This window comes from Pseudomonas sp. URIL14HWK12:I6, from assembly GCF_000514195.1.
Taxonomy (GTDB): Bacteria; Pseudomonadota; Gammaproteobacteria; order Pseudomonadales; family Pseudomonadaceae; genus Aquipseudomonas; species Aquipseudomonas putida_A.
In genome coordinates, this window is the sequence record NZ_AZVL01000003.1 from 1 (window position 1) to 57671 (window position 57671).

37 protein-coding genes and 1 rRNA gene (1 of these 38 running past the window's edge) are annotated in these 57671 nt (G+C 61.4%); 25 read left to right on the plus strand and 13 right to left on the minus strand.

What is annotated here, in order from left to right; translation table 11 throughout:
- Nucleotides 1–86, plus strand: a 5S ribosomal RNA gene (rrf, locus tag H043_RS28945); the annotation flags it as partial.
- 65 nt (nucleotides 87–151) lie between these two features.
- Here the strand turns inward: rrf and H043_RS0106055 are convergent.
- The 4 genes from H043_RS0106055 to H043_RS0106070 form a co-directional block, all read right to left on the minus strand.
- Nucleotides 152–1330, minus strand: coding sequence for a PepSY domain-containing protein (locus H043_RS0106055; RefSeq protein ID WP_027611101.1), 1179 nt, complete (start codon nucleotides 1328–1330; stop codon nucleotides 152–154).
- Between the two features lie 77 nt (nucleotides 1331–1407).
- Nucleotides 1408–3909, minus strand: a complete 2502-nt coding sequence (locus tag H043_RS0106060) for a TonB-dependent siderophore receptor (protein WP_027611102.1) — start codon at nucleotides 3907–3909, stop codon at nucleotides 1408–1410.
- An 87-nt stretch (nucleotides 3910–3996) separates the two neighbouring features.
- A complete protein-coding gene (locus H043_RS0106065) occupies nucleotides 3997–4998 on the minus strand; it encodes a FecR domain-containing protein (RefSeq protein WP_027611103.1) in 1002 nt (333 codons plus the stop codon).
- Complete coding sequence (locus H043_RS0106070) at nucleotides 4998–5498, minus strand: sigma-70 family RNA polymerase sigma factor (RefSeq protein ID WP_027611104.1); 501 nt, start codon at nucleotides 5496–5498, stop codon at nucleotides 4998–5000. The genes H043_RS0106065 and H043_RS0106070 overlap by 1 nt, the downstream gene beginning before the upstream one ends.
- A gap of 311 nt (nucleotides 5499–5809) precedes the next feature.
- On the opposite strand from H043_RS0106070, the gene H043_RS0106075 reads away from it, so the two are divergent.
- The gene (locus H043_RS0106075) at nucleotides 5810–7690 is read left to right on the plus strand and encodes a methyl-accepting chemotaxis protein (RefSeq protein WP_027611105.1); all 1881 of its coding nucleotides are present in this window, start codon (nucleotides 5810–5812) and stop codon (nucleotides 7688–7690) included.
- A 146-nt stretch (nucleotides 7691–7836) separates the two neighbouring features.
- Here the strand turns inward: H043_RS0106075 and H043_RS0106080 are convergent, their stop codons facing one another.
- From H043_RS0106080 to H043_RS0106100, 5 genes are all read right to left on the minus strand, one after another.
- Nucleotides 7837–8304 carry an SRPBCC family protein gene (locus H043_RS0106080; protein WP_027611106.1) on the minus strand — a complete coding sequence of 156 codons (468 nt, stop codon included), beginning with the start codon at nucleotides 8302–8304 and terminating at the stop codon, nucleotides 7837–7839.
- Between the two features lie 23 nt (nucleotides 8305–8327).
- Entirely contained in the window at nucleotides 8328–11720 is a 3393-nt protein-coding gene (locus tag H043_RS0106085; RefSeq protein WP_027611107.1) for an amino acid adenylation domain-containing protein, read from the minus strand.
- Nucleotides 11721–11733: 13 nt separating this feature from the next.
- Entirely contained in the window at nucleotides 11734–12663 is a 930-nt protein-coding gene (locus H043_RS0106090) for a diiron oxygenase (RefSeq protein WP_027611108.1), read from the minus strand.
- Nucleotides 12660–13436, minus strand: a complete 777-nt coding sequence (locus H043_RS0106095; protein WP_027611109.1) for a DUF3050 domain-containing protein — start codon at nucleotides 13434–13436, stop codon at nucleotides 12660–12662. The genes H043_RS0106090 and H043_RS0106095 overlap by 4 nt, the downstream gene beginning before the upstream one ends.
- 769 nt (nucleotides 13437–14205) lie before the next feature.
- Complete coding sequence (locus H043_RS0106100; RefSeq protein WP_027611110.1) at nucleotides 14206–14916, minus strand: GntR family transcriptional regulator; 711 nt, start codon at nucleotides 14914–14916, stop codon at nucleotides 14206–14208.
- Between the two features lie 196 nt (nucleotides 14917–15112).
- Here H043_RS0106100 and lapG point away from each other — a divergent pair, with 196 nt between their 5' ends.
- On the plus strand, nucleotides 15113–15805 hold the full coding sequence (gene lapG, locus H043_RS0106105; protein ID WP_007962016.1) for a cysteine protease LapG: 693 nt from the start codon (nucleotides 15113–15115) through the stop codon (nucleotides 15803–15805).
- A 14-nt stretch (nucleotides 15806–15819) separates the two neighbouring features.
- Nucleotides 15820–17766 carry a cyclic di-GMP receptor LapD gene (gene lapD, locus H043_RS0106110; protein WP_027611111.1) on the plus strand — a complete coding sequence of 649 codons (1947 nt, stop codon included), beginning with the start codon at nucleotides 15820–15822 and terminating at the stop codon, nucleotides 17764–17766.
- A gap of 126 nt (nucleotides 17767–17892) precedes the next feature.
- On the opposite strand, the gene H043_RS0106115 is transcribed toward lapD, so the two are convergent.
- Complete coding sequence (locus H043_RS0106115) at nucleotides 17893–18231, minus strand: hypothetical protein (RefSeq protein WP_027611112.1); 339 nt, start codon at nucleotides 18229–18231, stop codon at nucleotides 17893–17895.
- Nucleotides 18232–18378: 147 nt separating this feature from the next.
- Complete coding sequence (locus H043_RS0106120; RefSeq protein ID WP_027611113.1) at nucleotides 18379–32817, minus strand: retention module-containing protein; 14439 nt, start codon at nucleotides 32815–32817, stop codon at nucleotides 18379–18381.
- Between the two features lie 357 nt (nucleotides 32818–33174).
- Between H043_RS0106120 and H043_RS0106125 the strand changes: the two genes are divergently transcribed.
- From H043_RS0106125 to H043_RS0106180, 12 genes are all read left to right on the plus strand, one after another.
- Nucleotides 33175–34527 carry a TolC family outer membrane protein gene (locus tag H043_RS0106125; protein WP_007961502.1) on the plus strand — a complete coding sequence of 451 codons (1353 nt, stop codon included), beginning with the start codon at nucleotides 33175–33177 and terminating at the stop codon, nucleotides 34525–34527.
- Nucleotides 34528–34569: 42 nt separating this feature from the next.
- Nucleotides 34570–36726 carry a type I secretion system permease/ATPase gene (locus H043_RS0106130; RefSeq protein ID WP_027611114.1) on the plus strand — a complete coding sequence of 719 codons (2157 nt, stop codon included), beginning with the start codon at nucleotides 34570–34572 and terminating at the stop codon, nucleotides 36724–36726.
- On the plus strand, nucleotides 36716–38083 hold the full coding sequence (locus H043_RS0106135; protein WP_027611115.1) for an HlyD family type I secretion periplasmic adaptor subunit: 1368 nt from the start codon (nucleotides 36716–36718) through the stop codon (nucleotides 38081–38083). The genes H043_RS0106130 and H043_RS0106135 overlap by 11 nt, the downstream gene beginning before the upstream one ends.
- A gap of 373 nt (nucleotides 38084–38456) precedes the next feature.
- Entirely contained in the window at nucleotides 38457–39353 is an 897-nt protein-coding gene (locus H043_RS0106140) for a TauD/TfdA family dioxygenase (protein ID WP_027611116.1), read from the plus strand.
- 18 nt (nucleotides 39354–39371) lie between these two features.
- The gene (locus tag H043_RS0106145) at nucleotides 39372–40397 is read left to right on the plus strand and encodes an ABC transporter substrate-binding protein (protein WP_027611117.1); all 1026 of its coding nucleotides are present in this window, start codon (nucleotides 39372–39374) and stop codon (nucleotides 40395–40397) included.
- A gap of 5 nt (nucleotides 40398–40402) precedes the next feature.
- Nucleotides 40403–41263, plus strand: coding sequence for an ABC transporter ATP-binding protein (locus H043_RS0106150; RefSeq protein ID WP_027611118.1), 861 nt, complete (start codon nucleotides 40403–40405; stop codon nucleotides 41261–41263).
- A 20-nt stretch (nucleotides 41264–41283) separates the two neighbouring features.
- The gene (locus H043_RS0106155) at nucleotides 41284–42150 is read left to right on the plus strand and encodes an ABC transporter permease (RefSeq protein ID WP_027611119.1); all 867 of its coding nucleotides are present in this window, start codon (nucleotides 41284–41286) and stop codon (nucleotides 42148–42150) included.
- 176 nt (nucleotides 42151–42326) lie between these two features.
- Nucleotides 42327–43244: a LysR family transcriptional regulator gene (locus tag H043_RS0106160; RefSeq protein WP_027611120.1), complete on the plus strand. Its 918-nt coding sequence runs from the start codon at nucleotides 42327–42329 to the stop codon at nucleotides 43242–43244.
- Nucleotides 43245–43462: 218 nt separating this feature from the next.
- The gene (locus H043_RS0106165; RefSeq protein ID WP_027611121.1) at nucleotides 43463–45001 is read left to right on the plus strand and encodes an MFS transporter; all 1539 of its coding nucleotides are present in this window, start codon (nucleotides 43463–43465) and stop codon (nucleotides 44999–45001) included.
- A 26-nt stretch (nucleotides 45002–45027) separates the two neighbouring features.
- Complete coding sequence (locus H043_RS0106170) at nucleotides 45028–46098, plus strand: HlyD family secretion protein (RefSeq protein ID WP_027611122.1); 1071 nt, start codon at nucleotides 45028–45030, stop codon at nucleotides 46096–46098.
- The gene (locus H043_RS0106175; RefSeq protein ID WP_027611123.1) at nucleotides 46095–47642 is read left to right on the plus strand and encodes an efflux transporter outer membrane subunit; all 1548 of its coding nucleotides are present in this window, start codon (nucleotides 46095–46097) and stop codon (nucleotides 47640–47642) included. The genes H043_RS0106170 and H043_RS0106175 overlap by 4 nt, the downstream gene beginning before the upstream one ends.
- A gap of 161 nt (nucleotides 47643–47803) precedes the next feature.
- Complete coding sequence (locus tag H043_RS0106180; RefSeq protein WP_027611124.1) at nucleotides 47804–49399, plus strand: glycosyltransferase family 39 protein; 1596 nt, start codon at nucleotides 47804–47806, stop codon at nucleotides 49397–49399.
- A gap of 8 nt (nucleotides 49400–49407) precedes the next feature.
- On the opposite strand, the gene H043_RS0106185 is transcribed toward H043_RS0106180, so the two are convergent.
- Nucleotides 49408–50166 carry a slipin family protein gene (locus H043_RS0106185; protein ID WP_003220464.1) on the minus strand — a complete coding sequence of 253 codons (759 nt, stop codon included), beginning with the start codon at nucleotides 50164–50166 and terminating at the stop codon, nucleotides 49408–49410.
- Between the two features lie 2 nt (nucleotides 50167–50168).
- Nucleotides 50169–50720 carry an NfeD family protein gene (locus H043_RS0106190; protein WP_081730188.1) on the minus strand — a complete coding sequence of 184 codons (552 nt, stop codon included), beginning with the start codon at nucleotides 50718–50720 and terminating at the stop codon, nucleotides 50169–50171.
- Nucleotides 50721–50872: 152 nt separating this feature from the next.
- Between H043_RS0106190 and H043_RS0106195 the strand changes: the two genes are divergently transcribed.
- The 9 genes from H043_RS0106195 to H043_RS0106235 form a co-directional block, all read left to right on the plus strand.
- On the plus strand, nucleotides 50873–51334 hold the full coding sequence (locus H043_RS0106195; RefSeq protein ID WP_027611126.1) for an aminoacyl-tRNA deacylase: 462 nt from the start codon (nucleotides 50873–50875) through the stop codon (nucleotides 51332–51334).
- Nucleotides 51335–51461: 127 nt separating this feature from the next.
- On the plus strand, nucleotides 51462–51707 hold the full coding sequence (locus H043_RS0106200) for a DUF2789 domain-containing protein (protein WP_027611127.1): 246 nt from the start codon (nucleotides 51462–51464) through the stop codon (nucleotides 51705–51707).
- A gap of 87 nt (nucleotides 51708–51794) precedes the next feature.
- Nucleotides 51795–52040, plus strand: coding sequence for a hypothetical protein (locus tag H043_RS28950; protein ID WP_041070983.1), 246 nt, complete (start codon nucleotides 51795–51797; stop codon nucleotides 52038–52040).
- A 122-nt stretch (nucleotides 52041–52162) separates the two neighbouring features.
- Nucleotides 52163–52591, plus strand: a complete 429-nt coding sequence (locus tag H043_RS0106210; RefSeq protein ID WP_007961473.1) for a MarR family winged helix-turn-helix transcriptional regulator — start codon at nucleotides 52163–52165, stop codon at nucleotides 52589–52591.
- The gene (locus H043_RS0106215) at nucleotides 52588–54651 is read left to right on the plus strand and encodes an FUSC family protein (protein WP_027611128.1); all 2064 of its coding nucleotides are present in this window, start codon (nucleotides 52588–52590) and stop codon (nucleotides 54649–54651) included. Before H043_RS0106210 ends, H043_RS0106215 begins: the two co-directional genes overlap by 4 nt.
- Nucleotides 54648–54857 (plus strand): DUF1656 domain-containing protein, encoded by a 210-nt coding sequence (locus H043_RS0106220; RefSeq protein WP_027611129.1) that lies wholly within the window; start codon nucleotides 54648–54650, stop codon nucleotides 54855–54857. The genes H043_RS0106215 and H043_RS0106220 overlap by 4 nt, the downstream gene beginning before the upstream one ends.
- A complete protein-coding gene (locus H043_RS0106225) occupies nucleotides 54854–55741 on the plus strand; it encodes an HlyD family secretion protein (protein ID WP_027611130.1) in 888 nt (295 codons plus the stop codon). The genes H043_RS0106220 and H043_RS0106225 overlap by 4 nt, the downstream gene beginning before the upstream one ends.
- Entirely contained in the window at nucleotides 55738–57180 is a 1443-nt protein-coding gene (locus tag H043_RS0106230; protein ID WP_027611131.1) for an efflux transporter outer membrane subunit, read from the plus strand. Before H043_RS0106225 ends, H043_RS0106230 begins: the two co-directional genes overlap by 4 nt.
- Before the next feature lie 93 nt (nucleotides 57181–57273).
- Nucleotides 57274–57671, plus strand: the 5' portion of a protein-coding gene (locus H043_RS0106235; protein WP_025113416.1) for a hypothetical protein. Its footprint extends 238 nt past the window's final position; 398 of the gene's 636 nt are visible here — the first part of the coding sequence; its start codon is at nucleotides 57274–57276; its stop codon lies beyond the right edge, outside the window.

Genomic DNA, 57671 nt, shown 5'->3' on the forward strand with positions numbered 1-57671 from the left:
GATCCCATCCCGAACTCAGAAGTGAAACGATGCATCGCCGATGGTAGTGTGGGGTTTCCCCATGTGAGAGTAGGTCATCGTCAAGATTAAATTCCAGAACCCCTGTCTGCTAACGCAGACAGGGGTTTTGTCGTTTCAGGGCTCCCAAAACTCAGGCCGCTTTGCGAGCCTTGCTGATGCGCCGGGCCTGCCACTTGCGCCACCAGATGTAGACGCCAGTCCCTGACAGCCCCGCGATCACAACACCCAATACCGCGATGATCACTTGCCCGGTGAAGCCGATGATCCGTCCGCCATGTATCGGTAGTTGCAAGCGGTAAAACCGTTCCCCCAATGTCCCTTGTCCGGCAATTTCCTGACCTAATAATCGCCCGTCAGTACCGTGGAAAAACAACCAGGATTTTCCATGCGCTTGAGTGTCATGTTGCCCGAATCCTGCGCCGTAGAAGTTGTACTCAAAGCTGTAATACAACTCCCCGATCGCCGCTGTCAGTCCTAACCTCTTCCCCTCGACCAATGCCCTTTCGTACGCCTGTTGATAACTCAACTGTGTCACCCCCAACTCAGATGGAGGCATTCGCCCTCGAGCCTCATAAACGCTCGGCTCGATCGGTGAAAGCAGCGACACCGCCGGTTTGAAGACCTGACTGGGCAAGTTCATCGCGACACTGCTGACCGCAATCGGTAGCAACAACAACCACAGCCACAATCCACTGGCCCGATGCAGATCGAAGTTGAGCCGATAAGCGTGGCCGCCCTTGATCTTCCAGACCGCCGACCACTTTTTCCAGAACGGCTTGCCACGAGGAAACGTCAGCCACAGCGCGATGAAACAATCGATCACCCAGGCGCTGGCAACCAGCCCCATCAACCACAAGCCCCAGTTTCCGGGCAGCGTCAAGTTGTAATGAAACTCAAGAATGAACGGAATGAAGTTCTCCCGGGAAAAGCAGCACTCACCCCAGTAACGTTGGCCCTTCTGCTCGGCACTCACCGGGTCGAGATAGAACACCTGATTGCGCTCATCGAACGGTTTGCCGGTCACCGGATCATTACGCGGTACCGCCGCCAACATGGCGGTATGCCCCGTCTCCTGCGGATACTCCATGTACCAGACCTGCAACTTCGGATGCGTGGTTTGCACCACGTCGACCAAGGCCCCGGGAGGCAATCGTTGCCCCTCAAATGAGGCTGCGTAGAAGTGCGGATTCAGCCACTCATCCAACTCATGATTGAACGCAAGAATGCTTCCGGTGATCCCGGCCAGCAGCAAAAACACCGCTGTTGCCAGCCCGATATAGCGATGCAACAACACCAACAATGCGCGCATGAGAATTTCCCCACAGAAGCGACAAAGCCAGCTCCTGAGAAATCAGGGGCTGGCTTTTTTATGCACAAGGCAAAGGTTTAGAACTGGTAGCTGACCGTGGCGGCGACGTTGCGCTCTTCGCCCATGTAGCAGAAGTTCAGGCTGGCGCAGGAGGCCACGTAGGACTCATTGGTCAGGTTGTTCGCATTCAAGCGCACGTCGACGCCCTTCAAGCCGACCTTGCCCAGGTCATAACCGATCGAGGCGTCGAACAAGGTGTAGGAAGGCACCTTCAGCGTGTTTTCCGCGTCCGCCCAGCTATAACCGACATAACGCACACCACCGCCCAGACGCAGGCCATCGAGTACCGCGCTGTCGAACTTGTAGTCGGCCCACAACGAGGCCATGTGCCGCGGCGCCTGAGTTGGCGAGTTGCCTTTGTTCTCGATCACGTCGGTCGGAGTGCTCAAGGTGCTGACCATCGATTTCGAGTACTCGATATCGGTGAAGGTGTAGCTGCCGAGCACTTTCAGGTTGTCGGTCAACTGCATGTGCGCTTCCAGCTCCAGACCTTGCGAGCGCACAGCGCCGACTGCTCGGTAGAAGTTTTCCTGTGGCAACTTGGTCGCAAGGTTCTCCTGATCAATGCGGAACAGCGAGGCGGTGAACAGATTGTCGGTGCCCGGCGGCTGGTACTTCAGGCCGACTTCCCATTGCTTCCCGTCAGTTGGCGGCAGAGGATTACCGGCGCTGTCGGCATACGAGTTCGGGTTAAAAGATTCGGAGTAGCTGATGTACGGCGCCAGGCCGTTATCGAACAGATACAACGCGCCGGCGCGGCCGGTCAGTTTGGTACGGCGGTCGTTGATTTCGGTGCCCACTGGCCGACCCGCTTCGGCGATACGGTTCTCATCGGAGGTCTCGACCCAGTCCTGACGCAGACCCAGCGAAAACCGCCATTGGTCCATCTCGATCAGGTCTTGCAGGTAGACCCCGGTCTGCTCCAGGCGCCGCAGGTAACTGGTGTTGCCGTACATGTCGATCGCCGAATTGCCGTAGACCGGGTTGAACGCATTGATCGGCGCCAGACCACCACTGGTCCAGTCGACCACCGTCTTGCGCCGTTGATAATCTGCGCCCATCAACACGGTGTGCTTGGTGGCCCCGGTGAAGAATTCGGCCTGCAGCATGTTGTCGACGATGAACGCATGCAGACGTTCATCGCCGCCGGTGTAATAGCGGTTCAGTTCGTTGCTGGTTGGTGTCGTCCAGCCGTAGGCGTAGACCTGATCCATGTTCACTTTGGAGTCGAGGTAACGGAAATTCTGCCGCGCTGTGAAGACATCGTTGAAGCGATGTTCGAACTGATAGCCGAACGATTGCTGATCCCGCGAGTAGCCATCAATCCCCGGCTCGCCCTCGAAGAAGTGCGGCGAGATGCGATTGCCGTTGCGCTGATGAATCGTCCCGTCCGCCGGCACGCCACCGTGGTAGCCGCCATCCGGATCGTGCTGCAGATACGCCTGCAGCGTCAGCGAGGTGTCTTCAGTGAAATCGATACTCAGCGTCGGAGCGAGGGCGAAGCGTTTTTCCTTGTTGTGGTCGAATTGTGTGTCGGACTGATCCGTCAAACCGGTCAGACGATAGGCAATGCGCTTGTCGTCATCGACTGGGCCGCTGAAGTCAAAACCGACCCCGCGCTGACCTTGGGTACCGACCGTGGCCTGAACCTGATGATAGGCCTCGTACAACGGCTTTTTGCTGGTCAGCGCCACCAGGCCACCGGGCGAACTGCGGCCATACAAGACCGACGACGGGCCTTTGAGAATATCCACGCGCTCGAGGAAATACGGATCGACCTGCATGGTGCTGTAGGTCCCGCTGTCGCCCATCGACTTGAGGCCGTCGAGGTAGATGTTATCCACCGAGCCATCGTTGAAGCCGCGCATCGCCACATAGTCGTAGCGATGGGTCGCCCCGTAAGGGTTGGTCAGCACGCCGGGGGTATAGCGCATCGCCTGAGAGACGGTCTGTGAACCTTGGTCGTCCATTTGCTCGCGGGTGACCACGGACACGCTTTGCGAAGTTTCCAGCAACGCAGTACTGGTCTTGGTGGCGATCTGGCTGTGGGTGGCGTTGTAGCCTTCCATACTGCCGAGTGCGTTGCCGAGGGCGAAACCTTTGATATCGGTGGTTGGCAGTGCCAGCGCATCGGTTTCACTGACAGGACGCAGGACGTAGCTGCTGCCGTCCTGGCTGACTGCTTCCAGGCCCGAACCGCTGAGCAAATGGCTCAACGCCTGATCAGTTGAATATTCGCCCTGTACGCCCGGAGACTGTTGTCCCTGCGTTTGCTGCGGAGTCATCGCCAGGGTAATGCCGGCCTGACGGGCAAACTGGTTCAGCGCTTCGCCCAGCGGGCCGGCGCCGATGCTGTAGCGATGACTGCTCGCTTCACTGGCAGGGGCGGCGACGCTCAGGCCGGGCAGCGCACCGGCACCCAGAACGGTGGACAGCAGGGCGGCGCGAACGGCGTGGCGCAGCAGGCCCGATTCGGCAGTGAAATTCAGCGGTTTCTTACAGGTGAGGCGGACAGTCATTGTCGGTTTCCGTGGCAAGTCGCAAAGGCTGAGTTGAAGTGCTTACTGACCAAGCCGGACTTGTCGCGAAAACCCGCCAAAATAATTTCAGGCCACCGCCTCGAGTGTGACCCACCATCGGGTGCGATAACGCAATTGCACTGGCAGGGTCTGCGGCAGGATGGCCAGCAGCGTGTCGGTGTCCTCCAGGCGGAACACTCCGGACAGGCGCAAGTCCGCCACCTGCGGCGCGCACGTCACAAAGCCCTGACGATAACGCCCGACTTCATTGAGGAAATCGCCCAGGCGCATATTGCGGGTCACAATCAAACCATCGGCCCACGCGCCCACGTCCATATCCAGTGGCGCTGCCGGGCGCACCTGATGATGATCGATCAGATAGGTCTGCCCGGCGAGTGCCTCGACAGAGGTTGCGCCGCTGCGGATGGCGACGCTCCCGGAGCTGACGGTGAGCCGTGTGCAATCGCTGTCCTGACGCAGGATGAAGCGGGCTTTTATCGGCTCATAAATACCATGACGACTTTGCACGCGAAGTGGCCGGTTGAACGTCGCGCCTTCATCGTTACCGCCGCATGTGACGATGATTTCGCCGCGAGTGAGTTTGATCAGCCGCTGCTGCGCGGTGTAGTCCAGATCCACTGCGCTGGCAGTGTTCAGCTCGATCCGCGTGCCGTCGGGCAACTGGAACCCGCGACGCTCGCCGGTCGCCGTAGCGTAATCAGCGCGCCACTGCTGCCAGACGGAGGTGTCCTTGGCCAGCCACGCCGCGGAGCCCATCAGCACCGCGCCAGACAGCAGCTTCAAGGCTTGTCGCCGCCCCAGCCCTTGCGCACTGTTTTCCAGCGTATTGAACGCCACGTGCGCGCCGGGCACTGCGCGCAGGTTATGGCTCAATTCCGCCTGCAGCGACTGCACGCGCTGCCAGGCCAGTTCATGTTCATGATGTTCGGCGCGCCACGCGTCGCACTGATGACTCAGGCGCGCATTGCCATGGTTGTTACGCAGCCGCAGCAGCCAGTGGATGGCTTGCTTGACCACCTGTTGCTGCGGCTCGGCGCGGCGCGCGACTGAGTTGTTATCCACAGGCATCAACTTGCGTACCGCAACACGTAGCAGTGATACAGCGCATCGGCGACGTAACGTTCGACTGAACGCAGTGACAAGCCCATCTGCGCGGCGATCTGCTTGTGCGTCAAACCTTCGCACTGCGCCAGCAGAAACGCCTGACGGACTTTCGGTCGCAAGCCTTCAAGCATGCGCGCGATGCTCTCGAGCAACTCGATTACCAGCGCGCGGGTTTCGGCGCTTGGGGTTTCGGCTTCGGGCAAATGGGCGATGGTTTCGAGATAGGCGCGTTCGATTTCTTCACGACGCCAATGATCGATCACCAGGCCACGGGCGATGGTGCGTAAAAATGCGCGAGGCGCCTTGAGTTCCAGGCGTTCGCTGCGCTGCAACAGGCGGACGAAGGCGTCCTGAGCCAGATCTGCGGCATCCGCGGCATTGCCCAGCCGCGCCCGCAGCCAGGCGTTGAGCCAGCCGTGATGACTCCTGTAAAGCGCCTGCACTGCAAACTCAGGTGAGGACATGAACGCGACAGCCCGAACGTCACAAATGATAATTAGTCGCATTTTTATCAGGGGCTGCGAATTTTGCAACCTCTGCTCGGAGATCCAGCAAAAAAACTTCGTGGCGAACGCTCTGGCACGCCGTTCGGCGGGAATCTGACAGAAATGCAGGCCATTTCCCACGCAGCCCTAAGATTTCCGTGAATGGTGCCGACAGACTGGTGAGACATGCGTGCACCAAAGTAGAGCGGCCGTCAGAACGCCGCCTGCGCTGTACATGGAATGTTGCATCCCGGAACGCATCCCCACTTTTGCATAAGAAGTCCCATGAAATGAATCTCAAGTTCAGCCATAAAATCCTGTTGGCCGCCTCGGGCGTCGTGGTCCTGGCTTTCGCTTTGTTCACCCTCTACAACGACTATCTGCAGCGCAACACCATTCGCCAGAACCTCCAGTCGTCTGTGCAGCAGGCCGGCGATCTGACCGCCAGCAGCGTGCAGAACTGGATGAGCGGGCGAATTCTGGTGCTGGAAAACCTCGCGCAGAACGTTGCCCATCAGGGCAAGGACGCCGACTTCCCGGGGCTGGTCGATCAACCGGCCTTCACCTCGAACTTCCAGTTCACCTACGTCGGTCAGGCCAACGGAGTGTTCACCCAGCGCCCTGACGCGAAGATGCCCGACGGCTACGACCCGCGTCAGCGCCCTTGGTACAAGCAGGCCGTGGTCGCCGACAAAACCATGTTGACCCCGCCATACATGGCGGCGGTCGGTGGTCTGGTCGTGACCATCGCCATGCCGGTGAAAAAGAATGGCGAACTGCTGGGTGTGGTCGGCGGTGACCTGAGCCTGGAAACCCTGGTGAAGATCATCAACTCGGTGGATTTCGGTGGCCTTGGTCACGCGTTCCTGGTCAGCGGTGACGGTCAGGTGATCGTCAGCCCGGACAAAGACCAGGTGATGAAGAACCTCAAGGACATCTACCCGAATTCCGGTGTGCGCATCGAGAAGGGCAACCAGAACGTAGTGCTCAACGGCCAGGAACGCATCCTGTCGTTCACCCCGGTCAGCGGTTTGCCGAATGCCGACTGGTACATCGGGCTGTCGATCGATCGTGACAAGGCCTACGCCGCCCTCAGCCAGTTCCGTACTTCGGCGCTGATCGCGATGTTCGTCGCGGTCGCTGCGATTGCGCTGCTGCTGAGCCTGCTGATCAACGTCCTGATGCGTCCGCTGACCACCATGGGCCGCGCGATGCAGGACATCGCCCAGGGTGAAGGCGACCTGACCCGGCGTCTGGTCGTGGCAGGCAAGGATGAGTTCGCCGAACTGGGCAGCGCGTTCAACCAGTTCGTCGAGCGCATTCACGCGTCGATTTCCGAAGTGTCGTCGGCTACCCGTCATGTGCACGACCTGTCGCAACGGGTAATGGCCTCGTCCAACGCCTCGATCATCGGCTCCGACGAACAAAGTGCGCGCACCAACAGCGTGGCCGCCGCGATCAACCAGTTGGGCGCCGCCACTCAGGAAATCGCCCGCAACGCCGCCGATGCGTCGCAGCACGCCAGCGGCGCCAGCGAGCAGGCCGATGACGGTCGTCAGGTGGTCGAGCAGACCATTCAGGCGATGACCGAGCTGTCGCAGAAGATCAGCCTGTCGTGCACCCAGATCGAAACCCTGAATGCCAGCACCGACAACATCGGCCACATCCTCGATGTGATCAAAGGTATCTCGCAGCAGACCAACCTGCTGGCGCTCAACGCGGCCATCGAAGCGGCCCGTGCCGGTGAAGCCGGACGCGGTTTTGCGGTGGTGGCGGACGAAGTGCGTAACCTCGCCCACCGCACCCAGGAGTCGGCGGAAGAGATCCACAAGATGATCACTTCGTTGCAGGTCGGTTCGCGTGAAGCGGTGACCACCATGAACGCCAGTCAGGCGTCCAGCGAAGAGAGCGTGGAAGTGGCCAATCAGGCCGGTCTGCGCCTGGTCAGCGTGACCCAGCGCATCGGCGAAATCGACGGCATGAACCAGTCGGTGGCTGCCGCGACCGAAGAGCAGACGGCGGTGGTGGAAACCCTCAACGTCGACGTCAACCAGATCAACCTGCTGAACCAGCAGAGCGTCGCCAACCTCAATGAAACATTGAAGGATTGCGATGCGTTGTCGCAGCAGGCGAACCGGTTGAAGCAGTTGGTCGACAGCTTCAAGATCTGATTTTCAGATTCGAGACCGCGTTATCGTTCTTCGCGAGCAGGCTCGCTCCCACAAATTGACCGCGTTCCTACAGAAGGAATGCAATCAGAATGTGGGAGCGGGCTTGCTCGCGAAGGCGGTAGTTCAGTCACCGCCAAACTGAAGCCTTATACAAACAGCTTCAACACATTCCCCATCGCATCATCGGCAAACCCCTGCACGAAATCCTTGAACCCCGGCAGCGCTTCCTCCCCACCTGAAGCCGGCTCGGCAATGATCGTCCAGGTCGCCCGCGACTTCCCCGCTCCCAATGATTCCACGTTCATCGCTGCCCACAAATTCGCCACACCCAAGGTGTTGTAGATCGTGGTCCAGGTCATGGCCCGTGCCTGCTCATCGCGTGAGTTGAGTTGCTCGACCACCACGTTGCCGTCCTTGAAGAACTTCTTGCGCAGCGACGACACGCCGTCGCCGGTCATTTCGATGTGCGACAGCGCCGGGATGAAGCGGTCGAAGCCAGCGAAATTGCCGACCACCGCCCAGACCTGCGCCGCGTCCGCCGGCACTTCCACCGACGACACAACGTGGCAGCCGTGCGGGTTTTTGATCAGGGTGTCGGGTTGCAGATTGCTCATGGTGTTGCTCCTTTTTGGGTGAACTAGATGAAGTTGATCTGTTTCAGGTAATCGCAGCCGCGACGCAGCAGTGCCGGAGATTTTTCCGGGTAGTGCGCGCCCATCTGCTGCACGCCGGCTTCAGCATTGGCGTGGCCGATCAGGGAGATGTCGCCGATGTCTTCCTCGAAGCCGTTGAGGTAGAAACCGAGCACGCCGAACAGCGCGTTGTCGGCATCGACCCGGCCCAGTTGCTGCTGCCAGTCGGCGACGCTGACCAGCGAAAACTCGCTGCCGGTTTCGCGGAACGAAGCGACGTAGGCATCCCAACTCAGCGGTTCGGGGTTGTGCAGGTTGAACACCGCTCTTTCGGTCGAATAGCGGCTGGCGTGGAAGGCGATGAAACGCGCTAGAAAGTCCACCGGCATCAGGTCGAAATTCAGCGCAAAGGCCGGCACCTGACCGAGCTGGATCGAGCCTTTGAGCATCAGCATCAAACGGTTTTTGTGCGGCTGGCAGACGCCGCTCAGGCTGTTGAAACTGATGTTGCCGGGGCGATACAGGTTGACCCACACCCCCCGCTCGCGCGCCCGTTCGAGGACGCGTTCGCCGACCCACTTCGACAGGTTGTAGCCGTTGCGGATGTAGATCGGCGGGGTCGGCGCGGCAGGCAATTCGAGTACTCGGCCTTCGCCATCGACGGTGCTTGAAGCGGACAGTGTCGAGACAAAGTTGAAGACCTTTTTGCTGCGTCCTTCACACAGACGCAGCAGCTCGAAAATCGGCTCGACGTTATCCGCCGCCAGCGACTCGTAATCGAGCACGTGATTGACGTTGGCGGCGTTGTGCACCAGCGCGCCGAACTCGCGATCCAGGCGCTGATAATCGTCGTCGGCCAGGCCAAGTTGCGGGCGGGTGAGGTTCGCGGAGTAGATCCGCACCCGGCTCAAATCGAGATGCTCGAGACGGTTCTCACGCAGCGCCTGAGCAAACCGCTGCGCCGCGGTTTGCCCGCCGCCGTCACGCACCAGACACGCCACCTCGCTGGCGCCCCATCCAAGCAGCGCTTCGACAATGTGCACGCCGACAAAGCTGTTGGCGCCGGTGACGATCACCTTGTGCACATCACCCAGGCGACTGATCGGCAGCGGCTCGATGTTCAGCGGGCGTTCGGCGTCGGCCATGGCCTGTGCGCTGAGCACCGCGCTGTCATCGGTACCGCGCACCAGCGTGGCGAGCTTGATGATGGTTGGCAGTTCGATGAAGCGGTTGATCGAGATGCTGCGCCCGAATTCCTCACGCAAACGCAGCAACATCCGTGACAGCAGGATCGAATGCCCACCGAGGTTGAAGAAACTTTCGTCGGTGGAAATATCGCTGCTCGGCAGCTCCAGCAGTTCCGCCCAGATCTCCAGCAGCAACGCTTCGTCAGCGTTTGCCGGCAGGCATTTCGGACTGCTGTCCTGCACGCTCACCGGCAGCTCCAGCAACGCTTTGCGGTCGACCTTGCCGTTGCTGGCGAACGGCATCTGCGCCAGTTCAGTCCACGCCACCGGTTGCATGTAGTCCGGCAGAAACTGCTGGGCATGCGCCTTCAACAGATCGCGGGCAGCGTCCGACTGCGGCTGCGCAAGGAACGCCAGAATCCGCCGCTGATGGTCGATCACCACCGCCACCTGGCGGTACAACTGGCTCTCGCGCAGGCAGCGCTCGATCTCTTCCGGTTCGACCCGGAAACCACGGATCTTTACCTGATTGTCGCGCCGTCCGCACAGCTCGATACCGTGTTCGCCCCACTTGGCCATGTCGCCACTGCGGTAGGCGCGCAAGCTCTCACCGTGCGGCAGTTGCAGGGTCAGATAACGCTCCGCGGTCTGCTGCGGATTGTTCAAGTAGCCGAGGCAAACGCCGGGGCCGACGATGAACAATTCGCCGACGGTGTTCTCCGGCACCGGTTGCAACTCGTCATCGAGAATCAGCACCTGACTGTTGGCAATCGGCGCGCCGAGGGTGCGGTTGCTGTCACCCGGCTTGAGCTGGCGAGCGGTAATCAGCACCGTCGCTTCGGTGGGGCCGTAGAGGTTGTGCAGCTTGCCCTGGCGGGTCAATTGCTCGATGACGAAGGGCTCGCAGACGTCGCCGCCGGTCATCACCTCGACACCTTGCAGTTGCTCCAGCGGCAGGATGCTCAGCAGTGCCGGCGGCAGGAACGCGTGGGTCAGTTGCCGGCGGCGGATCAGCGCCACCAGTTGCAGCGGATCGCGGCGCTGGGTGTCATCCGGTACCACCAGTTCGGCGCCCTGCAGCAGCGTCGGAAAGATATCGATCAGCGACGAGTCGAAGCTCAGTGAAGAGAACTGCAACACCCGGCTTTCGGCGCGCAATTGCACGTAATCGGCGTACCACGCGGTAAAATGCGCGAGGTTCGCCTGGCTCAGCAGTACACCCTTCGGATGCCCGGTGGTGCCGGAGGTGTAGAGCGCCATGCACGGTGCTTCAAGCGTCGGCCGTTGACGCATCAACGGTTGGCTGAGATCCGCGTCGGCACTGTCGATATGACTGACATCCAGCCCCGGCATCGACTCACCGAGCGGATGCTCGCCGTCGTGCAGCAACAACACCGCGCCGGCGTTTTGCAGGATGTATTGCTGGCGCTGCAACGGATGGCTCGGCTCCAGCGGCAGATACACCGCGCCACTGCCGAGCACCGCCAGAATCGAGGCGAACAGCGCCGGGCTTTTCGGCTGGCAGATACCCACGACCCACGGCTGCGGATGCTGCTCTAGCAGTGGCTGCAGACGTTGCTGGATCGCACGGCTGTGCGCGTGCAACTGGCGGTAGCTGAGCGAGTGCTCGGCCAGGTGCAGCGCCGGTCGCTCGGCGTGTTCGATCAGGCTGCGTTGCAGGCGTTCGATCAACGGCGTCTGCGCCTGTTGCAACAATGCCGGATGCGTCGTGGCGTTGAGGCGATGGACGTAAGCCAGACTGTCGAGAAACGACAGGTCCTCCACCTGTTCAAAGTCCAGCGCCGTGGCGGGCATTGCCTGCTGGAAGTACCCGGCATCGCGGGAGAAGCGGCTGACCAGCAGCGCGACTTCGTCGACCAACTGCGTCAGCACTCGCTGGCGCAGTGCCTGACCGTTGCCGGACGGCTCCTCGCCAATCGGCACGCGGCTGATCATTGACGAGCCGAGGAAGCACAGCAGGTCGAGCGTCGGTAAACCGCCAAGGCGCTGCGCAGCGATACCGAGGCGCAGATGCAAGTGCGGGATGGCGCAGAAATCACCGGCGCCGATGAAGCCATCGTCGATGATCAGGTCTACCGGCGATTGCGCCGCGCCGCTGCGCCGCAAGGAGTGACCGTGTTGTTCGAGTTCCTGCGCCAGGTCGGTCATGGCCTGGCTGGCGCCAATCAATAAAATGTCGAGACGTCTCATGTCGGCCTCCTCATCAAACCAGATAGTCACGCAGGGCGTGCTGCACGCAGGGCGTGTCGAGCAGCGAGCTGTTGTGGAAAAAGCGCACGATGTTGCCCACCAGCGGATGGTGGCGATTGATCGGGAACGCCAGCCCGGCCATCTCATCCTTGAGCGAGCGGCGCACTGCCTCGCTGACCGGCAAGGCGTCGATCAGGCGCAGATCGAAGGACTTCTGGATGTCGTTGGTCAGGTAATGGCCGATGAACACCGGCAGGATCTGCGCGATGGTTTCCCGGTCCGCGTCATTGGCGGTGTGCCAATAGATGCGCACCATGCGCGCCCAGAAACTGGAGTGCCGGCCCTCGTCGAGCAGGTGATCGGCCATCAGCCCTTTGATCGACGGCTTGACCGTGTCGTCCCGGGCGAACGCGGCGACGTCGCCGGTCACGGTGTTCTCGGCGATGGCCACGCAGATCAGTTCCACCGCGCTGCGCAGGTGCTCGGGCGCCAGTGCCACAGCGGCAGGAATCGCCCGACTCAGTTCGATTTCAGTGGGCAGTTCGATCGGCTCGATGCCGGTCATGGCCACGGTCTGCTGCATGAAATCCATCGCTACCAGCGCGTGGTAATCCTCGTCCACCACCACGGTCATGGCGTCGTAGCGACAGGCGAACGGGAAGGCCACGGCGAAGCGATTCTTGGCGATGGCGCGGGCGGTCTTGTCGACGATCTCGGTCTCGAAAATCACCACGTCGTTGATGAATTTGTACAGCGTCTGCACCAGGGCGAAATCCCGTTGTTGCGGGCATTCGCGCAGGAAGGTTTCGCTGAGCACCAGGGGTTGGCGGCTCAGCGGGTAGATCAGGCGTTCATCGTCTTCGAGCACACGCCGTGGTCGGGTGCGGATGGTGGCGCGACTTTCCCAGGCGTCGGCGAAGGATTGGTAGTCGGCGGCGTTCATCGGGCCACCTCCGCCAAGGGCTCGCGCATGCTCAGACGCAGGCCGTCCCACAGGGCGATGCGGCTTTCCACCGCCGCGATGGCGCTGGCATAAACCTCGGCTTCGCGCTGCGGATCGCCGTCGACCAGACGCTCAAGCAATTGCTCCGCCGCCGGACCGTGATCTTCCGAGTCGACCTCGATGTGGCGCTCCAGGTAATAGCGAAAGGTGGGTGCCTGTTCGATGCCGATCCCCCAGTCATCGAGGATGCGCTGGAACATCGTCGGGATCACGCTTTCGCGACCATGCAGGAACGCGGCGGCGACGCTGTGGCCCGGTGCGTGCAGCGCGGTGTGCAGCGTCTCGCGCACAAATTTCGCCGCTGCCGGATCGACCTCAACGCTTTGCAGGGCGACGTCGTAACTCACGCCTTCCCGTTGCAGCGCGACAAACCGTTCGACCGCCGTGGTGCTCGCACCGACTTCGCGCATCGCGTCCAGGTACAGTTCGAAATGGCTGTAATGGCCGTGGGCGGGACGATCATCGGACTCTTCGCCAAGCACGATCTCGTTGATTAGCCGCGCAGCATGCGGATCGCGTGGCGGTAACCATGGCAGCCGTGTACAGGTCAGTTCCTGTTGCAGGCGCTTGGTCAACGACATGAAATCCCACACGGCGAAGACGTGGGATTCCATGAACCGGCGCAGTACCGATAACGAATCGATCTCGGTAAAGATCGGGTGAACGCTCAATTGCGCTTTTTTCAGGGCGAGTTGTTCTTTAGTTGGCATCATGGCGAACCTCGGTGTTATTGGAATAGAGGGAGTTGCTCGTTCAGTGCATCAACATGGACTTGATAAGTTTGAAATGTTTTCTATTGGCGAACGCTGGCCTCATTCGGATTAATGAAAGTTTGCAAAGTGCATGAAAGGCTCTCGGCCATGCGTTGGCGACTATTTGCCAAAGCTATCGGCTGACTGCAGAGCTGCGCCGTGTTTGCGGGGGTAACCCTGCTCGGCGAGGAAAAGCTAATACATCGTCAAATAACTTAACAAGTTTATTTTGAATTATTTTTAGTTGTATGTTTTTCAAGTATGAGTCGGCCCGGTAAAACTTTTTGTTTAAGTTTTACTTGGGCGTAGTTGCTCCTTTCGGCAAATAATGGCCAAAATTGAAGACAAGAGTGAATGCCTCACTCAAAGCAACTTCAAGAAGCGGAAATTGAATGTGATGTATAGGAATGAAAGTGGGCCGGAAACGGCGCCGTAACTTCCCTTTTTCCCGTGGCAAGGCTCCTTCCGTAGGTTCCTGGTGCGGGGACTGCGCCGGCGGTGCGGCGCGTCGCCCGTTCTTCATGGGGTGGCCGTTAAAGAGTGCGGGTAAATTGGCGGGACGGCTATGACCGATTCGTCCGCGCCGAGCCGCAATGGCGGGCTTGCGAGCGCTGGGAGGTTAGAGCGAACACGCGGATCCGCCACCAGGTTTGCGGAGGATCGGGGAGAGGATTTGTAAGCGGGTTATTCGCCGGTCAGGCGCGAAGGCCTGAGACCGGCGTGAAGGGTGTCAGCGCACGGCCTTGCGGTTTTGTCCGGCGGGACTGGCGAGGAACCGGGTGATCACGTCGACGCCACGGTTGAGGTGATGTGTGAGCAACTTCACCGACAGCTCGACATCGCGCTCGATCACGGCCTGGAGCATGGCGCGGTGATCTTCCTGGGAGAGTTTGCCCAGGCCCATGGCTTCGAGATTGAAACGCAGGAAGCGCTCCTCCTCGTTGAGGCCGTCTTCGACCAGCCGCAGCAGACGCTTATTCGGTGCCTTGCTGTACAGGGCCATGTGGAACAGACGGTTGAGCCGACCGATTTCGCTGTAGTCGTGCTGGGTTTCGAGTTCTTCGATATAGCCGGCGGCAAGCGCGTGATCGGCGCTGGTCAGCAACGGGATCGACTGGCGCATGGCTTCGGATTCGAGGAGGATCCGCAACTCGTAGGTTTCGGTGGCGTCGCCCTGGATCAGCGGCGCTACAACGGCGCCCTTGTGGGTGGTGACGCTCAGCAGTTCCTGCGCTTCGAGCTGGCGCAGAGCCTCGCGCACCGGCATGCGGCTGACCCCGAACAGGTCGGCCAGATCCTGCTGGCGCAGGGCGGTGCCGCACGGCAAGCGACCGTCAAGGATCGCCGAGCGCAGGGTTTCTTCGATGATCGAGCGGGCAAGGTGTGCGGGAATCGGCCCATCGACTTTGATGCTGTGCAGCGGTTTGGGCTTCTGTGTCACAACTACTCACCCTGAATGACGACGGAATTTGGATCCAAAGACACTAGTGATTGCTCTACAGGTTGTCAAACCATGTAAAGGATTGCTGTCCTGAATGAAGTTTAGCGCGATGGCGATGATCTCATGGTGCCATTGTTTTTTGCCGGGCTAAGCTTCACCATCAAACGCTTTCCTTCCTGCCCCCTGGAAACCTGCTGTGGCGGTACGTTTCGCGATCCCCCGGACTCTGCGCTGGCTAGGCTGCGCACTGTTGCTGGCCGGCGTCATGCTGGGCGGCCTGCATGCCGATTGGGATTTTTCCGCGATCAGCCGCAAGGCTACGGCGCTCTACGGCCCGTTGGGTGCCGGGCAGCAGCGGATCGATGCCTGGCAAAACCTGCTGGCCACGCAGAAACAGGTCAGCGAGATGGAAAAGCTGAAAGTGGTAAACCTGTTTTTCAACAAACAGGTGCGTTATGTAGAAGATATCGATCTGTGGGGGCAGGTCGATTATTGGGAGACGCCCATCGAAGCGTTGTGGAAAGGCGCCGGCGATTGCGAAGACTACGCGATCGCCAAGTATTTCAGCCTGCGCCATCTCGGGGTCTCCAGTGACAAGCTGCGCATCACCTACGTCAAGGCACTGCGCCAGAATCGCGCACACATGGTGCTGACTTACTACGCCACCCCCGATGCCATGCCGCTGGTGCTCGACAGCCTGATCGATCCGATTCAGCCTGCGTCCCAGCGAACCGATTTACTGCCGGTCTACTCTTTCAATGCTGAAGGTCTGTACCTGCCGGGAGCCAAGGGCAATAAAAAGGTCGGCGACACCAAACGCCTGTCGCGCTGGCAGGATGTGCTGAAGAAAATGCAGGCCGAAGGTTTCCCGGTCGAAACGACTAACTAGGAGCACGCGCTCAGATGTCTTTGTTCAAACAGCTGTTGATCGCTATCTGTCTGTTCCTGGTGGTCGCCTTCACCGGCAGCTTCATGGTCAGTCTGGAGAGCTCGCGCACCCAGTACGTCAACCAGCTGCGCTCACATGCCCAGGACGCCGCCACGGCGCTGGCGTTGTCGCTGACGCCGAATATCGACGACCCGGCGATGGTCGAGCTGCTGGTCAGCTCGATTTTCGACAGCGGCTATTACGCGAGCATCCGCGTGGTCGATCTCAAGACCGACAAGACCATTGTCGAGCGCAGCGGAATTCCGGCGGTGAGCAATGTGCCTGACTGGTTCGTCAAACTGATCGGCCTGGAGCCGGCCGGTGGCGACGCGCTGGTCAGCCGTGGCTGGGAGCAGGCGGCGCGGGTCGAGGTGGTCAGCCACCCGATGTTTGCCGTGGCCAAGCTGTGGCAGAGCGCGTTGGGCAGCCTCGGCTGGCTGCTGCTGTGCGGCGCGGTCAGTGCAGTGCTCGGCGCGTTGCTGCTGCGCCGGCAATTGCGCCCGCTGGATTACATGGTCAAACAATCGCACGCCATTGCTCGCCGCGAATTCCTCAGCCTGCCGGAGCTGCCGCGTACCCCGGAACTGCGGCGCGTGGTGCAGGCGATGAACCAGATGGTCGAGAAGCTCAAGGCGCTGTTCCAGGAGCAGGCCGAGCGCAGCGAAAAACTGCGTGCCGAGTCTTATCAGGACAACCTCACCGGGCTGGCCAACCGGCGCTATTTCGAGATGCAGCTGCATAACCGCGTGAGCAACCCGGAGCAGGCCAGTTCCGGTTACCTGCTGCTGTTGCGGGTCAAGGATCTGGCCGGGCTCAATCAGCGTCTGGGCGGTCAGCGCACCGATGAACTGTTGAAAGCCGTCGGCGAGCAACTGTCCCGCGAGTGCGCCAAATACCCGGAAACCCAAAACCTCGTCACCCGGATTCGCGGCGGTGAATTCGCCGTGCTGGCACCGGGACTGGTGCGCGAAGAAGCGCTGCAACTGGCGCAGAATCTCGACAGCGCATTGAGCAGCCTGCATGCCACTGGCGCAACCGATGTGCCGGCCGTGGCCTCCATCGGCCTCGCTCCGTTTGCTCACGGCGATTCACCGCAAGCGGTACTGACCCTGGGCGATCAGGCGCTGGCGCAGGCCGAGGGACAGGGCGAGCAGAACTGGGCGTGCATCGATCAGAGCCTGGTGGCGGACGTCGGTGACGATCACCATGCCTGGCATCGCTTGCTCGATCAGGCGCTGAATCAGCAGCGTTTCGAACTGTATTTCCAACCGGTGGTGGCTGCTCAGGACACGCAATTGGTGCTGCATTACAAAGTGCTTTCGCGCTTGCTGGATGAACAGGGCCAGACCATCCCGGCCGGGCGTTTCCTGCCGTGGCTCGAGCGTTTTGGCTGGACCGCGCGACTGGACCGTCTGATGCTCGAACGCGTGTTGGAGCAAATGAAGGCGCATGAGGATTCGCTGGCGCTGAACCTGTCTTCGGCAACCCTGGCCGATCCACAAGCGCTGAACAAAGTGTTCGAGATTCTGCGCGCGCACTCCGACCTCGGCGAGCGCCTGACGCTGGAGATCGGCGAGGAGCAATTGCCGGAGCAAGCGGTGCTGGAGCAGTTGACCCGGCGCCTGCGTGAACTCGGTTTCTCCCTGAGCCTGCAGCGCTTTGGTGGACGCTTCAGCATGATCGGCAACCTGGCGCGGCTGGGGCTGGCGTACCTGAAGATCGATGGCAGTTACATTCGCGCGATCGATCAGGAGAGCGACAAGCGCCTGTTCATCGAGGCGATCCAGCGTGCGGCGCACAGCATCGATCTACCGTTGATTGCCGAGCGGGTGGAGACCGAAGGCGAGTTATCGGTGATTCGCGAGATGGGCTTGTATGGGGTGCAGGGGCAGTTGTTTGGTGAGCCCACGCCCTGGAAGTGAATCTTGGTAAGGCGGTGTCAGTGATGCCGTCTTCGCGAGCAGGCTCGCTCCCACATTGGAATGCATTTCAAATGTGGGAGCGAGCCTGCTCGCGAAGGGGCCAGATCATTCAACGAATATGCGGGATCAGATAAGCCCACCTTCATCATCATCGATCAACTGGCTCAACCCGCCCAACGCCTCACGCGCCTGGGTGCGATCCATCAACTTGGCCTGCGCCGCCGGCGGCAGGTCGGTGACGCGGATCACGCCTTTCTGGGTCAACACCTGAATCAGGTCGTCGAGTACCCGAATCATTTCCAGGTCGCTCTGCTTGAGCTGTTTCAGGCTGGTTTCCACCACTTCATTGGCGAACCAGGCCTGGATTTCATGGCTGTCGGCCGGCAGCGTTTCCGTGGCCTCGGCGTAGGCCGCGGCTTCCACGCGAATCAACAGACCTTGCGCATCGCGTTGCACGTAAAACATTGAGCATCCCTCAGAAAGATCCAGCGTCATGCTGTCAGCAGCATAGGCCAACTGCGCGCGAGTATGCGGGGTGGCGACGAAATCGTCACCGCCGAGTTAGCCGCAAACGTGACGGCCGCCCCAAGGGGCGGCCGTTTTGTTCACGCATCAGCTGTTGTTGTGGTCGACCTTGATGGTCGGATCGCTGCCGGCAATCAGGTTGTGAATGTTGGCGCTCGACCAGTTGTTGCCTTCCAGTTTGATCGTCACGTCCGGCGTGGCGGCTGCCGCGTCGCCGGAGTTGAACTTGCCCGCCGAGCTGACTTGCAGCGACGACGTGCCATCAACCGTGGTGATCTTCAGGAAGTTGTCGATGGTGCTGCCGGTTTCACCCTGCAACAGATCGCGCAGGTCGATGCGGTCACCTTCGTTGGCGTTGAAGTCCTTGATCACGTCATTGCCGGTGTCGCCTGCTTTCCAGACGAAGGTGTCGGCACCGGAACCACCGATCAGGATATCGTTGCCCTGGCCACCGATCAGCGTGTCGTTGCCGGTGCCGCCGAGCAGGATGTCATTGCCCTTGCCGCCGTCGAGCAGGTCGTTGCCGCCCGAGCCGAACAGGATGTCATTGCCTGCGCCACCCAGCAGCGTGTCGTTGCCGTCATGTGCGCCGGACACATCGAACGCCTGATAGTGCTCGGTGATGTACTGGTGCACGTTGCTGGTGGTGACCTTGCTGACGTCGACCCCGGTCTGCTGCGCCACGAACGCCTGCATCGCCTGATAACCCTCGCCGGCAATGCCGTTGAAGCTCACCAGGTCGCCGAACAGGATGTCGTTGCCGTCGCCACCGCTGACGGTGTCGTTGCCCGGCATCGTCGCTTCGGTGTGGCCGATGATCGAGTTGGCCAGATCCTTCGGATCGATGTTGGTCTGCGGCGAGTGATCCGAGTCATACGGTTTCAGGTCGTTGAGGCTGACACCGCTATTGATACCGATCGCCTCGACGTTCGACAGACTGCTGAGCAGGGCGAAGCTGCTGTTGGAGTTGGAGGTTGTCGCCGAATCCGTACTGCTACCGCTACCGGCCAGGCTCGACAACTCGTAAGTGCCGTCACCCTGAGCGTGAACAGTGCCCAGGTTGGTGGTGCTCCAGCCATAACGGGCAGTGTAAGTCTGCAACTGGGCATAACCGCTGGCGGTGATGCTCAGGTAATGCGTGTTGTCGATGTACGTGCTGAAAGTGTCGCCCAGCTTGTAGTTGCTGGTTGTCACCACACTGTCGAACTTCACGTTGCCGTACAGCGTCGGGTTGGTCTGCTCGCCGCTCTGGTAGTAGGTCGGCTGGCCGTCGGTGATGAAGTAGGTGAGGTTCTTCGCCCCGGTGTTGGCCAGCGCTTCCGTGCTCTGGAAGAAGTTGGCCGTGGTCTTGAACACGTCCTCGTAGTTGGTGCCGCCGCCGGACGCCATCGAGTCGAGCACGGCTTTGAGCTTGGTCAGCGCGTTCGGGTCGTTGAGGTTCACCGACACCGACTTGTTGACCTGGGTATCGAAGTCCGCCAGGAAGATGTTCACCGTGCCCGAGTTGCTGCCGCCCAGGCTCTGCTTGAGGGTGTTGAACACCGATGTCAGCGAGTCCTTGGCCGCGTTGATCGACGAGGTGCTCATGCTGCCCGAGCTGTCGACCATGAACGCGATGTTGTAGTTGGTGCCCGGCACCACGGTCAGACCACCGATGTCGGCGACCATGATGTCGTTGCCATCGGTACCGTTGAAGGTGTCGTCGCCAGAGGTACCAACCACCGCGTTGTACACCGCGGGCACCACGGTGACCGGAATCGTAGCGGTGCTGCTGGCCGAACCGCCGACCATTTCAGTGGAGGTCGAGGTCACGGTCAGGTTGAACTGGCCGTTGTAGTAGGTCGGCGGGGTTACGGTCAGGCTGCCCAGGTTCCAGCCGGTGACGTTGGCTTCGCCGTTGCTCGCGGTGACTGTGAAGGTGTGACCGTTGCCGTCGGAGAGAACCGAGCCGACCGGCGCGCCGCTGATCTTCACGCTCAGGGTTTCCGAGCCGTCGGTGTCGGTCAGCGCGGTGTTGATCGCCGACAGTTTCACCGTGGTGCCTTCGGCGCCGGTGTTGAGCTTGTAGCCGTCGTAATAGCCTTCGCCGTTTGTGCCGTGCAGATCGGAGACAGTCACACCGGAATTCACCAGATCCTGCACCCCGGTGTAGATCGGCACGCCGGCGCTGCTCAGGTCGATTGGTGTGCTGCCGTTGACCGACAGGTTCACGTCATAGCTGCCCGGGCCGCTCTGGTTGTGGTGGTAGATGTCCAGGGTGTAGTAGCCGCTGGTGGTCGGGGTGAACGAACCGCTGATCGCACCGCCCGCGCCCCAGGTACCCGACGCCACGCTCTTGCCGCCAATGGTGATCAGCAGGCTGTCGTCAGCCACACCGCTGAAGCTGTAGGTCTTGCCGGCTTCCAGATAGATCAGGCCCGAGGTCTTCGACGCGGTACCGGCGGTCACGCTGCCGTCGGACTGCACGTTATTCACGTTGGTGCTGGAGTTCGGGGTGCCGGCGCCGTCGATCACGTTTTTCAACGTGGTCGAGTCAGCGCCGTTGCCGCTGGTGCCCAGGCCCGACAGGCCGGTCCAGACTTCCTTGACCAGCCCGGTGGACTTCACGCTGTTGTCGGCCACGCTCACGGTCGGCGCATCCGCCACTGGCGTGATGTCGATCTTCACGGTGCCGGTGTTGCCCAGCAGTTGGCCGTCGGTTGGCTGGAACTTGATCTGTGCGTAGTCGGCCTGGTTGTTGCCCATACCGGTGCCGCCGTAACCGTTGACCCCCGACTCGTTGGCATCCGGCATGAAGCGCAGTTTGCCGGCGTCGATGTCAGCCTTGCTGAAGGTCTGGTTGTTGGCGACGTCTTTCCAGGTCGAACCGTCCAGATACTGCAGTTTGCCTTCGCCCGGCAGCTGGGTGATTTTGATGCCCAGGCTGCTGGCCGGACTGTCGACGTCGGTCACGCCGAAGGTCGACCAGCCGAGGATCAGCGGGGTGTCTTCGGTGCCGGTGACGTTGCTTGGCGCGGCCACCGGAGCATCGTTGACCGCCACCACGTTGACCGTGGTGGTCGCGGTGTTGGAGTAGTTGCCGCCATCGGTCACGGTCACGGTGATGATCCGTGGCACGGTGCTCGGGTTTTCACTGCTGTTGGTGAAACTGATGTTCTTGATCGCCTGCATGTAGTCGGCAAGCGTCGCGTTGCCCGACAGGGTCAAGGTCACGGTGCCGTTGGTGCTGTTGGCATTGATCGTGATGCCGTTGACGCTGTTGCCGAGGTTCAGCGCATCGCCGTCCTGACGGTTGGTCAGCACGATGGTCGCGCCTGTCAGCATGGTGCTGTCCGGGTCGGTGATCGTCAGGTCAGTGTCGGCAATCGACACGCCGGCGCCCGGGGTGTTTTCGGTGAACGTCACCTTGTAGTCGGCACCGGTGGCGCCGCTGGAGTTGTTGGCATCCAGGTCGATGACCGGTGGCGCATCGTTGTCGATGATCGAGGTGCTGACGCTGCCGTTGGTGCTGCTGACGGCCAGGTTCTCGAAGTTGCCGCCGGTGGCCGAGTCGATCTTGACCACGAAGTTCTCGGTGCCTTCGGTGATCTTGTCATCGATGGTCGCGACGTTGAACTGTGCGCTGCTGGCGCCCGCCGGGATCTTCACGGTGTAAACACCGGTGAAGTCCGAACCGTCGGCAGCGGTGCCGCTGTAGACGATCTTCAGGGTCACGTCGGTTTGTGCCGGGTGCGTCAGGCTGACGGTGTAGCTGGCGGTCTGGCCTTCGGTCACCGAGGTGCTGCCGGTGATGCTGACAGTGGTGGTGTCGATGGTATCGGCGACGTTGGTCACGGCCGGTGTCGTGCTCGGTACCAGGTTCTCGAAGTTGCCACCGCTGGCGTTGGTGATGGTCGCCTGCACGCTGCCGGCGTCTTTGTAGACGTCGTCAGCCGGAGCCGGAACGGTCACGGTGCCAGTGGTTTTGCCGGCGTCGATGGTGATCACCGAGCCGTTGCTCAAAGTCACGGTTACCGGGGAACCGGCAGCGTTGCTCAGGGTTGCGGTGTAGGTGATCTGGCCACCCTCGTTCACCGCCGGGGTCGCGCTCAGCGACAGGCTGGTGGTATCGACAGTGTCGGTCACGGTGGTGCTGACCGGGGTTTTGTCGGCTACGAGGTTTTCGTAGTTGCCGCCGCTGACGTTGGTGATCGCATTGGTCAACGGTGCGTGGCCGGTCAACACGTCGTTCGGCGCAGTGGTGGTCACGGTGCCGGTGGTTTTGCCGATGTCGATGGTGATGGTCTGGCCGTTGGACAGGCTTACGGTCACTGGCGAACCGGTGACCGGAGCGCCGACAGTGGCGGTGTAGGTGACAGTGCCACCCTCGGCCACGGTGCCAGTGGCGGTAAGTTTCACGCCAGTGGTGTCGATGGTGTCGGTGACGCTGGTTACGGCTGGCGTGGTGCTTGGCACCAGGTTTTCGAAGCTGCCACCTGTCGCCGACTTGATGGTCGCCTGCACGGTGCCGGCGTCTTTGTAGACGTCGTCCGCTGGAGCCGGAACGGTCACGGTGCCGGTGGTTTTACCGGCGTCGATGGTGATCACGGCGCCGTTGCTCAACGTTACGGTCACTGGCGAACCCGCGGCGTTGGTCAGGGTTGCGGTGTAAACGATCGAGCCACCTTCGGCCACGGTGCCGGTCGCGGACAACGACAGATTGGTGGTGTCGACGGTGTCGGTCACGGTGGTGCTGACCGGGGTTTTGTCGGCCACCAGGTTTTCGTAGTTGCCGCCGGTCACGTTAGTGATGGCGTTGGTCAACGGCGCGTGGCCGGTCAGCGCATCGTTCGGTGCGGTGGTGGTTACGGTGCCGGTGGTTTTGCCGATGTCGATGGTGATGGTCTGGCCATTGGACAGAGTCACCACGACTGGCGAACCAGTGACTGGCGCGCCGACGGTGGCGGTGTAGACGACGTTGCCGCCTTCAACCGCTGTACCGGTGGCAGACAACTTCACGGTAGTGGTGTCGATGGTGTCGGTGACACTGGTCACGGCCGGTACGGTGCTCGGCACCAGATTTTCGAAGTTGCCACCGCTGGTGTTGGTGATCGTTGCCTGCACGGTGCCGGCGTCTTTGTAGACGTCATCGGCTGGAGCAGGGACGGTCACGGTGCCAGTGGTTTTGCCCGCGTCGATAGTGATGACTGCGCCGTTGCTCAGGGTCACGGTCACTGGCGAACCAGCGGCGTTGGTCAGGGTGGCGGTGTAAATGATCGAACCGCCCTCGGCGACCGTATTAGTGGCGCTCAGGGACAGGTTGGTGGTGTCGACAGTGTCGGTCACGGTGGTGCTGACCGGGGTTTTGTCGGCTACCAGATTTTCGTAGTTGCCGCCGGTCACGTTAGTGATCGAGTTGGTCAACGGCGCGTGACCGGTCAGCGCATCGTTCGGTGCGATGCTGGTCACGGTGCCGGTGGTTTTGCCGATGTCGATGGTGATGGTCTGACCGTTGGCCAGGGTCACGACGACAGGCGAGCCGGTAACTGGCGCACCAACGGTAGCGGTGTAAGTGACGGTGCCACCTTCGGCCACGGTGCCCGTGGCGGAGAGTTTCACGCCCGTGGTGTCGATGGTGTCGGTGACGCTGGTCACTGCTGGCGTGGTGCTTGGTACCAGGTTCTCGAAGCTGCCACCGGTCGCGGTTTTGATCGTTGCCTGAACAGTGCCGGCGTCTTTGTAGACGTCGTCGGCCGGGGCAGGGACGGTGACGGTACCGGTGGTTTTACCGGCGTCGATGGTGATGACTGCACCGTTGCTCAGCGTCACGGTCACTGGCGAACCAGCGGCGTTGGTCAGCGTTGCGGTGTAAACAATCGAGCCACCTTCGGCCACGGTGCCGGTCGCGCTCAGGGACAGGTTGGTGGTGTCGATGGTGTCGGTAACCGTGGTGCTGACCGGGGTTTTATCGGCCACCAGGTTTTCGTAGTTGCCGCCGCTGACGTTAGTGATCGCGTTGGTCAGCGGCGCGTGGCCGGTCAACACGTCGTTCGGCGCAGTGGTGGTCACGGTACCGGTGGTTTTGCCCACTTCGATGGTGATGTTCTGGCCGTTGGCCAAGGTCACCACAACCGGCGAACCGGTGACCGGCGCGCCGACGGTCGCGGTGTAAGTGACGGTACCACCTTCAGCAGCAGACTCGGTCGCGGTCAGTTTGACCGTGGTGGTGTCGATGGTGTCGGTGACGCTGGTCACGGCAGGGGTGTTGCTGGTCACCAGGTTTTCGAAATTGCCGCCAGTCGCGGTCTTGATCGTGGCCTCAACGGTGCCGGCGTCTTTGTAGACGTCATCCGCTGGAGCCGGAACGGTCACGGTGCCGGTGGTTTTGCCCGCGTCGATGGTGATCACGGCGCCGTTGCTCAACGTCACGGTAACCGGCGAACCGGCAGCGTTGGTCAGCGTCGCGGTGTAAACGATCGAGCCGCCTTCGGCCACGGTACCGGTCGCGGACAGCGACAGGTTGGTGGTGTCGACGGTATCGGTGACCGTGGTATTGACCGGGGTCTTGTCGGCAACGAGGTTTTCGTAGTTGCCACCGCTGACGTTGGTGATCGCGTTGGTCAGCGGCGCGTGGCCGGTCAGCGCATCGTTCGGTGCGGTGGTAGTGACGGTGCCGGTGGTTTTGCCGACTTCGATGGTGATGTTCTGACCGTTGGCCAGAGTTACCACGACTGGCGAGCCCGTCACTGGCGCACCAACGGTCGCGGTGTAGGTGACGGTACCCCCTTCGGCAGCAGACTCGGTCGCGGTCAGTTTGACCGTGGTGGTGTCGATGGTGTCGGTGACCTGAGTCACAGCCGGCACGGTGCTCGGTACCAGGTTTTCGAAGTTGCCACCGGTAGCGTTGGTGATCGTTGCCTGAACGGTGCCGGCGTCTTTGTAGACGTCATCGGCAGGTGCCGGAACGGTCACGGTGCCAGTGGTTTTACCGGCTTCGATGGTGATCACAGCGCCGTTCGACAGGGTCACGGTGACTGGCGAGCCAGCCGCGTTGGTCAAGGTCGCGGTGTAGATGATCGAACCACCCTCGGCGACCGAGTTGGTTGCGCTCAGCGACAGGTTGGTGGTGTCGACAGTGTCGGTCACAGTGGTGCTGACTGGCGTTTTGTCAGCCACCAGACTCTCGTAATTACCGCCGGTCACGCCAGTGATCGCGTTGGTCAGAGGAGCATGACCGGTCAGTGCATCGTTCGGTGCGGTGGTAGATACAGTGCCGGTGGTCTTGCCGACTTCGATGGTGATGGTCTGGCCGTTGGCCAACGTCACTACGACCGGCGAACCGGTCACTGGGGCACCGACAGTCGCGGTGTAGGTGACGGTACCGCCTTCAGCGGCAGACTCGGTCGCGGTCAGTTTCACCGTGGTGGTGTCGATGGTATCGGTAACGTTGGTGACGGCCGGAACAGTGCTTGGCACCAGGTTCTCGAAGTTGCCACCGGTAGCGCTGGAAATGGTTGCTTCGACTTTACCCGCGTCCTTGTACACGTCGTCAGCCGGAGCTGGAACGGTCACAGTGCCGGTGGTTTTGCCAGCCTCGATGGTGATCACGGCGCCGTTGCTCAACGTCACGGTGACTGGCGAGCCAGCGGCGTTGGTCAGGGTCGCGGTGTAAACGATCGAGCCACCTTCGGCCACGGTACCGGTCGCGGACAGCGACAGGTTGGTGGTGTCGACGGTGTCGGTGACGTTAGTGCTGACCGGGGTTTTGTCAGCCACGAGGTTTTCGTAATTGCCACCGGTGACGTCGGTGATCGCGTTGGTCAGAGGAGCATGACCGGTCAATGCATCATTAGGCGCAGTGGTAGTCACGGTGCCAGTGTTTTTACCCACCTCAATGGTGATGTTTTGACCGTTTGCCAAGGTCACGACCACAGGCGAACCGGTCACTGGCGCGCCGACGGTTGCGGTATAGGTGACGGTGCCACCTTCGGCCACTGAGGTATCGGCAGTCAGTTTGACGGTCGAGGTGTCGATGGTGTCGGTGACTTCGGTGACAGCCGGCACGGTACTTGGCACCAGGTTCTCGAAGTTGCCACCGGTGGCGGTGGAAATGGTCGCTTCGACTTTGCCCGCGTCTTTGTAGACGTCATCGGCAGGCGCCGGAACGGTTACGGTGCCAGTGGTTTTGCCGGCGTCGATAGTGATTACGGCGCCGTTGCTCAATGTCACGGTGACTGGGGTGCCGGCCGGATTGGTTAGGGTCGCGGTGTAGACGATCGAGCCGCCTTCAGCGACGGTGCCAGTGGCACTGAGCGACAGGTTGGTGGTGTCGACGGTATCGGTGACATTGGTCGAAACCGGCGTTTTATCCGCCACGAGGTTTTCGTAGTTACCGCCGCTCACGTCGGTGATGGCGTTGGTCAGTGGCGCATGTCCGGTCAACGCATCGTTCGGCGCGGTGGTGGTCACGGTGCCTGTGGTCTTGCCGACTTCGATGGTGATGTTCTGACCGTTGGCCAAGGTTACGACCACAGGCGAGCCGGTTACCGGAGCACCGACGGTGGCGGTGTAGGTGACGGTGCCACCTTCCGCAGCGGATTCAGTCGCCGTCAGTTTGACCGTGGTGGTGTCGATGGTGTCGGTAACGTTGGTGACGGCCGGCACAGTGCTCGGTACCAGATTTTCAAAGTTGCCACCGGTAGCGCTGGAGATGGTCGCTTCGACTTTGCCGGCATCTTTGTACACGTCATCGGCTGGCGCCGGAACGGTCACGGTGCCAGAGGTTTTACCGGCCTCGATGGTGATCACCGCGCCGTTGGACAGGGTCACGGTGACTGGCGAACCAGCGGCGTTGGTCAGGGTTGCGGTGTAGACGATCGAGCCACCCTCGGCCACGGTGCCGGTCGCACTGAGCGACAGATTGGTGGTGTCGACGGTGTCGGTGACATTGGTCGACACCGGCGTTTTATCCGCCACGAGGTTTTCGTAGTTACCGCCGCTCACGTCGGTGATGGCGTTGGTCAGCGGCGCGTGGCCGGTCAACGCATCGTTCGGCGCAGTGGTAGTCACGGTGCCAGTGGTTTTACCCACTTCGATGGTGATGTTCTGACCGTTGGCCAAGGTCACCACGACCGGCGAGCCAGTCACTGGCGCACCGACAGTCGCGGTGTAAGTGACGGTGCCACCTTCCGCAGCCGATTCGGTCGCGGTCAGTTTGACCGTGGTGGTATCGATGGTGTCGGTCACGTTGGTGACGGCCGGAACGGTGCTAGGCACCAGGTTCTCGAAGTTGCCACCGGTAGCGCTGGAAATGGTTGCTTCGACTTTACCCGCGTCTTTGTACACGTCGTCAGCCGGAGCTGGAACGGTTACGGTGCCCGACGTTTTACCGGCTTCGATGGTGATCACCGCGCCGTTGGACAGGGTCACGGTCACCGGCGTCCCGGCCGGATTGGTCAGGGTCGCGGTGTAAACAATCGAACCACCCTCGGCCACCGAGTCGCTGGCGGTCAGGTTCAGGTTGGTGGTGTCGACGGTGTCCGACACCGAGGTGTTCGCCGGTGTCTTGTCGGCCACCAGGTTCTCATAGTTGCCGCCGGCAACCTTGTCGATGGCGACGCTCAGCGAGCTGCCGCCCGCCAATGGGCTGTTCGGCGCAACGAAATTCACGCTGCCGGTGGTCTCACCGACGGCGATGGTGATGGTCTGGCCGTTGGACAGAGTGACCACAACTGGCGAGCCGGTTACCGGTGCGGTCACGCTCGCGGTGTAGACCACGGTCTCGCCTTCGGCGACGTTGGCGGTGGCGGTCAACGACACGGTGGAGGTGTCGATGGTGTCGTTGACGGTGGTCACCGCCGGAGTGTTGCTGGTCACCAGGTTTTCGAAGTCGCCACCGGTCGCGCCCTTGATGGTCGCTTCAACGGTGCCGGCGTCCTTGTAGACGTCATCCTTCGGCGCATCGACGGTCACGGTGCCGGTAGTTTTGCCGGCGTCGATGGTGATCACCGCGCCATTGCTCAAGGTCACGGTCACCGGAGTGCCGGCGGCGTTGGTCAGGGTGGCGGTGTAGGTGATCTGCCCGCCTTCGTTCACCGCCGGGGTCGCGCTCAGCGACAGGTTGGTGGTGTCGACGGTGTCGGTCACGGTGGTGCTGACCGGCGTTTTGTCGGCGACGAGGTTTTCGTAGTTGCCGCCGCTGACATTGGTGATCGAGTTGTTCAGCGGCTCATGACCGTTCAGCGCATCGTTCGGAGCGGTGGTCGTCACGGTGCCGGTGGTCTTGCCGATGTCGATGGTGATGGTCTGACCGTTGGCCAGGGTCACAACAACAGGTGCGCCAGTCACTGGAGCGCCAACAGTCGCGGTGTAAGTGACAGTCCCGCCTTCAGCTACCGAAGTGTCGGCGGTGAGTTTGACCGTCGACGTATCGATGGTATCGGTCACTTCGGTAACAGCCGGAACGGTGCTCGGCACCAGGTTCTCGAAATTGCCGCCTGCGGCGTCTTTGATCGTGACTTCAACCTTGCCAGCGTCTTTGTAAACATCATCGGCTGGTGCTGGAACGGTCACGGTGCCGGTAGTTTTACCGGCTTCGATAGTGATCACCGAGCCGTTCGACAAGGTCACGGTCACCGGAGTACCGGCCGGATTGGTCAAGGTCGCGGTGTAGACGATCGAACCACCTTCAGCCACCGAACCGGTGGCGCTCAACGTCAGGTTGGTGGTGTCGACGGTGTCGGTCACGGTGGTGCTGACTGGCGTCTTGTCGGCGACGAGGTTTTCGTAGTTGCCGCCCGTTACGGCGGTAATCGAGTTGCTCAGCGGCTCATGACCATTCAACGCATCATTTGGCGCGGTGGTGGTTACGGTGCCAGTGGTTTTGCCGACTTCGATGGTGATGTTCTGGCCATTGGCCAAGGTGACAACAACCGGCGAGCCGGTTACCGGTGCGCCGACGGTGGCGGTGTAAGTGACAGTCCCGCCTTCAGCTACCGAAGTGTCGGCGGTGAGTTTGACCGTCGACGTATCGATGGTATCGGTAACTTCGGTAACAGCCGGAACGGTGCTCGGCACCAGGTTCTCGAAATTGCCGCCTGCGGCGTCTTTGATCGTGACTTCAACCTTGCCAGCGTCTTTGTAAACGTCATCGGCTGGTGCTGGAACGGTCACGGTGCCGGTAGTTTTACCGGCTTCGATAGTGATCACCGAGCCGTTGGACAAGGTCACGGTCACCGGCGTACCGGCCGGATTGGTCAGGGTCGCGGTGTAGACGATCGAACCGCCTTCCGCCACGGTGCCGGTCGCAGTCAGCGACAGGTTGGTGGTGTCGACGGTGTCGGTGACGCTGGTCGAAACCGGGGTTTTATCCGCTACAAGATTCTCGTAGTTGCCGCCGCTCACGTCAGTGATCGCGTTGGTCAGTGGCTCGTGACCGTTCAACGCATCGTTCGGCGCGGTGGTGGTCACGGTGCCAGTGGTCTTGCCGACTTCGATAGTGATGGTCTGGCCGTTGGCCAGAGTCACGACAACCGGCGAGCCAGTCACCGGCGCACCAACCGTAGCGGTGTAAGTGACAGTGCCGCCTTCAGCGACCGAAGTATCAGCGGTCAGTTGGACGGTCGAAGTATCGATGGTGTCAGTGACTTCGGTGACAGCTGGAACGGTGCTCGGAACAAGGTTCTCGAAATTGCCACCGGTAGTTCCGGTAATGCTGACTTCAACCTTGCCGGCATCTTTGTAGACGTCATCGGCAGGCGCCGGAACAGTCACGGTTCCGGTGGTTTTGCCGGCTTCGATGGTGATGACGGAGCCATTGCTCAGGGTCACGGTCACCGGGGTGCCGGCCGGGTTGGTCAGGGTCGCGGTGTAGACAATCGAACCGCCTTCAGCGACGGAGCCAGTGGCACTCAGCGAGAGGTTGGTAGTGTCGACGGTATCAGTCACGGTGGTGCTGACCGGCGTCTTGTCGGCGACCAGATTCTCGTAGTTGCCACCGCTCACGCCAGTGATCGAGTTGCTCAGCGGCGCCTGGCCGTTGAGCACGTCGTTCGGTGCGGTGGTGGTCACGGTGCCAGTGGTTTTACCCACTTCGATGGTGATGGACTGACCGTTGGCCAGAGTCACGACAACCGGCGAGCCAGTCACAGGCGCACCAACGGTCGCGGTGTAAGTGACGGTGCCACCCTCGGCGACCGAGGTGTCAGCGGACAGTTTGACCGTCGAGGTGTCGATGGTATCGGTCACTTCGGTGACCGCAGGGACAGTGCTTGGCACCAGATTTTCGAAGTTGCCGCCGGTCGCACCGTTGATGGTGACTTCGACTTTGCCAGCGTCTTTGTATACGTCATCCGCAGGCGCCGGAACCGTCACGGTGCCGGTGGTTTTACCGGCTTCGATGGTGATCACGGCGCCGTTGCTCAGGGTCACGGTGACCGGCGAGCCGGCAGCATTGGTCAACGTCGCGGTGTAAACGATCGAACCGCCCTCAGCCACGGTACCAGTCGCGCTCAGCGACAGGTTGGTGGTGTCGACGGTGTCGGTAACGGTGGTCGAAACCGGAGTTTTATCGGCGACGAGGTTCTCGTAGTTACCGCCACTGACATTGGTGATGGCGTTGGTCAGCGGTGGGTTGCCGGTCAACGCATCGTTCGGCGCGGTGGTGGTCACGGTGCCGGTGGTTTTGCCCACTTCGATGGTGATGGTCTGACCGTTGGCCAGGGTCACGACAACTGGCGAACCGGTCACAGGTGCACCGACGGTGGCGGTGTAAGTGACGGTGCCGCCTTCAGCGACCGACGTGTCGGCGGTCAGTTTGACGGTCGAGGTATCGATGGTGTCAGTGACTTCGGTAACAGCCGGAACGGTGCTCGGCACCAGGTTCTCGAAATTGCCGCCGGTGGTGCCGGTGATGCTGACTTCGACCTTGCCGGCGTCTTTGTAGACGTCATCCGCAGGCGCGGGAACGGTCACAGTGCCGGTGGTTTTGCCGGCGTCGATGGTGATGACGGAGCCGTTGCTCAACGTCACGGTCACCGGGGTACCGGCCGGGTTGGTCAGGGTGGCGGTGTAAACGATCGAGCCGCCTTCAGCGACGGTGCCGGTCGCGCTCAGCGACAGGTTGGTGGTGTCGATGGAGTCGGTGACGGTGGTGGTCGCCGGCGTGGTGTTCGGCACCAGATTCTCGAAGTTGCCGCCGGTCGCACCGGTAATCGTGGTGCTGACGGTGCCGCCGTTGTTGTAGACGTCGTTCGGCGCGGTCGGCACGTTGACCGTGCCAGTGGTCTGGCCGGCTTCGATGGTGATGGTCAAACCGTTGGACAGGGTGACGGTGACCGGCGTCTGTGCCGGGTTGGTCAGGGTCGCGGTGTAGGTGATCTGGCCACCCTCGACCACGGTGCCCGTGGCGGTCAGGGTCAGGCCGGTGGTGTCGCGCGAATCGACGATGTTCGTCACGGCTGGCGTCGTGTTCGGCACCAGGTTCTCGAAGTTGCCGCCGGTGGCACCGGTGATGGTGGTGCTGACGGTGCTGCCGTTGTTATAGACGTCGTTCGGCGCAGTTGGCACGTTGACGGTGCCGGTGGTCTGGCCGGCTTCGATGGTGATGGTCGAACCGTTGGACAGGGTGACGGTGACCGGCGTCTGTGCCGGGTTGGTCAGGGTCGCGGTGTAGGTGATCTGACCGCCTTCGGTGACGCTGTTGCCAGCAGTCAGGGTGACGGTGGTGGTGTCGATGGTATCGGTGACCTGAGTCGTCGCCGGGGTGGTCGGCGGGGTCACGGTAATGCCGTTGCCGCCGGTGGTGCCGGTGACGGTGACGTTGATCTGGGTCGGGTCGTTATAAACGGTGTCGTTCGGTGCCAGCGGCACGTTGACAGTGCCGGTGGTGGAGCCGGCCGGAATCACGATCACCGAGCCGTTGGACAGGGTGATGGTCAGGTCGGTCAGCGGCGCCTGGGTCAGGGTCGCGGTGTACACCAGCACGCCGCCGGCTTCGGTGATGGTCGGCGTGGCGCTGAGGCTCAGGGTCGATTCACGCAGGGCGTTGGTGGTGGTGTCGGTGGTCTGGCCACCGGTGATGTTCTGTGCCGCTTGTGCACCGGCGTTGATGCCCGCGGTCGGGAAGCCGATGGTCGGATCGACGCGGCCGGCGGTGGCGTCGAGCATCACGAAACTGTGGCCGCCGCCTGCCGCGCCGCCAGTGCCTGCGGCGGTGGCGCCGGCAGCGGTGGCTTCAAGGGCGGTGGTCGGGTCGGCACCGGCGGCGATGGCCTGCTGCAGCTCGGCTACAGACGGCGCGGCCTGCGCGGTGGCCTCGGCCAGGTCAGTGCTGGAGTCGGGCGCGTTGGCGCTCCACTGGGTTTCACGGCCCAGGTCCAGGGTGCGGCCATCCGCCAGTTCCAGCGACACGGCGCCGGAGAGGCCGGTATCGATCTGGTCGCCGACGAACAGGCGATCGCCTTCAACGAGCACGCGGCGTACACCCTCGGGGGAGACCACGAATACCTGACCGACAATGCTTTTGACGATGGCAACAACACTGCTCATTGAAGACTCTCCGGGTGTCACGTTCAGTTGACTTCCATAGCCTGATGGCTTCGGCGCCGATTCAGTCTGGACGTACTTTAAAAATTTGCGAATCAAGATTGACGCTGTTCTTCGTCAATAATTTGGCTAGATTCTTTCGCTATTAACTTTATGCCAAACTATTGACCTTCTGGGTGCCATCCTAAACAATCGCCCCACTAATGTCACATTGATATTTCCGCGGCGACCTGTCCCTCAGCGTGTGATCCAGTTCCTATTTTGAACTTTCCGACATACGGTCATTCCGGTTGCCAATCATCCGACGCAGCAGCACGTTTTGCTGTGATTCAAGACAAGAAGTCCTGGGAAATCTTTACCATGCGTTTGCACTTGTTCAAGGCTCTACCGTTCGCCCTCGCCGCCTCTTTCGTCCAAGCACAATCCTTACCAGAAGCCATGCAACAGGCACTGGATGTCCATCCGGAAATCCAGGCGGGGGTCAACAGTCGTTTGGCCGCGGATTATCAGTTAAAGGCAGCCAAAGGTGGATACCTGCCCAAGGTCGATCTGCTGGGCGGTTATGGCCGTGAGGGCACTGACAGCGTGACCACCCGCGCCAACGGTGGCGGCAACCACTGGGAAACTTTGAACCGCAGCGAGTCAAGTTTACGTCTCTCGCAAATGGTTTTTGACGGTTTTGCCACGTCCAGCGAAGTCGGGCGTCAACAAGCCACCGTCAACTCCCGCGCCTACTCGCTGCTCGGCACTTCCGAGCGCACCGCGCTGACCGTCGCCCAGGTTTACCTGGACGTGCTGACCCGCCGCGAATTCGTGCGTCTGGCCGAAGAGAACCTCAAGAGCCACCAACGCATTTACGATCAGATCCAGCTACGCACCCAGCGCGGCGTCGGCAGCGGCGCTGACCTCGATCAGGCTGAAGCGCGGATGGCTCAGGCCCGCAACAACCTGATCACCGAACAGACCAACCTCGCCGACTCCGAGACCAACTTCCTCAGTGCCGTCGGCCAGATGCCTGACCAGTTGGAGCGCCCGGCGCCGTTCATGGCGATGATGCCGGCCAACCTCAATGAAGCCCGTACGCAGATGCTGGAAAACAGCCCGATCCTGCGCTCGGCCGAGTCCGATATCGCCGCTGCCGAGAAGCAGTACGAAACCGCCAAGTCGACGTTCTACCCACGTTTCGACGCCGAGCTGGGTCGCACTGCCGATAACGATCTCGACGGTCAGAACGGCCACAACAACGAGTGGCAGGCGATGCTGCGCATGCGCTTCAACCTGTACTCCGGCGGCAGCAACAAGGCCGATCTGGAATCCAAGTCGTATCTGTCGAACCAGGCGCTGGACATCCGCAACAACGCCCTGCGTCAGTTGAACGAAGAACTGGGCCTGGCCTGGAACGCCCTGAACAACGCCAATGCGCAGGTGCCGATCGCTCAGCAGTACGTTGATCACAGCACCGCCGTGCGTACCGCCTACCAGCGTCAGTTCAGCCTCGGCGAGCGCACCCTGCTCGATTTGCTCGACAGCGAAAACGAGTTGTTCACCGCTTCGCGCCGTCTGGCCGAGATCAAGAACATTCAGTTATTTACTCAGTATCGAATCAAGGCGACCATGGGCGAGTTGCTCAAGAGCCAGGGAGTGGTCGCACCATTGGCATCCGTCGTGCAGAACGATGTGAAGCCGAAGGTCCAACTGCCCGGTATGAATTGAGCAGAACCTTCATTGTTCAATTGTTAGCCAAGAGTGCCGAGCGTGGAATCAGAAGTCAGTCGAGTTCAACTCATTCATGATCCGCGCGCGATGCACGACGATCCGTTACTGGATGGCTTGCTCGCTCTATGCATGTTGCACCAGAAGCCGGCCAGTGCGGCGATGCTGACCACTGGCCTGCCGCTGCCCAAACAACGCCTGAGTGTCGAGTTGCTGCCCCGCGCAGCGGCTCGCGCCGGGCTGCAGGGTCGGGTGCTGCAACGCAAGCTGGAAGAGATTCCGGCGATTGCCATGCCGGCGCTGTTGCTACTCAAGGATGGCCGCAGCGCCGTCCTGCTCGGCTGGCAAGGTGACAACGAAGCCCGGGTGCTGCTCAGCGAAAGCGACGGCGGCGAATCGGTGGTCAGCCGCGAACTGCTGGCTGACGACTACACCGGCAAAGTGTTCTTCGCCCAGCCGCAGCACAAATTCGACGTCAACCACGGCACGCTGATCCCGCGTGCGCGCTCGTGGTTCCGCGACACCCTCAAGCGCTCGCGCTGGCTGTACGCCGATGCGATCGCCGCGAGTTTCCTGATCAACATCATCGCCATGGCCGCACCGCTGTTCGTGATGAACGTCTACGACCGCGTGGTGCCGAACCAGGCCGAAGCGACCCTGTGGGTGCTGGCGCTGGGCATCACCGGTGCCTACATTTTCGATCTGATTCTCAAGAGCCTGCGCAGCCTGTGCCTGGATCTGGCCGGCAAGAAAACCGACCTGATCATCTCCGCGACGCTGTTCGAGCGGATCGTCGGCATGGCCATGAAGTACCGCCCGGCGCGGGTCGGCAGCTTCGCGCAGAACATCCATGAGTTTCAGAGCCTGCGCGACTTCCTCGCCTCGCTGACCCTGACCAGCCTGATCGACCTGCCGTTCACCATCCTGATCTTCATCGTCATCGCGATTCTCGGCGGGCATCTGGTGTGGATTCCGGTGCTGGCGTTCCCGATTGCGCTGTTGATCGGCTATGCGTTGCAAAAGCCGCTGGTAGCGACCATGGAACGCACCATGGCGCTCGGCGCCGAGCGTCAGTCGAGCCTGATCGAAACCCTCGCCGGCCTCGATGCAGTCAAGGTCAACAACGCCGAAAGCGAACGCCAGTACCAGTGGGAACAGACCATCGGCACCCTCAGCCGCCTCGAACTGCGGGTGAAAATGCTCTCCGGTCTGGCGATGAATATCACCCTGCTGATCCAGCAACTGGCCGGGGTGATCATGATCGTCTTCGGCGTGTACCAGATCATCGCCGGCAACCTGAGCATGGGCGGTCTGATTGCCTGCTACATGCTCAGTGGCCGTGCGCTCAGCCCGCTGGCGTCGCTGTCCGGTCTGTTGACCCGCTACCAGCAGGCACGGGTAACCATGACTTCCGTCGACCAGATGATGGAGCTGCCGCAGGAGCGCAATTTCGAAGAACGTCCGCTGAGCCGCAAGGTGTTGCAGGGCGCGATCGAGTGCCGTCAGTTGAACTTCACCTACCCGGAGCAACAGAACCCGGCGCTGAAGAACATCAACCTGGTGATTCGTCCCGGCGAGAAGATCGGCATCATCGGTCGCAGCGGTTCGGGCAAAAGCTCACTGGCGAAACTGCTGGTGGGCCTGTATCAGCCGGACGACGGCGCATTGCTGGTGGACGGCGTGGACATCCGCCAGATCGACGTCAGCGAGCTGCGCTACAACATCGGCTACGTGCCGCAAGACATCCAGCTGCTGGCCGGCACCCTGCGTGACAACCTGGTCTCCGGCGCGCGCTATGTAGAAGACGAGCTGGTACTGCAAGCCGCCGAACTGGCCGGCGTGCACGAATTCGCCCGTCTGCACCCGCAGGGTTACGAGCTGCAAGTCGGCGAGCGCGGGCAGAACCTGTCCGGTGGCCAACGGCAGAACGTCGCACTGGCGCGGGCGCTGCTGCTCAACCCGCCGATCCTGCTGCTCGACGAACCGACCAGCGCCATGGACAACACCGGCGAAGAACGCCTCAAGCAGCGCTTGGCTGCCGTGGTTGAAAACAAGACCGTGGTGCTGGTGACGCACCGGGCCTCGCTGCTGTCGCTGGTCGACCGCCTGCTGGTGGTCGACCGTGGACAGATTCTCGCCGATGGCCCGAAAGCCGCCGTGATGGAAGCGTTGAAGAAGGGGCAGATCAGTGTTGCTTAAGTCGGGTGTCAAAGAGTCGATCCGTCGCTACTTCAAGGGTTCTGCCTCGCTGCAGGGCCAGCCGCTGCCGGAGGTCAACAAGGCGCTGATCGAGGACGCCCCGCGCGTCGTGCGCCTGACCATCTGGGCAATCATCGGCTTCTTCCTGTTCCTGCTGCTGTGGGCCAACTTCGCCGTGATCGACGAAGTGACCAAGGGCGACGGCAAGGCGATTCCGTCGTCGAAGATCCAGAAAATCCAGAACCTTGAGGGCGGGATTGTCTCGGAAATGTTCGTCAAGGAAGGTCAGATCGTCGAGGCCGGCGCACCGCTGATTCGTCTGGACGACACGCGATTTGCTTCCAACGTCGGCGAAACCGAGGCTGATCGGCTGTCGATGCTGCTGCGCGTCGAGCGTCTGAGCGCCGAGGTCGATGACCGTCCGCTGAATTTCCCTGAAGACGTGCTCAAAGCCGTGCCGGGCCAGGCGAAAAGCGAAGAATCGTTGTACATCAGTCGTCGTCAGCAACTGCACGACGAGATCGGCGGTTTGCAGGAGCAGTTGATCCAGCGTCAGCAAGAGCTGCGCGAGTTCAGCTCCAAGCAGGCGCAGTATCGCCAGCAACTGGGATTGCAGCGTCAGGAAATCAACATGTCCGAGCCGCTGGTGGCGCAGGGCGCGGTGTCGCCGGTGGAGGTGCTGCGACTCAAGCGTGCCGAAGTCGAAACCCGTGGTCAGCTCGACGCCACCACCCTGGCGATCCCGCGCGCCGAATCGGCCATCAAGGAAGTACAGCGCAAGATTGACGAGACTCGCGGCAAGTTCCGCAGCGAAGCGCTGACTCAGCTCAACGAAGCCCGCACCGACCTGAACAAGGCCCAGGCCACCGGCAAGGCGCTGGAAGACCGGGTCAGCCGGACGCTGGTCACCTCGCCGGTACGCGGCATCGTCAACAAGTTGTTGGTCAACACCATTGGCGGCGTGATCCAGCCCGGCAGCGACATGGTGGAAATCGTGCCGCTGGACGACACCTTGCTGGTCGAAGCCAAGATCCGTCCGCAGGACATTGCGTTCCTGCATCCGGGGCAGGAAGCGATCGTCAAATTCACCGCGTACGACTACACCATTTATGGCGGGCTGAAAGCCAAACTGGAGCAGATCGGTGCCGACACCATCACCGACGAAGACAAGAAAACCACCTACTACATCATCAAGGTGCGCACCGAGCGCAGCCACCTGGGCACTGATGAAAAGCCGCTGCTGATCATTCCGGGGATGGTGGCGTCGGTGGATATCATCACCGGCAAGAAATCGGTGTTGAGTTATCTGCTCAAACCGATCATCCGGGCGCGGGCCGAGGCACTGCACGAGCGTTAGATTTGCAGCGCGGCTGATGGCCTCTTCGCGAGCAGGCTCGCTCCCACATTGGATCTTTGTTAAGCACTCATTTTGTGTTCACCAACGAACCCCTGTGGGAGCGAGCCTGCTCGCGAAGGCGTCAGCGGGAATAACACACTCCTGTCAGTAAGTGACACAAACCGTCACTCACCATCCAGTCCATTCCTCACCATCTGCCATATCGTTATTCATTAACGGTATTTAATTTCCAGTTCTTATAGCTTTAAAGTCATCCACCTGCGTACCTGCCGACCAATCGGCGCGCCGCACGACCTGAACCAACACGCAATCCAGCGTGAGTGTCTGATCGACGTGCGCGCCTGTGAGCGCGCCGTGCGTGGGAGATTGAAAGATGTCCGCAGCTACTGCCACCCCAAGCGCCGCGACTGCCGCGCCGCAAACCTTTGAAATTCGTCCGTTCAGCGGTGCCGTCGGTGCCGAGATCATCGGCCTGGACCTGACCCGGCCGGTCAACGATCAGGACTTCGCGCGCATTCATCGTGCGCACCTGGATCACCACGTGGTGGTGTTCCGCGACCAGCGCATCACCCCGCAACAGCAGATCGATTTCAGCCGCCGCTTCGGCGTGTTGCAGATTCACGTACTCAAGCAGTTCCTGCTGGCCAATCACCCGGAAATCCTCATCGTTTCCAACATCGTCGAGAACGGCCAGAACATCGGCCTCGGCGATGCCGGCAAGTTCTGGCACTCCGACCTTTCCTATAAAGAACTGCCGAGTCTCGGCTCGATGCTGCACGCCCAGGAGTTGCCGTCCGAGGGCGGCGACACCCTGTTCGCCGACATGCACAAAGCCTGGGACAGCCTGCCCGACGCGCTGCGCAAAGCCGTGGAAGGGCGATCGGCCGCGCATTCCTACACCGCGCGTTACAGCGAAACCAAATTCGAAGGCAACTGGCGTCCGACCCTGACCCCGGAGCAACTGGCGCAGGTCGCCGAAGTGGTGCACCCGATCGTCCGTACCCACCCGGAAAACGGCCGCAAGGCGTTGTTCGTCAGCGAAGGCTTCACCACCCGCATCGTCGGTCTGCCGGAGGACGAGAGCAAACAACTGCTCGCCGAGCTCTACGCCCACAGCGTGCTGCCGCAAAACATTTACCGCCACCAGTGGCAGCCCCACGACATGGTGTTCTGGGACAACCGTTCGCTGATCCACCTCGCCGCCGGCTGCCCAGCGCACCTGCGCCGCAAGCTGTATCGCACGACCATTCAGGGCGACGCGCCTTTCTGATTTGCCGGAGATTCGATCATGTCCAAACGTCTTCCATTCGCACCGCTGGCGGCGGCCATCGGCCTGGGTTTCAGCCTGCTTGCCGGCAGCCTGGTGGCGCCGACCGTGGCCCACGCCGAAGGTGAAATCCGCATCGCCGAACAGTTCGGGATTGTCTATTTATTGCTCAATGTGGTGCGCGATCAGGGCCTGATCGAAAAGTACGGCAAGCAGCAAGGCCTCGACATCAAGGTCGACTGGACGCAGCTCTCGGGTGGCGCGGCGGTCAACGATGCGCTGTTGTCCGGTTCCATCGACATTGCCGGCGCCGGCGTCGGCCCGCTGTTGACCATCTGGGATCGCACCCACGGCAAGCAGAACGTCAAGGCAGTCGCCTCGCTCGGCAACTTCCCGTACTACCTGGTGAGCAACAATCCCAAGGTCAAAACCATTGCCGATTTCACCGAGAAGGACCGCATTGCGGTGCCGGCGGTGGGCGTGTCGGTGCAGTCGCGCTTCCTCCAATACGCGGCGGCCAAACAGTGGGGTGACAAGGAATTCAATCGCCTCGACAAGTACACCATCGCCGTGCCGCACCCGGATGCGACCGCTGCGCTGATTGCCGGCGGCACCGAGCTGACCGGGCATTTCTCCAACCCACCGTTCCAGGATCAGGCGCTGCAGAACCCGAACGTGCACGTGGTGCTCAACTCCTACGACATCCTCGGCCCGAACTCGCCGACGGTGCTGTTTGCCACCGAGAAATTCCGCAACGACAACCCGAAAACCTACAAAGCATTCGTCGAAGCGCTGACCGAAGCCGCGCAATTTGCGCAGAACGATAAGGGCGCGGCGGCGGACACTTACATCCGCGTGACCAAGGCCAGGATCGACCGCGCCGAGCTGCTGAAAATCATCGACAACCCGCAATTCGAATTCAGCGTCACGCCGAAAAATACCTATCCACTGGCCGAATTCCTCTACCGCGTCGGTGCGATCAAGAACAAACCGGAATCGTGGAAGGACTACTTCTTCCAGGACGCCAAACCGCTGCAGGGGAGCTGATCGAGATGAATGCCCCTTTGCAAGGCCACGCGGCCAGCAACCCGGTCGCCAGTACGCAAGCGCTGCTGGCGGTGGATAACGTCAGCCTCGAATACCGCACCCCGCAACGGGTGGTGCGAGCTACCCATCAGGTCAGTTTCGAAATTGATCCGGCAGACCGCTTCGTGCTGCTTGGCCCGTCCGGCTGCGGCAAGTCGACTTTGCTCAAGGCGGCCGCCGGTTTCATTGCGCCGAGCGAAGGCGAAATTCGCCTGCAAGGTCAGCGGGTCGATGGACCGGGTCCGGACCGGATCGTGGTGTTCCAGGAATTCGATCAACTGCCGCCGTGGAAAACCGTCAAACAGAACGTGATGTTTCCGCTGCTGGCCTCGCGAACCTTGAACAAAAAAGACGCCGAAGAACGTGCACTGCACTACCTGGAAAAAGTCGGTCTGGCAGCATTCGCCGACGCCTATCCCCACACTTTGTCCGGCGGCATGAAGGCGCGGGTGGCGATTGCCCGCGCGCTGGCGATGCAGCCGAAAATCCTTCTGATGGACGAGCCGTTCGCTGCGCTGGACGCGCTGACCCGGCGCAAGATGCAGGAAGAATTGCTGCTGCTCTGGGAGGAGGTGCGCTTCACCTTGCTGTTCGTTACGCACTCGATTGAAGAGGCGCTGGTGGTCGGCAATCGCATCCTGCTGCTGTCGCCACATCCGGGGCGGGTACGCGCTGAGGTGCACAGCCATCAATACGATCTGCAAAGCCTCGGCGGCGTAGCGTTTCAGGAATCGGCGCGGCGCATTCACCGTTTGCTGTTCGATGAAGGCCAGTCGCCGGAAACCGAGCGTGACCATGACTTCAACGACATTCGTATCGCTTATTGAGCGTTCTGGAGGATTGCCCGATGAGCCAACCATCGTCTGTACGACAAGAGTTTGAAACCGTCCTTGAACCATTGACCAGCGTGCCGCTTGAGCGCGAATTGCCGTTGGCGCAACGCCTGTGGCAACAGGGCTGGCTGCGCAAAAGCCTGATCCTGATTCTGCTGGCGATCCTTTGGGAGGTGATCGCCCGGGTGCAGAACAACGACCTGCTGCTGCCAGGTTTTCTGCAGACCAGTCATGCGCTGTACGACGGCCTGCTCAGTGGTGAGTTGCTGGGCAAGGTGTGGATATCGCTGGTGGTGCTGATCAAGGGTTACCTGATCGGCATCGTGCTGGCATTCGCCCTGACCACGCTGGCGGTGTCGACGCAGTTTGGTCGCGATCTGCTGAGTACCCTGACCTCGATGTTCAACCCGCTGCCAGCGATTGCCTTGCTGCCACTGGCGTTGCTCTGGTTCGGGCTGGGGCAGAACAGCCTGATTTTCGTGCTGGTGCATTCAGTGCTGTGGGCGCTGGCGTTGAACACCTACGCCGGTTTTCTCGGTGTCTCGGAAACCCTGCGCATGGCTGGGCGTAATTACGGGCTGAAGGGCATGCGTTTTGTGCTGTTCATCCTGATCCCGGCAGCGCTGCCGTCGATCCTCGCCGGGCTGAAAATTGGCTGGGCGTTTGCCTGGCGCACGCTGATCGCCGCCGAACTGGTGTTCGGTGCGACCAGTGGCAAGGGCGGGTTGGGCTGGTACATCTTCCAGAATCGCAACGAGCTGTACACCGACAAGGTGTTTGCCGGGTTGGCGGTGGTGATCCTGATCGGGTTGTTGGTGGAGAATCTGGTGTTCGATACGCTGGAGCGAGTGACGGTGAAGCGTTGGGGCATGCAGCGCTGAGATTTGTGTTGGCAGGACCGGCGCCTTCGCGAGCAAGCCCGCTCCCACATTTTGGAATGCGTTCCCCTGTGGGAGCGGGCTTGCTCGCGAAGGCGTCCTTTCAGCCGCCGCCAAATTTGAAGGATGTTTGCTAGCATTGCACCCAGATCAATCCAGATCAGCCACGAGTGCTCAGCATGCAACTCCCGGATATGAATCTTCTGGTCGCCCTCGACGCTCTGCTCGACGAGGGCAGTGTGGTCGGCGCCGCGCGGCGGATGAACCTCAGCCCCGCCGCCATGAGCCGCACTCTGACGCGGATCCGCGAGGCGATCGGCGATCCGATCCTGGTGCGCGCCGGTCGTGGCTTGGTACCCACCCCAAAAGCCCTCGAATTGCGCGAGCAGGTGCGCGATGTCGTCGAGCAGGCGGCGCTGCTGTTTCGCTCCGCCGACAGCGTGGATCTGGGCACCCTGCGCCGGCGCTTCAGCATCCGCGCCAACGACTTTTTCATTGGCGTATATGGCGGCAAGCTGTTCGATACCCTCGACCAGCAGGCGCCACACTGCGAGTTGCGCTTCGTCCCCGAGGGCGATGGCGACGACGAAGCGCTGCGCGAAGGTCGGATTGATCTGAGTGTCAGCAACACCCGTCCGGTAACCCCGGAAGTCAAAGTGCAGAACCTGTTTTCCACGCATTTCGTCGGCCTGGTGCGAGAGGATCATCCACTGCTCGACGGCGAAATCACTGCTGAGCGCTATGCCGGTTACTCGCATATCAGCATGTCGCGCCGTGGCATTGCTCGCGGCCCCATCGACACCGCGTTGAACGCCTTGGGTCTGGAGCGGCGGGTGGCGGTGATTGCGCCAAGCTTCCACGCGGCGATGTTTGCCTTGCCCGATTCCGACCTGATCTTGCCGGTGCCCAAGGAAGCGTTGCTCAGCGTGCGCCGACTGGGCCTGAAGCTACGTTCGTTCAATCTGCCGATTCCGTTGCCGACGCTGATGCTGACTCAGGCCTGGCACCCGCGCTTCGACAAGGACCCGGCGCACCGCTGGCTGCGCGAAACGCTCAAGGCGTGTTGTGACGAGACGTGGCTGGCCACGCAACCCTGATACAAGCAGAGTCCGTGTGGGAGGGGGCTTGCTCCCGAAGGCGTCGTGTCAGGCACCGCACAGGTTGAATGATCCACCGCTTTCGCGAGCAAGCCCGCTCCCACATTGGATATTCATTGCTGCACTGAGCGCACTTATAACCTGCCAATAAGTCAATTTTCGTCAGCAGTAAGCCTTACTAAAATGCTCCGGTATTTTTCCTTCCGGAGTGTGTATCCATGACATCCCTGTCGGTTCCGGCGCCCATTGCTGCGGCCAGTCCGGCGACGGCGGCTGCGCCACCGGTGTTCGGGGCGCGGATCATCACCGGCCTGGTTGGTGTGCTGCTGGCGGTGCTGGTCTCGGGCCTCAACGAAATGGTGACCAAAGTCGCACTGGCCGACATTCGGGGCGCGCTGAACATCGGTTATGACGAAGGCACCTGGCTGGTGTCCTGCTACGCCGCGACCTCGGTGGCGGCGATGGCGTTCGCGCCGTGGTGCTCGGTGACCTTTTCGCTGCGCCGTTTCACCCTCTGCGCGATCAGCCTGTTCACGCTGCTCGGCGTGCTGTGCCCGTTCGCCCCGAATTACGAAAGCCTGCTGCTGATGCGCACCCTGCAAGGGCTGGCCGGCGGCGCGTTGCCGCCGATGCTGATGACCGTTGCGCTGCGCTTTCTGCCGGCCAATTTCAAACTCTATGGTCTGGCCGGTTATGCGCTGACGGCGACGTTCGGCCCGGGTCTCGGCACGCCGCTGGCTGGCTTATGGAGTGAATACGTCGGCTGGCAATGGACGTTCTGGCAAATCATCGTGCCGTGCCTGATTGCCATGGCAATGGTCGCTTGGGGGATTCCGCAGGATCCGCTGCGCCTGGAGCGCCTCAAGACCTTCAACTGGAAGGGCCTGCTGCTGGGCTTTCCGGCGATCTGCATGCTGGTGATCGGCTTGCTCCAGGGCAATCGGCTGGACTGGTTCGAGTCGAGCCTGATCTGCGGTTTGCTCGGCGCCGGTTCGCTGTTGCTGGTGGCGTTTCTGATCAATGAATGGTCGCAGCCGATTCCGTTTTTCAAGTTGCAGATGCTCGGCATCCGCAACCTGTCGTTTGCACTGATGACTCTGGCCGGGGTGCTGGTGGTGTTGCAGGCGGTGGTGCTGATCCCGTCGAGCTATCTGGCGCAGGTCCAGGGTTATCGCCCGGTGCAGACCGCGCCGATCATGCTGATCGCCGCGTTGCCGCAACTGATCGCGCTGCCGCTGGTGGCGGCGCTGTGCAACTTGCGCTGGGTCGATTGCCGCTGGGTGCTCGGCATCGGTTTGAGCATGTTGACCCTGTCCTGCATGGGGGGCTCGCTGCTGACTTCGGAGTGGATCCGCGACAATTTCTACGTCCTGCAATGGCTGCAGATTTTCGGTCAGCCAATGTCGGTGCTGCCGCTGTTGATGCTCTCGACCGGCAGCATCCAGCCGCAGGACGGGCCGTTCGCCTCCGCGTGGTTCAACACGGTGAAAGGCCTGGCGGCGGTGATCGCCACCGGAGTCATTGAGGCGCTGACCACTGCGCGCCTGCATTTCCACTCGACCATGTTGATCGACAACCTCGGCAACTCACCGCTGGCCGATCGCAGCGACCCGGGGCTCGCCCATCGCCTGCATGAACAGGCCGTGGTGCTGACTTCCTCTGATCTCTATGTGTGCATGGCCGGCGTCGCGGTGGCGCTGATCCTGCTGATTTTCTGGCTGCCGACGCGGATCTTTCCGCCCCGTGCGCCGACCTGATTGCTTCACTGATACCGAAGGTTTTTATGACGACTCAAGCAAAGCAAAAACTCGCGGTGGCCGTGGCGGCCGCACTGGCGGTCGGCGTGTTGCTGTACCTGGCGGTGCCGGGACTGTTCGGCAAGCGCACCCAGCAAAACACCAACGATGCGTTTGTTTCCGCCGACTTCACCCTGGTGGTGCCGCGCGTGGCCGGATTCATCAAGGAAGTGCTGGTGGAAGACAACCAGCAGGTCAAGGCCGGGCAGTTGCTGGCGCTGATCGATGATCGCGATTTGCGCGCCGCCGCTGAAGCGGCCGATGCGCAAACCCTGGTCGCCCGCGCTCAGCTGCAAAACGCCAAGGCCACGCTGGAGCGGCAGACGTCGGTGATTGCTCAGGCGCAGGCCTCGGTGGTCTCGGCCAAGGCAGAAATGGCCTTCGCCCAGCAGGAACTCAATCGCTACAACCACCTCGCTGGCGTCGGCGCCGGCACGGTACAGAACGCGCAACAGGCCCGCACGCGCATCGATCAGGCGAGCGCTCGGCTCGATACCGCCAGCGCGAAACTGGCGGCCGAGCGTAAGCAGGTAGAGATTCTCACGGCGCAGCGCGATGCTGCCGAAGGCAATCTGAAGCACGCGCAGGCGGCGCTGGAAATCGCCAGTTTCGAGTTGTCCTACACCCGGATCACCGCGCCGCAGGACGGCATGATCGGCGAGCGTGCTGTGCGCGTCGGCGCTTATGTCACGCCGGGCAGCAAGCTGCTGGCGGTGGTGCCGTTGCAGCAGGCGTATGTGGTCGCCAATTTTCAAGAAACCCAACTGACGGACGTGCAGCCGGGCCAGCACGTGCAGATGCGCGTCGACAGCCTCGGCGGCGAGGCCTTGAGCGGTCGCGTCGAAAGCATTGCCCCGGCGACTGGCGTGACATTCGCCGCGGTGAAACCGGACAACGCCACGGGTAACTTCACCAAGGTCGTGCAGCGGATTCCGGTGAAGATCGTGCTTGAACCGGGTCAGCCGTTGGCCGAGCGTTTGCGTGTGGGCATGTCGGTGGAGGCGAGTATCGACACTCGCCGTTCGGCGCCGGCGGAGCGCGAGGTGACTCAGCGATGAACAGCGTTGATAGAACTGACGCCTTCGCGAGCAAGCCCGCTCCCACCGGGGGAACGCATTACCCAATGTGGGAGCGGGCTTGCTCGCGAAGAGGCCAGTGGCAGCAACTCGCACTCGGTGCCTTGCTCGCTCTTGGCCTCAGCGCCTGCACCGTCGGCCCCGACTTCCACAAGCCCGAAGCCACACAGATCGCCGACTGGGCCAAACCCGCCAAATCCGCCCCCAGCCAAGCCGTCAGCGAACCGTTGAACGAACGCTGGTGGGAGGTTTTTCACGACCCGCAACTCTCAGCCCTGACCCAGCGGGCGATGAACAGCAACCTCGATCTGCAACTGGCCAGCAGCCGCTTGCAACAAAGCCGTGCCGCGCGCCAGGTGATCACCGCGGATCGCTACCCGAACACCGCCGCTACCGGCAGCTACGCGCGTAAACGCAACAGTGGCGAAGGCCTGAATGACCCGTCCGGACACAACGGCGATTCCGCTTTCAACCTTTGGGATGCCGGTTTCTCCGCCTCTTGGGAACTGGATTTCTGGGGCCGTGTACGCCGCGAAACCGAAGCCGCCGATGCCAACCTCGAAGTCGCCGAAAACGACCGTCGCGGCGTGCTGCTCGCGGTCCTCGCCGACACCGCACAGAACTACATCCAGTTGCGCGGCGTGCAGAACACCCGCGCGGTCACCGAGCAGAACCTCGACGTCGCCCGGCACAGCCTCAAACTGTCGCAACTGCGCCTCAACGACGGTGTGGCGACCGATCTGGACGTCGCCGAAGCGGCCGCGCAGGTCGCGGCCATCGAATCGCGCCTGCCGGCCCTTGAGCAGCGTCAGTCGCAATTGATCAACGCGATCAGCCTGCTGATGGGCGAACCGCCGCAGGCCCTGGCCAAGGAGTTATCCACAGACGGCGCGGTGCCGCAGTCGCCGCTGCAAGTCGCCATCGGCCTCCCCTCGCAACTGGCCGAACGCCGGCCGGACATCCGGCAGGCCGAGGCGCGCCTGCATGCCGCCACCGCCAACATCGGCGTGGCCAAGGGCGATTTTTATCCGCGCATCACCCTGTCCGGCAACCTCGGATCGCAAGCGATGCAACTGAGCGATTTCGGTTCCTGGGGCTCGCGTGCGTTCGGTATCGGCCCGCAATTCAGCCTGCCGCTGTTCGACGGCGGACGCCTGCGCGGCGTGCTGCAACTACGTGAGGCGCAGCAACAGGAAGCGGCCATCGCCTATCAGCAAACCGTGCTACGCGCCTGGCATGAAATCGACGACCAGTTGACGGCCTACAACGCCAGCCAACGCCGCCGCGACAGCCTCGCCGAAGCCGTACGCCAGAACCAGATCGCCCTGCGCACCGCACAGCAGCAGTACGTCGAAGGCGTGGTCGATTTCGTCAACGTCCTCACCGTTCAAGGCGCGTTGCTGGCGACTCAAGAGCAGTGGGTGGAAAGCTCGACCGGCGTTTCGCTGGCGATGGTCGGGTTGTACCGGGCGTTGGGCGGGGGCTGGGAGTCGGTGTATCCGGCGGGGGAGGTGGCGCGGCGCTGATGGCCTGAACTGGAAATGCCGAGGGCTGTTTGGGATTGGCCGGGGTGCCGGATGTCGTGAAAGCGCACACCGCCATCGACGGCTCTCCTGTGGCTGACCTAAAGTGACGGGCAGGTTCGGCTCCATCCGTTCGCGATATTCCGGCACAGCAAGAGGATGCAATGGCGGCACACAGAGAAACGCCGGTTGGCGACACGCAGGATCCGCGCGCGGTCCCGGGTGCATGGCTGGTGGCCTTGCGTCTGCTTCGCTGGGCCAGAGAGCACTGGTTGTTACCGATCATGCTGCTCGCGGCGGCGGTGCGTTTTTTCGACCTGACGGCGGCGGCGATCTGGTTCGACGAAGGCTCCAGCGTCCTGCTGAGCCAGTTTCCACTGGCCGAGATCTGGGGGCTAGCGGCCCACGACGTGCACCCACCGCTGTATTTCCTGCTGCTGCACGGCTGGATCGGGCTGTTCGGTGACGGCATCCTGTCCATTCGCTTGATGAGTGCGCTGCCGGGCATCATTACCGTCGGCCTCGGTGTGTGGCTGGTGGATCTGCTCGCCACCCGTCGCGCTGCGTTGCTGGCCGGGCTATTGCTGGCGTTGTTGCCCACGGCCGTGCGCTACAGCCAGGAAGTGCGCATGTATTCGCTGCTCGGCATGTGGCTGATCGGGGCGACGATTGCGTTGGTCTACTGGGTGCGCCAGCCGCGGCGGCATCGTTATCTGGTGGCCTATGCGTTGCTGATGACAGCAGCGTTCTACACCCACTACTTCACCGTTCTGTGCGTGATCAGCCACTGGCTGTATCTGACAGCGGTGCGCGTGCAGCCGGGGTATCGGCTGCGGCATATTCAGCGTCCGGCCTGGTGGCTGGCCAACTTGAGCATCGCGTTGCTGTACATGCCGTGGGTGTCCAACCTGCTTGATCTGCTGCAGCACATCCCGGAACTCAAGGCCAGCAATGACATAGGCTGGGAAGATCCGGTGACCCTCAGCTCATTGCCGTCGATGGTCTGGTCGTTGCTGATCCAGGACGACGGCATGACCTTGCCGGGGTGGCTGTTTTTGCTTTTGCCATTGGCGCTGGTAGCCGTGATTGCCGTTGCCCTGCATCGTGATCGCAGCGTATTTCGCGGCAGCTTGTTGTTGCTGTGCTACAGCGTGATGCCGATTCTGCTGGTGTTTGGCGTGTCGTTCATCTCGCCGGTGTTCATCGAGCGGTATTTGACGGCCTATGCGTTGGGGTTGCCGATGCTGGTGGCGCTGGCGGTCGATCGGCTGTACGCAGGCTCTCGCGTTCTGGCGCTGGCGATTCTGGTGCTGTTCGTCGGGGTCGAACTGGTGGGTGTGAAGAACAACGCCACGGTCGACAGCAATGATCAGTTCAGCGTGCTGGTCGACTACGTCAATCGACACTTCACCGAGGGTGACCGGATCGTCACCAGCGACATGATGTGGTACCTCAGCTACATCTACTACAACCGCACTGACGCGCAGATCCGTCTGTATACGCCACCAGCGGCGGATGGGCGTTCCACGCGTCCCAATGCCTACGGATTTGGCACTTTGGTCGGCGAGGAGGTTTTCCTCGATCAGCTTGGCGACGTGTCCAAGGGCAGCACGCGGATGTGGTTGATCGGCACGCTGGATGAACCCGATGAGTTTGCCGCGTTGCCTGAAGGCTGGCAGCGGCAGAGCGATGTCCATGCAGGCGGCGCATTTGCACGTTTGTACGTGAGGGAGCCGAGCGCCGATAAACCGGGCGGGTGATCGCAGGCTCAGGATTTGCCCGACAAATCCGCCATCCCCTTGAGCAATTCGATCGGCAACGGAAAGACGATCGTCGAGCTCTTGTCACCGGCAATCGAACTCAGGGTCTGCATATAACGCAATTGCATGGCACCGGGCTGGCGGCCGAGCATTTCGGCGGCTTGCATGAGTTTTTCCGAGGCCTGCAGTTCGCCTTCGGCGTGGATCACCTTGGCCCGGCGTTCGCGTTCGGCTTCGGCCTGTTTGGCAATCGCACGCACCATCGATTCATTGAGATCGACGTGCTTGATCTCGACGTTGGCGACCTTGATGCCCCAGGCGTCGGTCTGGGCGTCGAGCACCTGCTGGATATCGATGTTCAACTGCTCGCGTTCGGCCAGCAGTTCATCCAGCTCATGTTTGCCGAGCACCGCGCGCAGGGTGGTCTGCGCCAGTTGGCTGGTGGCCGAGAGAAAGTCTTCGACCTGAATGATCGCCTTCTGCGGGTCGAGCACGCGGAAGTACAGCACCGCGTTGACCTTCACCGAGACGTTGTCGCGGGTGATCACATCCTGTGGCGGCACGTCGAGGACCACGGTGCGCAGGTCGACCCGGACCATTTGCTGTACCACCGGAATCAGCAGGATCAGCCCCGGGCCCTTGACCTGCCAGAAGCGTCCGAGCTGGAACACCACGCCGCGCTCGTACTCACGCAGGATGCGGAAGGTCGACCCGGCGAGGGCAATGACCAACAGCAGCAGTGCAACGAAACCGATTTGCAGACCCATGATCACTCTCCGTGTCGCACCGCGTCAGTCGCGGCGACTTTCAGCAATAAGCCATTTCGCCCGACCACGCGCACCGATTGCCCGGCGTGCAGCGGTGTCGTGCTCTGCACTTGCCAGTGTTCACCCTGCAATTGCACCCAGCCGTTGTGGGCGTTTTGCGCTTGTACGGTGGTCACCGCCGTCACGCTGCCGACCAGCCCGGCATCGCCGCTGACGGCGTGGCGCGGGCGGGTTTTCAAGGCGCGGACGATCAATGCGATCAGCAGCAGGGCGCTGACCAGGCCGAGGCCGATGATCATCGGCACTGGCAACTCGGCGTTGCCCAGAATCAGCGCGCCGATGACGAACATGATGATCCCGCCGAGGCCGATCACCCCGTAGTTGGGCAGCGCGGCTTCGGCGATCAGAAAGGCAATGCCAAGGGTGATCAGCCACAGGCCGACCGGATTGACCGCCGTCGGCAGGACATCAGCCGCGAGGGCTGAGCCGCTGGCCAGCAGTATCAGGAAAAACGTGCAACATCGGCTGTTCACGTGACCCTCCGGGAGAGTCATGGGTGTTTCCTTAAGTCTAGTTGAGCCTGGCGCCGGATGAATTTTGATCAATAAGCGTATGTGTCCAATGAGCGGATTTCTCTTCATCAGCAACTGGCCGAACTAGACTCAGCAGAACAGGCACAACGTTCAGCGGGACACCGAGGTGCAGCATGCGTATGGCAAAAAAAGTGCAGAGCAGCCTGAACCGGGCGCACTGCGAATATGACATCGTGGCCCACCGCCACTCGGCCAGCAGCCTGGAAACCGCGCGGGTTTCCGGGGTGCCCGCCGAACGCGTGGCCAAGTCAGTCATTCTCGACGACCACCACGGGCATTACCTGATGGCCGTGCTGCCGGCCAGTCGGCATCTGGACTTGAGTAAAGTGCGCATTCGCGGCGAATGGCAGATCACCCGGGAGAGCAACCTGGCGCATATCTTCGATGACTGCGAACGCGGTGCGGTGCCGCCGCTCGGTGATTCCTACGGCCTGGACATGGTCATCGACCCGCTGCTGACCCGGCAGAAAGATATCTACCTGGAAGCCGGCAACCACAACTACCTGCTGCACATGAGCATGCCCGAGTTTCTGAAAATGGTGCCGCATGCCGAGGTGCGGGAGTTGAGTCATTAGGTTCTGTAGCGCTTTCGCGGACGCCTTCGCGAGCAAGCCCGCTCCCACAGGTTGATTGCGTACCCCTGTGGGAGCGAGCCTGCTCGCGAATGATCTCCCACCCACCGCATTTTTGAAGGAGTCTTCCATGGAGCAGCCAACCCACAGCCTGCCATCCCTGTTCGAGCAACTGGGACTGGACAGCGACCCGACCGGCATCGACCAATTCATCGCCACCCATTCACCACTCAAACCCGAGTTGCACCTCGCAGACGCGTTTTTCTGGAGCAAGAGCCAGGCGGATTTTTTGCGGGATGAGATTCTTGATGATGCGGATTGGGCGGAGGTGGTGGATCAGTTGAATGTGTTGTTGCGCAAGGGGCGGGTTTTGTAGGACTGAAGTAAAACCTTATTACAGAATGTCCGCAGGATCCCTATCGATGTTGGAGTAGCTTGCCAATTCAACAATCCGGAGCCGTCGATGCAATCATTTTTGCCAGTCAGAACAATTGATGTTGACGCGCTTGGGGACTGTATTGAGGCAGTGATCGAAAGCATCTCCAACGGGCCTGTCGAGTTTCGGAAGCACGACACAACAGTGGCTGTGCTGATTTCGCCAGAAATTTATGAAGCGATCCTGAATAAGCTGGATGATTTCGATTTGGTGTCAATCACATATTCGCGCAGGAACGAAGTAGGGGTAGCCATCGAGCTGGATGAACTATAGAAATTCTCTGCCGAGAAGATTTGTTTCAAAACTTGACTGAAATTCCCCGCCAATGCGATATTGATAGTTAGCAAACTAACAGTGTGCATTTTCCCGTGGCGAATTCCCTCGACGCTCTCCAGATGAACATCAGTAGTGCCATGGTGGTGGCCGCCAGGCATTGGCGGAAGATCTGCCAGACCACGCTGGTCAACTATGGAATCTCCGAAGCCTGCGCCGTGCCGTTGTTGATGATCGGGCGGTTGGGCGAGGGCGTGCGTCAGGTGCAGGTGGCGCAGGCGGCCGGGATGGAGAGTCCGTCGCTGGTGCGTCTGCTCGATCAGTTGTGCCACGCCGGCTACGTCTGCCGCACCGAAGATGCGCAGGATCGTCGGGCCAAGTGCCTGAGCCTGACCGACACCGGCCGTGAACTGGTGCAAGCGGTGGAGATCGAACTGGTGCGTCTGCGTCATGAAGTGCTCGAAGGCATCGACCAGAGTGATCTGGAGGCCACGCTTCGGGTACTGCGAGCTTTTGAGGCGGCCAATCCGCCTGTGGTGATCAATTCTTGAACGGTTTTTTCTCTGGCATCCCGCCTGCCCGCGACTGGTTCTACGGGGTTCGTACCTTTGCAGCGTCGATGATTGCGCTGTACATCGCCTTGCTCATGCAAATGCCGCGTCCGTATTGGGCGATGGCCACGGTGTACATTGTCTCCAGCCCGTTTCTCGGGCCGACCAGCTCCAAGGCGCTGTACCGCGCCATCGGCACTTTTCTCGGAGCGGCGGCGGCAGTGCTGTTCGTGCCGATGTTCGTGCAGAGTCCGTACGTGTTGGTGGTGGTGATTGCCTTGTGGACGGGGATTTTGCTGTTCCTGTCGCTGCACCTGCGTACCGCCAATAACTACGCACTGATGCTGGCCGGTTATACCTTGCCGCTGATCGCTTTGCCGACCGTGGATAACCCGCTGGCGGTGTGGGACGTGGCGGAGGCGCGCACCGAAGAGATTTTTCTCGGCATCGCTGTGGCGGCGGTGGTCGGCGCGATGTTCTGGCCACGGCGTCTGGCGCCGGTGTTCAACGACGCGGTGGGCAAGTGGTTCGCTGACGCCACCACCTACAGCCTGAAGTTTCTCAGCCGCGACGTGCAGCCTGAACAGATCGCCACGCTGCGCATGGCCATGGTCGCCAATTTCAACAGCCTCGAATTGATGATCGGCCAGTTGCCCCACGAAGGCGCCCGGCCGCAAACCGTGCGCAACACCAAGGAACTGCGCGGGCGGATGATCCACCTGCTGCCGGTGATCGACGCTCTGGAAGATTCGCTCTACGCGCTTGAACGGCGCACACCGGAACTGGTGGAAAAGTTTGCCCCGCTGCTGACCGCGACCCAGGAGTGGCTCGGCCATAACGACGCCGATCTGGCGCGTTGGCAGGCACTCAAGGATCAGCTGCAGACCCTGCAGCCAAGCTGCGAGGCGCTGGAAGATCGCAAGCAATTGCTGTTCTCCAACGCGATTTATCGCCTCGGCGAATTCATCGATCTGTGGCAGGACTGCCGCAGTTTGCAGGACGCGATTCTCTGCGAGCGCCAAGACAGCTGGCGCGCGGTTTACCGGCACTGGCGCCTCGGGCGGCTGACGCCGTTTCTCGACCGCGGGATGATGCTGTATTCGGTGGCCTCGACCGTTCTGGCGATCATCGTCGCTTCGGTGCTGTGGATTCTGCTCGGCTGGCCGGACGGTGGCAGCGCGGTGATTCTGGCGGCGGTAGCGTGCAGTTTCTTCGCCTCGATGGACGACCCGGCGCCACAGATCTACCGGTTCTTTTTCTGGACCGGGATGTCGGTGCTGTTCGCCAGTCTCTATCTGTTTCTGATTCTGCCGAACCTGCACGATTTCCCGATGCTGGTACTGGCGTTTGCGGTTCCGTTCATCTGTGTCGGCACCCTGACGGTGCAGCCACGCTTCTTCCTCGGCATGCTCCTGACGCTGGTCAACACCTCGTCGTTCATCAGCATTCAGGGCGCGTACGACGCGGACTTCTTCGCCTTTGTGAACTCCAACCTGGCCGGCCCTCTGGGCCTGTTGTTCGCGTTTATCTGGACCCTGATCGCCCGCCCGTTCGGCGTCGAGCTTGCCGCCAAACGTCTGACCCGCTTCAGCTGGAAAGACATCGTGCGCATGACCGAGCCGGCCAACCTCGCCGAGCACCGGCAACTGGGCGTGCAATTGCTTGACCGTCTGATGCAGCACCTGCCGCGTCTGGCCATGACCGGTCAGGACACCGGGATTGCCATGCGTGAAGTGCGCGTCGGCCTGAACCTGCTCGATCTGCTGGCTTACACGCCAAGGGTCAGCGGCGCGCCGAAGGCCCTGCTGCAGCAAGTGGTGGCTGAGGTCGGCGAGTATTTCCGCGCGTGTCTGAAGGCCGGCGAACGCTTGCCGGCGCCGAGTCCGTTGCTGATGACGATGGACCGCGCGCGCCGCGCGCTCAAAGGCCACGGCGACGAAGAAACCCGGCTAAACCTGTTGCATGCCTTGAGCGGTTTGCGCCTGGCGCTGCTGCCCGGCGTGGAATTCGTCAGCACCAGCGATGCCGAAGAACCGCTGCCCGATGGAGCGCCCCTATGATCGGTGATCTGGATATCAGCGGGATTTTCCTGCCCACCCTGCTGGTGCTGATGGGCATCACCTATGTGTTGTTTTTGCTGGTGCATGGCGTGCTCACGCGCCTGCACTTTTACCGTCTGGTCTGGCACCGGGCATTGTTCAACGTGGCCCTCTACGCCGTGCTGCTGTACGGCGTGGACTCACTCAGTCGATACCTGATGACATGAAAAAACCGTTTCTGACTATCGGTCGCGTGGTCCTGACCCTGCTGATCGTGACTTTTGCCGTCGTCCTCGTCTGGCGCATGGTGATGTATTACATGTTTGCGCCGTGGACCCGCGACGGCCACATCCGCGCCGACATCATCCAGATCGCTCCGGACGTGTCCGGGCTGATCCAGCAGGTCGAGGTCAAGGACAACCAGTTGATCAAACGCGGCCAGGTGCTGTTCAGCATCGATCAGGACCGCTTCAAACTGGCCCTGCGTCAGGCTAAAGCGGCGGTTGCCGATCGCGAGGAAACCCTGGCTCAAGCCCAGCGCGAAGCCAAGCGTAACCGTGGCTTGGGCAACCTGGTGCCGGCCGAACAGCTGGAAGAAAGCCAGTCGAAAGTCGCCCGGGCGCAATCGGCGCTGGCCGAAGCGCTGGTGATGGTGGACAGCGCGCAGCTCAACCTCGACCGTTCGGTGATCCGCAGCCCGGTGGACGGCTACGTCAACGACCGTGCGCCGCGGGTGCAGGAATTCGTCACCGCCGGGCGTCCGGTGTTGTCGGTGGTCGACAGCAACTCGTTCCACATCGACGGCTATTTCGAAGAAACCAAACTCGACGGCATTCATGTCGGGCAGTCGGTGGATATCCGCGTGATCGGCGACAAGGCCAGGTTGCGCGGGCATGTCGAAAGTATCGTCGCCGGTATCGAAGACCGCGACCGCACCAGCGGCAACAACCTGCTGCCCAACGTCAACCCGGCGTTCAGCTGGGTGCGCCTGGCGCAGCGGATTCCGGTGCGCATCGCCTTTGACGAGGTGCCGGAAGACTTCCGCATGATCGCCGGGCGTACCGCGACCGTGTCGATCATCGACGACAGAACGCAGGAGCCCGCGCAATGAACAAGGCCCTGATGATCGCCGGGTTGGGCGTGATGCTCTCGGCCTGTCAGATGGTCGGGCCGGACTATCATCTGCCCGCTGACGCCGCGGTGCAGCGCAAGGACTTTCAGGGCGAACTGGCGGTGGAGGGCAAACCGGTGGTGTCAGCGCCGGTACCGGCGGATTGGTGGCGGCTTTATAAGGATCCACGTCTGGATCAACTGGTGCAGCAGGCCATGGCGTCCAACACTGATTTGCGCGTAGCGGCGGCGAACCTTCAACGGGCTCGCGCGCAAGTCGATGAGGCCGAAGCGGCGGGTGGCTGGAGCGCAGGCGTGAAGATGGGCGCGCAGCGTTTGCAGGAATCCGGGCAGGCGTTCTTGCTGCCGGAAAAAGTCCCGGTCGACAACGTCGGCGATATTGGCATCAGCGCGTCTTATCAGTTCGATCTGTGGGGCACCCTGCAACGCGGTATCGAAGGCGCTAAGGCTAACGCCGATGCGACTCAAGCAGCGGCTGACACCGCACGCATCACTTTGGTGGCCGACGTGGTTCGCGCCTACACCCAAGTCTGCGCGGCCAACGAAGAGCGGGAAATTGCCCAGCATTCTCTCGACCTGCAATCGCAGAGCACCACGCTGATCCAGCGTCTGCGCGATGCCGGGCGTGGTGATGAAACCCAAGTCACCCGTTCGCAAACCCAATTCAAGTCGTTGCGCGCCGACCTGCCGCGCTATGAGGCAGCGCGTCAGGCCGGGTTGTTCCGCCTGTCGATGCTGCTGGCCAAACCGGTCGAGCAATTGCCGGCCGGTACCGCCACTTGTGCCGAACTGCCGAAAATTGCCCAACTGGTGCCGGTGGGCGACGGTGCGGCGCTGCTCAAGCGTCGTCCCGATATCCGTCAGGCGGAACGTCGCTTGGCGGCCTTGACAGCGGGCATCGGCGTCGCCACGGGCGAGCTGTATCCGGACATCAGCATCGGCGCGACCATCGGCACCGTCGGTCTTATTGACGACTTGGGTGATCCGTCGACCAACCGCTGGGGTTTCGGCCCGTCATTGAGCTGGAAGGTGCCGACCAATGGCGCTCGCGCGCGGATCCGTGAGGCCGAAGCCAATGCTCAGGGCGCACTGGCGCATTTCGACGGCGTGGTGCTCAACGCCATCCGCGAAACCCAGACCGGTCTGGCCCAGTACAGCGCGCTGCTGCAACGCCGCGACGCCCTGGCCGATGCCGAGCAATCGGCAAAACTGGCGGCGGACCAGACCCACCGCTTCTTCCAGGCCGGGCGCGAGTCGTTCCTCGCCGACCTGCAGGCGACCCGCACCTACACCGACGTCACCGCGCAACTGGCCGCCGCCAACACCCAGGTCGCCATGAGCCAGATCGATTTATTCCTCGCCCTCGGTGGCGGTTGGGAAAGCGGACGAACGCAAGCCTCAAGCGCCAGCAAACCCTGAAGCCGTTGCTATGCTTTGAAGTGTTGAAGGGGTGCCACGTGCAACGCACCCTTTCAGCGCACATTGCTAGCGCTGGTCTAGGGGAAACCAATAATGAAAAACCCTTACGCTCTCGGCTTCTGGTGCGCCCTGGTAGCGCTGGTGCTGCTATCGGCCACCTATTTCTACGGCATCATGCTGGCCCATCAGATCGACAAGGCCATGGTCTTCCTCGACAGTGCCACGGCGTTGATCGCGGTGATGGCAATTGTCGTGGTGGCCTGGGCGTCGATCCAGGTGCAGCGAGTCAAGAAAAGACAACTTGAACAAGGCAAGACCCTGGTGCTGATCTGGGACACCAAAGTCGCCCTGCGTCGGGTCGAAACCGTATTCGACCGCTACTTCTGGGGCAGCTACTGGCAACCGGGACGCACCTTCGCCGAAGTCATGGGCGAACTCACCGGCACGCCGCTGGAAAAAAGCCTCGAAGCCCTGAAAAAGCAGTGTCTGGA

Bases quoted from the DNA above. Each gene is read 5' to 3' on its own strand.
- H043_RS0106120 (WP_027611113.1), bottom strand. From the start codon at position 32,817: ATGAGCAGTGTTGTTGCCATCGTCAAAAGCATTGTCGGTCAGGTATTC.
- H043_RS0106090 (WP_027611108.1), bottom strand. From the start codon at position 12,663: ATGAACGCCGCCGACTACCAATCCTTCGCCGACGCCTGGGAAAGTCGC.
- H043_RS0106185 (WP_003220464.1), bottom strand. From the start codon at position 50,166: ATGGGTCTGCAAATCGGTTTCGTTGCACTGCTGCTGTTGGTCATTGCC.
- H043_RS0106230 (WP_027611131.1), top strand. From the start codon at position 55,738: ATGAACAAGGCCCTGATGATCGCCGGGTTGGGCGTGATGCTCTCGGCC.
- H043_RS0106175 (WP_027611123.1), top strand. From the start codon at position 46,095: ATGAACAGCGTTGATAGAACTGACGCCTTCGCGAGCAAGCCCGCTCCC.
- H043_RS0106075 (WP_027611105.1), top strand. From the start codon at position 5,810: ATGAATCTCAAGTTCAGCCATAAAATCCTGTTGGCCGCCTCGGGCGTC.
- H043_RS0106160 (WP_027611120.1), top strand. From the start codon at position 42,327: ATGCAACTCCCGGATATGAATCTTCTGGTCGCCCTCGACGCTCTGCTC.
- H043_RS28950 (WP_041070983.1), top strand. From the start codon at position 51,795: ATGCAATCATTTTTGCCAGTCAGAACAATTGATGTTGACGCGCTTGGG.
- H043_RS0106180 (WP_027611124.1), top strand. From the start codon at position 47,804: ATGGCGGCACACAGAGAAACGCCGGTTGGCGACACGCAGGATCCGCGC.
- H043_RS0106170 (WP_027611122.1), top strand. From the start codon at position 45,028: ATGACGACTCAAGCAAAGCAAAAACTCGCGGTGGCCGTGGCGGCCGCA.
- H043_RS0106055 (WP_027611101.1), bottom strand. From the start codon at position 1,330: ATGCGCGCATTGTTGGTGTTGTTGCATCGCTATATCGGGCTGGCAACA.
- H043_RS0106140 (WP_027611116.1), top strand. From the start codon at position 38,457: ATGTCCGCAGCTACTGCCACCCCAAGCGCCGCGACTGCCGCGCCGCAA.
- H043_RS0106145 (WP_027611117.1), top strand. From the start codon at position 39,372: ATGTCCAAACGTCTTCCATTCGCACCGCTGGCGGCGGCCATCGGCCTG.
- H043_RS0106070 (WP_027611104.1), bottom strand. From the start codon at position 5,498: ATGTCCTCACCTGAGTTTGCAGTGCAGGCGCTTTACAGGAGTCATCAC.
- H043_RS0106190 (WP_081730188.1), bottom strand. From the start codon at position 50,720: ATGACTCTCCCGGAGGGTCACGTGAACAGCCGATGTTGCACGTTTTTC.
- H043_RS0106195 (WP_027611126.1), top strand. From the start codon at position 50,873: ATGCGTATGGCAAAAAAAGTGCAGAGCAGCCTGAACCGGGCGCACTGC.
- H043_RS0106150 (WP_027611118.1), top strand. From the start codon at position 40,403: ATGAATGCCCCTTTGCAAGGCCACGCGGCCAGCAACCCGGTCGCCAGT.
- lapD (WP_027611111.1), top strand. From the start codon at position 15,820: ATGTCTTTGTTCAAACAGCTGTTGATCGCTATCTGTCTGTTCCTGGTG.
- H043_RS0106125 (WP_007961502.1), top strand. From the start codon at position 33,175: ATGCGTTTGCACTTGTTCAAGGCTCTACCGTTCGCCCTCGCCGCCTCT.
- H043_RS0106085 (WP_027611107.1), bottom strand. From the start codon at position 11,720: ATGAGACGTCTCGACATTTTATTGATTGGCGCCAGCCAGGCCATGACC.
- H043_RS0106115 (WP_027611112.1), bottom strand. From the start codon at position 18,231: ATGTTTTACGTGCAACGCGATGCGCAAGGTCTGTTGATTCGCGTGGAA.
- H043_RS0106080 (WP_027611106.1), bottom strand. From the start codon at position 8,304: ATGAGCAATCTGCAACCCGACACCCTGATCAAAAACCCGCACGGCTGC.
- H043_RS0106060 (WP_027611102.1), bottom strand. From the start codon at position 3,909: ATGACTGTCCGCCTCACCTGTAAGAAACCGCTGAATTTCACTGCCGAA.
- H043_RS0106155 (WP_027611119.1), top strand. From the start codon at position 41,284: ATGAGCCAACCATCGTCTGTACGACAAGAGTTTGAAACCGTCCTTGAA.
- H043_RS0106095 (WP_027611109.1), bottom strand. From the start codon at position 13,436: ATGATGCCAACTAAAGAACAACTCGCCCTGAAAAAAGCGCAATTGAGC.
- H043_RS0106225 (WP_027611130.1), top strand. From the start codon at position 54,854: ATGAAAAAACCGTTTCTGACTATCGGTCGCGTGGTCCTGACCCTGCTG.
- H043_RS0106220 (WP_027611129.1), top strand. From the start codon at position 54,648: ATGATCGGTGATCTGGATATCAGCGGGATTTTCCTGCCCACCCTGCTG.
- H043_RS0106065 (WP_027611103.1), bottom strand. From the start codon at position 4,998: ATGCCTGTGGATAACAACTCAGTCGCGCGCCGCGCCGAGCCGCAGCAA.
- H043_RS0106165 (WP_027611121.1), top strand. From the start codon at position 43,463: ATGACATCCCTGTCGGTTCCGGCGCCCATTGCTGCGGCCAGTCCGGCG.
- H043_RS0106210 (WP_007961473.1), top strand. From the start codon at position 52,163: ATGAACATCAGTAGTGCCATGGTGGTGGCCGCCAGGCATTGGCGGAAG.
- H043_RS0106200 (WP_027611127.1), top strand. From the start codon at position 51,462: ATGGAGCAGCCAACCCACAGCCTGCCATCCCTGTTCGAGCAACTGGGA.